Source organism: Enterocloster clostridioformis (assembly GCF_020297485.1).
Lineage (GTDB): Bacteria > Bacillota > Clostridia > Lachnospirales > Lachnospiraceae > Enterocloster > Enterocloster clostridioformis.
This window is the reverse complement of record NZ_JAIWZC010000001.1, coordinates 4,033,621-4,091,291: the sequence shown is the minus strand read 5'-3', so window position 1 is coordinate 4,091,291 and position 57,671 is coordinate 4,033,621. Positions and strand designations below refer to the sequence as shown.

Annotated in this window: 56 protein-coding genes, 5 pseudogenes and 1 other annotated feature (1 of these 62 running past the window's edge); of the genes and pseudogenes, 30 read left to right on the top strand and 31 right to left on the bottom strand. The window is 47.5% G+C overall.

Annotated features, from left to right (window positions below; all coding sequences use genetic code 11):
- Nucleotides 1-86 precede the first annotated feature (86 nt).
- From LA360_RS29800 to LA360_RS20575, 3 genes are all read left to right on the top strand, one after another.
- On the top strand, nucleotides 87-218 hold the full coding sequence (locus tag LA360_RS29800) for a hypothetical protein (protein ID WP_002585636.1): 132 nt from the start codon (nucleotides 87-89) through the stop codon (nucleotides 216-218).
- 237 nt (nucleotides 219-455) lie between these two features.
- A complete protein-coding gene (locus tag LA360_RS20580) occupies nucleotides 456-950 on the top strand; it encodes a helix-turn-helix domain-containing protein (protein WP_089776580.1) in 495 nt (164 codons plus the stop codon).
- Complete coding sequence (locus LA360_RS20575) at nucleotides 920-1,705, top strand: transposase (protein ID WP_112481403.1); 786 nt, start codon at nucleotides 920-922, stop codon at nucleotides 1,703-1,705. Before LA360_RS20580 ends, LA360_RS20575 begins: the two co-directional genes overlap by 31 nt.
- Here LA360_RS20575 and LA360_RS20570 read toward each other — a convergent pair whose 3' ends face one another.
- The 5 genes from LA360_RS20570 to LA360_RS20550 all read right to left on the bottom strand — a co-directional run bounded on the left by LA360_RS20570 (nucleotide 1,706) and on the right by LA360_RS20550 (nucleotide 6,778).
- Nucleotides 1,706-2,956, bottom strand: a complete 1,251-nt coding sequence (locus LA360_RS20570; protein ID WP_112481536.1) for a cation:dicarboxylate symporter family transporter — start codon at nucleotides 2,954-2,956, stop codon at nucleotides 1,706-1,708.
- A 259-nt stretch (nucleotides 2,957-3,215) separates the two neighbouring features.
- Complete coding sequence (locus LA360_RS20565; protein ID WP_022202375.1) at nucleotides 3,216-3,755, bottom strand: flavodoxin family protein; 540 nt, start codon at nucleotides 3,753-3,755, stop codon at nucleotides 3,216-3,218.
- Nucleotides 3,756-3,895: 140 nt separating this feature from the next.
- On the bottom strand, nucleotides 3,896-5,242 hold the full coding sequence (locus LA360_RS20560) for an MATE family efflux transporter (protein WP_057572148.1): 1,347 nt from the start codon (nucleotides 5,240-5,242) through the stop codon (nucleotides 3,896-3,898).
- Entirely contained in the window at nucleotides 5,235-5,951 is a 717-nt protein-coding gene (locus LA360_RS20555; protein ID WP_022202373.1) for a gamma-glutamyl-gamma-aminobutyrate hydrolase family protein, read from the bottom strand. Before LA360_RS20555 ends, LA360_RS20560 begins: the two co-directional genes overlap by 8 nt.
- Nucleotides 5,952-6,010: 59 nt before the next feature.
- Nucleotides 6,011-6,778, bottom strand: a complete 768-nt coding sequence (locus LA360_RS20550; protein ID WP_112481535.1) for a hypothetical protein — start codon at nucleotides 6,776-6,778, stop codon at nucleotides 6,011-6,013.
- 285 nt (nucleotides 6,779-7,063) lie between these two features.
- Here LA360_RS20550 and LA360_RS20545 point away from each other — a divergent pair, with 285 nt between their 5' ends.
- Nucleotides 7,064-7,693, top strand: coding sequence for a flavin reductase (locus tag LA360_RS20545; RefSeq protein WP_022202371.1), 630 nt, complete (start codon nucleotides 7,064-7,066; stop codon nucleotides 7,691-7,693).
- 106 nt (nucleotides 7,694-7,799) lie between these two features.
- On the opposite strand, the gene LA360_RS20540 is transcribed toward LA360_RS20545, so the two are convergent.
- Entirely contained in the window at nucleotides 7,800-8,516 is a 717-nt protein-coding gene (locus LA360_RS20540; RefSeq protein ID WP_022201159.1) for a SanA/YdcF family protein, read from the bottom strand.
- A 104-nt stretch (nucleotides 8,517-8,620) separates the two neighbouring features.
- Nucleotides 8,621-8,989, bottom strand: a complete 369-nt coding sequence (locus LA360_RS20535) for a RidA family protein (RefSeq protein WP_002566105.1) — start codon at nucleotides 8,987-8,989, stop codon at nucleotides 8,621-8,623.
- Between the two features lie 473 nt (nucleotides 8,990-9,462).
- Between LA360_RS20535 and LA360_RS32195 the strand changes: the two genes are divergently transcribed.
- The 4 genes from LA360_RS32195 to LA360_RS20520 all read left to right on the top strand — a co-directional run bounded on the left by LA360_RS32195 (nucleotide 9,463) and on the right by LA360_RS20520 (nucleotide 12,528).
- A complete protein-coding gene (locus LA360_RS32195) occupies nucleotides 9,463-10,146 on the top strand; it encodes an IS701 family transposase (RefSeq protein WP_465245340.1) in 684 nt (227 codons plus the stop codon).
- A 96-nt stretch (nucleotides 10,147-10,242) separates the two neighbouring features.
- Entirely contained in the window at nucleotides 10,243-10,785 is a 543-nt protein-coding gene (locus LA360_RS32190) for a hypothetical protein (protein WP_330411115.1), read from the top strand.
- A 279-nt stretch (nucleotides 10,786-11,064) separates the two neighbouring features.
- Complete coding sequence (locus LA360_RS20525) at nucleotides 11,065-12,270, top strand: IS256 family transposase (protein ID WP_173876956.1); 1,206 nt, start codon at nucleotides 11,065-11,067, stop codon at nucleotides 12,268-12,270.
- A gap of 45 nt (nucleotides 12,271-12,315) precedes the next feature.
- Nucleotides 12,316-12,528, top strand: a complete 213-nt coding sequence (locus LA360_RS20520) for a hypothetical protein (protein ID WP_112481534.1) — start codon at nucleotides 12,316-12,318, stop codon at nucleotides 12,526-12,528.
- Here the strand turns inward: LA360_RS20520 and LA360_RS20515 are convergent.
- Nucleotides 12,525-12,800: a hypothetical protein gene (locus LA360_RS20515; RefSeq protein WP_002583244.1), complete on the bottom strand. Its 276-nt coding sequence runs from the start codon at nucleotides 12,798-12,800 to the stop codon at nucleotides 12,525-12,527. The two genes, LA360_RS20520 and LA360_RS20515, sit on opposite strands and share 4 nt — an antisense overlap.
- A gap of 172 nt (nucleotides 12,801-12,972) precedes the next feature.
- Here LA360_RS20515 and LA360_RS31980 point away from each other — a divergent pair.
- From LA360_RS31980 to LA360_RS31970, 3 pseudogenes are all read left to right on the top strand, one after another.
- A pseudogene (locus LA360_RS31980) lies at nucleotides 12,973-13,684 on the top strand (amino acid ABC transporter permease).
- A gap of 11 nt (nucleotides 13,685-13,695) precedes the next feature.
- Nucleotides 13,696-13,848 (top strand): annotated as a pseudogene (locus LA360_RS31975) (ATP-binding cassette domain-containing protein); the annotation flags it as partial.
- Nucleotides 13,849-13,860: 12 nt separating this feature from the next.
- Nucleotides 13,861-14,355: pseudogene (locus tag LA360_RS31970) on the top strand (BtpA/SgcQ family protein); the annotation flags it as partial.
- 81 nt (nucleotides 14,356-14,436) lie between these two features.
- On the opposite strand, the gene LA360_RS20500 reads toward LA360_RS31970, so the two are convergent.
- The 14 genes from LA360_RS20500 to LA360_RS20435 all read right to left on the bottom strand — a co-directional run bounded on the left by LA360_RS20500 (nucleotide 14,437) and on the right by LA360_RS20435 (nucleotide 31,210).
- Nucleotides 14,437-15,735, bottom strand: a complete 1,299-nt coding sequence (locus LA360_RS20500) for a CCA tRNA nucleotidyltransferase (protein WP_057572618.1) — start codon at nucleotides 15,733-15,735, stop codon at nucleotides 14,437-14,439.
- A gap of 181 nt (nucleotides 15,736-15,916) precedes the next feature.
- On the bottom strand, nucleotides 15,917-17,356 hold the full coding sequence (gene proS / locus LA360_RS20495) for a proline--tRNA ligase (RefSeq protein ID WP_022202269.1): 1,440 nt from the start codon (nucleotides 17,354-17,356) through the stop codon (nucleotides 15,917-15,919).
- An 89-nt stretch (nucleotides 17,357-17,445) separates the two neighbouring features.
- Nucleotides 17,446-17,695: a binding site (T-box leader), on the bottom strand.
- A 155-nt stretch (nucleotides 17,696-17,850) separates the two neighbouring features.
- The gene (locus LA360_RS20490; RefSeq protein ID WP_112481533.1) at nucleotides 17,851-18,960 is read right to left on the bottom strand and encodes an AI-2E family transporter; all 1,110 of its coding nucleotides are present in this window, start codon (nucleotides 18,958-18,960) and stop codon (nucleotides 17,851-17,853) included.
- Between the two features lie 70 nt (nucleotides 18,961-19,030).
- Nucleotides 19,031-20,095, bottom strand: a complete 1,065-nt coding sequence (locus tag LA360_RS20485; protein WP_022202270.1) for a substrate-binding domain-containing protein — start codon at nucleotides 20,093-20,095, stop codon at nucleotides 19,031-19,033.
- 164 nt (nucleotides 20,096-20,259) lie between these two features.
- Nucleotides 20,260-21,246 carry an ABC transporter permease gene (locus tag LA360_RS20480; protein WP_022202271.1) on the bottom strand — a complete coding sequence of 329 codons (987 nt, stop codon included), beginning with the start codon at nucleotides 21,244-21,246 and terminating at the stop codon, nucleotides 20,260-20,262.
- Entirely contained in the window at nucleotides 21,215-22,717 is a 1,503-nt protein-coding gene (locus tag LA360_RS20475; protein WP_022202272.1) for a sugar ABC transporter ATP-binding protein, read from the bottom strand. The genes LA360_RS20480 and LA360_RS20475 overlap by 32 nt, the downstream gene beginning before the upstream one ends.
- Before the next feature lie 56 nt (nucleotides 22,718-22,773).
- Nucleotides 22,774-23,172, bottom strand: coding sequence for a D-ribose pyranase (gene rbsD / locus LA360_RS20470; RefSeq protein ID WP_022202273.1), 399 nt, complete (start codon nucleotides 23,170-23,172; stop codon nucleotides 22,774-22,776).
- Nucleotides 23,173-23,320: 148 nt separating this feature from the next.
- The gene (rbsK, locus tag LA360_RS20465; protein WP_022202274.1) at nucleotides 23,321-24,256 is read right to left on the bottom strand and encodes a ribokinase; all 936 of its coding nucleotides are present in this window, start codon (nucleotides 24,254-24,256) and stop codon (nucleotides 23,321-23,323) included.
- A gap of 189 nt (nucleotides 24,257-24,445) precedes the next feature.
- Nucleotides 24,446-25,081: a deoxyribose-phosphate aldolase gene (gene deoC / locus LA360_RS20460; protein ID WP_022202275.1), complete on the bottom strand. Its 636-nt coding sequence runs from the start codon at nucleotides 25,079-25,081 to the stop codon at nucleotides 24,446-24,448.
- Between the two features lie 156 nt (nucleotides 25,082-25,237).
- Nucleotides 25,238-26,260 carry a LacI family DNA-binding transcriptional regulator gene (locus LA360_RS20455; RefSeq protein WP_022202276.1) on the bottom strand — a complete coding sequence of 341 codons (1,023 nt, stop codon included), beginning with the start codon at nucleotides 26,258-26,260 and terminating at the stop codon, nucleotides 25,238-25,240.
- A gap of 234 nt (nucleotides 26,261-26,494) precedes the next feature.
- Complete coding sequence (locus tag LA360_RS20450) at nucleotides 26,495-27,817, bottom strand: glycine/betaine/sarcosine/D-proline family reductase selenoprotein B (RefSeq protein ID WP_225537637.1); 1,323 nt, start codon at nucleotides 27,815-27,817, stop codon at nucleotides 26,495-26,497.
- Nucleotides 27,818-27,833: 16 nt separating this feature from the next.
- Complete coding sequence (gene farE, locus LA360_RS20445) at nucleotides 27,834-29,111, bottom strand: fluoroacetate reductase subunit FarE (RefSeq protein ID WP_112481530.1); 1,278 nt, start codon at nucleotides 29,109-29,111, stop codon at nucleotides 27,834-27,836.
- Between the two features lie 40 nt (nucleotides 29,112-29,151).
- Nucleotides 29,152-30,282, bottom strand: coding sequence for an MFS transporter (locus LA360_RS20440; protein WP_225537787.1), 1,131 nt, complete (start codon nucleotides 30,280-30,282; stop codon nucleotides 29,152-29,154).
- A gap of 325 nt (nucleotides 30,283-30,607) precedes the next feature.
- Nucleotides 30,608-31,210, bottom strand: a complete 603-nt coding sequence (locus tag LA360_RS20435; protein ID WP_112481528.1) for a TetR/AcrR family transcriptional regulator C-terminal domain-containing protein — start codon at nucleotides 31,208-31,210, stop codon at nucleotides 30,608-30,610.
- 242 nt (nucleotides 31,211-31,452) lie between these two features.
- On the opposite strand from LA360_RS20435, the gene LA360_RS20430 reads away from it, so the two are divergent.
- Complete coding sequence (locus LA360_RS20430) at nucleotides 31,453-32,268, top strand: glycine/betaine/sarcosine/D-proline family reductase selenoprotein B (RefSeq protein ID WP_065548955.1); 816 nt, start codon at nucleotides 31,453-31,455, stop codon at nucleotides 32,266-32,268.
- 10 nt (nucleotides 32,269-32,278) lie between these two features.
- Nucleotides 32,279-33,145: a radical SAM protein gene (locus tag LA360_RS20425; protein ID WP_225537636.1), complete on the top strand. Its 867-nt coding sequence runs from the start codon at nucleotides 32,279-32,281 to the stop codon at nucleotides 33,143-33,145.
- Between the two features lie 95 nt (nucleotides 33,146-33,240).
- Here the strand turns inward: LA360_RS20425 and LA360_RS20420 are convergent, their stop codons facing one another.
- The 5 genes from LA360_RS20420 to LA360_RS20400 form a co-directional block, all read right to left on the bottom strand.
- Complete coding sequence (locus LA360_RS20420; RefSeq protein ID WP_057572616.1) at nucleotides 33,241-34,602, bottom strand: GntP family permease; 1,362 nt, start codon at nucleotides 34,600-34,602, stop codon at nucleotides 33,241-33,243.
- Nucleotides 34,603-34,656: 54 nt separating this feature from the next.
- On the bottom strand, nucleotides 34,657-36,378 hold the full coding sequence (gene ilvD / locus LA360_RS20415) for a dihydroxy-acid dehydratase (protein ID WP_089774943.1): 1,722 nt from the start codon (nucleotides 36,376-36,378) through the stop codon (nucleotides 34,657-34,659).
- 361 nt (nucleotides 36,379-36,739) lie between these two features.
- Nucleotides 36,740-37,462, bottom strand: a complete 723-nt coding sequence (locus LA360_RS20410; protein ID WP_112481527.1) for a FadR/GntR family transcriptional regulator — start codon at nucleotides 37,460-37,462, stop codon at nucleotides 36,740-36,742.
- 268 nt (nucleotides 37,463-37,730) lie between these two features.
- Complete coding sequence (locus LA360_RS30705; RefSeq protein ID WP_330378534.1) at nucleotides 37,731-37,883, bottom strand: VOC family protein; 153 nt, start codon at nucleotides 37,881-37,883, stop codon at nucleotides 37,731-37,733.
- Between the two features lie 162 nt (nucleotides 37,884-38,045).
- The gene (locus tag LA360_RS20400) at nucleotides 38,046-39,407 is read right to left on the bottom strand and encodes an alanine/glycine:cation symporter family protein (RefSeq protein ID WP_112481526.1); all 1,362 of its coding nucleotides are present in this window, start codon (nucleotides 39,405-39,407) and stop codon (nucleotides 38,046-38,048) included.
- Between the two features lie 759 nt (nucleotides 39,408-40,166).
- Between LA360_RS20400 and LA360_RS20395 the strand changes: the two genes are divergently transcribed.
- Entirely contained in the window at nucleotides 40,167-40,442 is a 276-nt protein-coding gene (locus LA360_RS20395) for a hypothetical protein (RefSeq protein ID WP_112481525.1), read from the top strand.
- Here the strand turns inward: LA360_RS20395 and LA360_RS20390 are convergent.
- Entirely contained in the window at nucleotides 40,439-40,651 is a 213-nt protein-coding gene (locus LA360_RS20390) for a hypothetical protein (RefSeq protein WP_112481524.1), read from the bottom strand. The genes LA360_RS20395 and LA360_RS20390 overlap by 4 nt on opposite strands.
- Before the next feature lie 45 nt (nucleotides 40,652-40,696).
- Entirely contained in the window at nucleotides 40,697-41,902 is a 1,206-nt protein-coding gene (locus LA360_RS20385; protein WP_174713906.1) for an IS256 family transposase, read from the bottom strand.
- A 350-nt stretch (nucleotides 41,903-42,252) separates the two neighbouring features.
- Here LA360_RS20385 and LA360_RS20380 point away from each other — a divergent pair, with 350 nt between their 5' ends.
- From LA360_RS20380 to LA360_RS20365, 4 genes are all read left to right on the top strand, one after another.
- Nucleotides 42,253-42,783 (top strand): DUF6431 domain-containing protein, encoded by a 531-nt coding sequence (locus LA360_RS20380; protein ID WP_146774921.1) that lies wholly within the window; start codon nucleotides 42,253-42,255, stop codon nucleotides 42,781-42,783.
- A 78-nt stretch (nucleotides 42,784-42,861) separates the two neighbouring features.
- Nucleotides 42,862-44,277, top strand: coding sequence for a DDE-type integrase/transposase/recombinase (locus tag LA360_RS20375; protein ID WP_112481523.1), 1,416 nt, complete (start codon nucleotides 42,862-42,864; stop codon nucleotides 44,275-44,277).
- The gene (locus LA360_RS20370; RefSeq protein ID WP_112481587.1) at nucleotides 44,270-45,082 is read left to right on the top strand and encodes an ExeA family protein; all 813 of its coding nucleotides are present in this window, start codon (nucleotides 44,270-44,272) and stop codon (nucleotides 45,080-45,082) included. The genes LA360_RS20375 and LA360_RS20370 overlap by 8 nt, the downstream gene beginning before the upstream one ends.
- The gene (locus LA360_RS20365; protein WP_057573142.1) at nucleotides 45,082-45,378 is read left to right on the top strand and encodes a hypothetical protein; all 297 of its coding nucleotides are present in this window, start codon (nucleotides 45,082-45,084) and stop codon (nucleotides 45,376-45,378) included. The genes LA360_RS20370 and LA360_RS20365 overlap by 1 nt, the downstream gene beginning before the upstream one ends.
- Before the next feature lie 225 nt (nucleotides 45,379-45,603).
- Here LA360_RS20365 and LA360_RS20360 read toward each other — a convergent pair whose 3' ends face one another.
- The gene (locus LA360_RS20360) at nucleotides 45,604-45,918 is read right to left on the bottom strand and encodes a type II toxin-antitoxin system RelE/ParE family toxin (protein ID WP_080664617.1); all 315 of its coding nucleotides are present in this window, start codon (nucleotides 45,916-45,918) and stop codon (nucleotides 45,604-45,606) included.
- A 4-nt stretch (nucleotides 45,919-45,922) separates the two neighbouring features.
- Nucleotides 45,923-46,225, bottom strand: a complete 303-nt coding sequence (locus LA360_RS20355; protein ID WP_057572613.1) for a type II toxin-antitoxin system RelB/DinJ family antitoxin — start codon at nucleotides 46,223-46,225, stop codon at nucleotides 45,923-45,925.
- Between the two features lie 161 nt (nucleotides 46,226-46,386).
- Between LA360_RS20355 and LA360_RS20350 the strand changes: the two are divergent.
- From LA360_RS20350 to mobT, 12 genes and pseudogenes are all read left to right on the top strand, one after another.
- A pseudogene (locus LA360_RS20350) lies at nucleotides 46,387-48,113 on the top strand (IS1634 family transposase).
- A 68-nt stretch (nucleotides 48,114-48,181) separates the two neighbouring features.
- Nucleotides 48,182-49,663: pseudogene (locus LA360_RS31505) on the top strand (IS6 family transposase).
- A gap of 411 nt (nucleotides 49,664-50,074) precedes the next feature.
- Nucleotides 50,075-50,692, top strand: a complete 618-nt coding sequence (locus tag LA360_RS20340) for a helix-turn-helix domain-containing protein (RefSeq protein WP_089774954.1) — start codon at nucleotides 50,075-50,077, stop codon at nucleotides 50,690-50,692.
- 51 nt (nucleotides 50,693-50,743) lie between these two features.
- Complete coding sequence (locus tag LA360_RS29795) at nucleotides 50,744-51,238, top strand: transposase (RefSeq protein WP_112481586.1); 495 nt, start codon at nucleotides 50,744-50,746, stop codon at nucleotides 51,236-51,238.
- A complete protein-coding gene (locus LA360_RS20335) occupies nucleotides 51,159-52,010 on the top strand; it encodes an IS701 family transposase (RefSeq protein WP_174713907.1) in 852 nt (283 codons plus the stop codon). Before LA360_RS29795 ends, LA360_RS20335 begins: the two co-directional genes overlap by 80 nt.
- A gap of 229 nt (nucleotides 52,011-52,239) precedes the next feature.
- The gene (locus LA360_RS20330; RefSeq protein WP_112481522.1) at nucleotides 52,240-53,334 is read left to right on the top strand and encodes an AAA family ATPase; all 1,095 of its coding nucleotides are present in this window, start codon (nucleotides 52,240-52,242) and stop codon (nucleotides 53,332-53,334) included.
- Nucleotides 53,334-54,077 carry a DUF3226 domain-containing protein gene (locus tag LA360_RS20325; RefSeq protein ID WP_112481521.1) on the top strand — a complete coding sequence of 248 codons (744 nt, stop codon included), beginning with the start codon at nucleotides 53,334-53,336 and terminating at the stop codon, nucleotides 54,075-54,077. The genes LA360_RS20330 and LA360_RS20325 overlap by 1 nt, the downstream gene beginning before the upstream one ends.
- 420 nt (nucleotides 54,078-54,497) lie before the next feature.
- Nucleotides 54,498-54,812, top strand: a complete 315-nt coding sequence (locus LA360_RS20320) for a YdcP family protein (RefSeq protein WP_002566144.1) — start codon at nucleotides 54,498-54,500, stop codon at nucleotides 54,810-54,812.
- Nucleotides 54,813-54,833: 21 nt separating this feature from the next.
- Nucleotides 54,834-55,211: a YdcP family protein gene (locus LA360_RS20315; RefSeq protein ID WP_002566145.1), complete on the top strand. Its 378-nt coding sequence runs from the start codon at nucleotides 54,834-54,836 to the stop codon at nucleotides 55,209-55,211.
- 4 nt (nucleotides 55,212-55,215) lie between these two features.
- Complete coding sequence (locus LA360_RS20310) at nucleotides 55,216-55,455, top strand: hypothetical protein (protein ID WP_112481520.1); 240 nt, start codon at nucleotides 55,216-55,218, stop codon at nucleotides 55,453-55,455.
- 31 nt (nucleotides 55,456-55,486) lie between these two features.
- Nucleotides 55,487-56,884, top strand: a complete 1,398-nt coding sequence (locus tag LA360_RS20305; protein ID WP_003524074.1) for an FtsK/SpoIIIE domain-containing protein — start codon at nucleotides 55,487-55,489, stop codon at nucleotides 56,882-56,884.
- A gap of 151 nt (nucleotides 56,885-57,035) precedes the next feature.
- Nucleotides 57,036-57,671: the 5' portion of a MobT family relaxase gene (gene mobT, locus LA360_RS20300; protein WP_112481519.1), read on the top strand. 588 nt of this gene lie beyond the right edge of the window; the window shows 636 of its 1,224 coding nt (coding positions 1-636); the start codon lies at nucleotides 57,036-57,038; its stop codon lies beyond the right edge, outside the window.

Genomic DNA, 57,671 nt, shown 5'->3' with positions numbered 1-57,671 from the left:
GCGGCCGTGACGGCTGCAGGCCAGCCGCAAGGCGGCCTGCACGTTCATGTGGCAGCCGCGTCCCGGACATGACAGGAGGCGCTGACATGGATTACCCCATGGCAGCCGTCCGTCTCAAGGCCATGACCGGCATATTGGAAACAGGGCTATTTGACGATATATGCGGGAAAATCATAGTCCGGACTGAAAACGGAACCGAAGAACATTTTCATAACTGATATGCGGATTCAGACTTTACAGAAAAATCCCGGGCTCTGATTCATGCAGAATCCGGGACCTTTTAATTATATATATGATTAATCTCGGCAGACAGCGCAAACAATCAGACAATTCATCAAACTGCCTATGCCGACTTTGCCCTAGTACAGCATTGCCAAAATAATAATGAATAGACGTTGCTTTTTTATTGTAGTCGGTGCATAATAATTCTATCACTAAAGAATGGATGGGTTATTATGCGAAGGAAAACAATTGATACTATCCCGGTTTTATCTGATGCCATGAAAAACATATTATCTGCTTTTTCAAAAAGCCGCTCCCTTCCGTCAGGACTGGTCAAAAGAGCCAGCATTGTCCTGCTTGCGTCACAGGGGGAACTCAACCAGAATATTGCACCACAGGTCGGGCTTCATTATAATAATGTTGCCACCTGGCGCAGTCGGTTCCTCGCGGCGCTCCCAGCCTTGCGGAGGATTGAAATGGACGACCCGAAAAAGCTTGAAGATGAGATACGGGCAGTCCTGTCCGATAAAAAACGCCCCGGTGCCCCGTCTGTTTTTACGCCGGACCAGATCATGCGGATCATCGACCTTGCCTGCAGCAGCCCAAATGATTTTGGGTACGAAGTAAGCCAGTGGAGTCTCCCGCTGTTAGTGGCAGAAATTAAAAAGCAGGGGATCGCTGAACAGATTTCTGAGAAATCTGTCAGCCGTTTTTTAAAAATGAGGTAGATTTACATCCCCACAAAATCCGTTACTGGCTTCATTCTTCGGAAAAGACGGAAGCCCCGGAATCTTTTGCGCGGAAAGTAAACGAAATCTGCGGCCTGTACCAGAGTGCCCAGGAACAAAGCCGGGAAGGTGCACACATTGTTTCCACGGATGAAATGACCGGGGTACAAGCGCTGGAACATAAATATCCTGACAAGCTCCCATTACCCGGCCAGTGCGCCAAAATGGAGTTTGAGTATATCCGCCATGGCACGACCAGCCTCATCGGGTTCTTTGATGTTGCAACGGGCCGTATGGAAATGCCGTATTTAAACTCCACACGCACAGAAGAGGATTTTGTGGAAGCCGTGAAAGCATTGGTAGGGACAGACCCGCAAGCCCCATGGACATTTATATGCGATGGCCTAAACACCCATAAATCGGAAGCCCTTGTCCGCTTTGTGGCAGAAGCCTGTGCCCTTGGCGTGGAACTGGGCAAAAAAGGGAAAACAGGGATCCTTAAAAGTATGGAAAGCCGAGCGGATTTCCTGCATGACCCTTCCCACCGGATCCGCTTTGTCTATACTCCGAAACACAGTTCCTGGATGAACCAGATTGAGATATGGTTTGGCATCATTAACCGGAAGCTGCTGAAGCGGAAAAGCTACCTATCAATAGAAGAACTGGAAGCAAGCATCCTGCGCTTTATTGAACAATACAATCTTACAGCACACCCATTTAAGTGGACATATGCCGGGATACCATTAGTAATTTAATCACTGATATTTAAGCAATGCTGTACTAGCAGCCGCCTTATCCTCCAGCTTGGACACAAACACCGTACCCGCAAGATCTCCCAGGCAGTTGTTGGTGGTGGTTCCCATGTCAAACAGGCGGTAGAACGCAGCTATGATTCCCACAATCTCTGTAGGCAGGCCAAATGCAGTTACCATGACCAGAAGCTTTACGATACCGCTTCCGGGGATACCGCCGCCGCCAGTGGAAAGAATGGCCGACATCAGGATGATTTTCACCATGGTTCCCAGGGTGACAGGAACGCCGATGGTCTGGCTGATAAACAGGATAACACAGCCGTACAGTGCCACACTGGAGCAGGTGGAGATGGTGTATACCCACAGCTCGGCACTGTCCTTCAAAAACTTGAGCGGATTGATTCCTGCCGTCACCCAGATGACCGTACAGTAAACCAGTACCACATGCACCAGGCAGGCCAGATAATAGGTGCCTACAAGGGTTGCCATGCTGGTAAAGATGCCGGCTCCGTACTTTCCGAAGGAATCTCCCATCAGGAAGAATACGCCGATTGGAGATACCAGCATAATCATGTTAATCAGCGAAAATACCATATCATTGAGCACGTTCATGCCCTTGATTGCCTTCTCCTTGTGCTCCGGATTCTTCATCCTTAAAATCGCCACGCCCAGCAGAATTGCGATGACTACGGTCTGAAGGATATTGCCGTCCGCAAAGGTCTGAGTAATGTTGGAAGAAAACATTCCTGTAAAGAAATCAGCTACCGTGATGTCCGCGCTGCCAGTTACCTCCTTAGATGCCAGTCCTGTAAAATTGGCTATGGCGCCGGGCTTTACAATGGATGTAACCAGGATGCCGATGGCGCAGGCAACCAGTGTGGTGACAATATAATATGCCATAATACGGAAGCTGATTCTTCCCAGCGTCTTCATATCCTTCTGAGAAACAACACCCGTCACAATGGTGACAAGTACCATTGGCACCACAATCATTTTAATACAATTCAGCCAGATAGTTCCGATAAACCCGACTTTGGTCATTGGTTCCCCGATAACGATTCCCAAAACCGCTCCCAACAACATGGCTGCAAATATCTGCGTCGATAAACCTATCTTTCCATTTTCTACAGATGCAATATAGGTGCGGTCCAGGCCTGCCTTAAACGCCAAAGACTCTTGACTTAATAATAGTTCTTTTCTTAATTGGCGTATCCTGTTGCCAACTTTTATTTTTATATCGCCAGAAAACTCCATCTCCCTCACCTCTCTTACAGGTAAGAGTAACGAAATGTGACTTATTTATCAACGGACTATGAGTCACATATATCTATACCACATAAATATTTTATTCCCCGGAAAATGAAAAGTCTCCCAAAGGGACATCCACCGCGTTCACCTCAAACTCATCTTGCATATATCCCATGAAATTTGCATATATCCCATGAAATCATAATTGGAAGACACAAAAAATGCATGACACACCCTCCGGTCCATCATGCATTTTATTTTTCAACTATACATTTCTTCCCATTTCATATGCCTGCTTCACAGCAGGTGTCCCCTTGATTTCTCCTGCCTGCCAGGCACCAGTTCCATATATAATTCCCTTCTCCCTGGCTCCAGTCAGACAATCCTGCGTAAATCCCCGGAATCCTTCAATGGTGCGCTCCATCATCTTCCGTTCCGTATCCGCGGCGGCTACTATAAAATAAAAATCCTTATTCTGAATTTCTGTATACCTGGGAACCGTGCGGTCAATCAATGTTTTCATCTGTGCATCCATGGTATAAAAGTACACTGGCGTGGCCAATACAATGACATCCGCCTCCACCATTTTATCCAGTATCTCCGCCATATCATCCTTTTGAACACACTTATGAGTGGTATTACAGACGCCGCATCCTATGCAATATTCGATATTCTTACTGGCCAGAAAAATCTTTTCCGCATGATTTCCAGATTCCTGTGCGCCGCGGATAAACTCATCGCAGAGTGTATCGGAATTACCGCCTTTCCTTGGGCTTGCTGATATAACTAATACATTTTTATTCATATGTAAATCTCCTCTCGTTTTGTTATCTCTCATCATTCTATCATCTGGAGCTAACTTCAAGTCAAGAAGTTTTTATCGTCCCTTTATCGTTCCTTTATCGTCCCTCCCATAAACTTAAGTTCCACTTCCCATCATTCACCTCAATTTCCACCCTGCCCCAATATGGCCCTGCGCTTCATCCAATAATACGCAAACCCGGTACAATCCGCCAAAAACCAGCCAATAGGCACTGATACCCATATTCCCACAACACCAATGCCCGGAATCGCTGACAGGATATAAGCGAGAACCACCCTGGTTCCCAATGAAATGACCGTCAGCACCACGGACATCTCCGGTTTTCTCACAGCGCGGTACAGGCCGTACAGCAGGAACAGACATCCAATACCGCAGTAAAATGTCCCCTCAATCCGAAGATACTGCACTCCCACCGCCAATATCTCAGCCTCCTGGGGCTGTACAAAAACAAGCATCAGCTCCCTTGCGAACACACATACAATAAACGATATCACCAGGCAAAACAGGACGGAAGCTGTAACAGCGCTTTTGATTCCTTTTTCCACCCGGTCATGCCTGCCCGCCCCATAATTCTGGGCTATGAAAGTGGAAAACGCGTTTCCGAAATCCTGCACCGGCATATAGGCAAAGGAATCTATTTTCACTGCTGCTGCAAATGCCGCCATAACCACAGCGCCAAAGCTGTTGACCAGTCCCTGGACCATCAATATACCGAAATTCATCACAGACTGCTGAACGCAGGTCAAAAACGAAAAACCGGATATTTCCGCCAGAACCTTCCGGTCCATTTTCATATAGCTTCTGTTTATCCTGAATTCAGGCATCTTTAAATATGTATACAGACAGATTCCAATGCCTGACACAAACTGGGAAACAACAGTGGCTGCACCGGCACCGGCAACACCCCATTTAAAGACAAGGACAAATACCAAATCCAATCCCACATTCAGCAGGGCTGAAATGCCAAGAAACACCAGCGGTATAAAAGAGTTCCCTACGGCTCTCAGCAGACAGGCAAAATAGTTGTACAAAAACACAGCGCTGATGCCAAAAAATATGACCCACAGATATTCTCGCATAAAGCCATAGATTTCCACGGGTACACACAACAGGTACATAATTGGGTCAATAAACAGGAAAACCGCAGTATTCAGAACCAGAGCCACTGCCGCTACAAGTACAAACGACACGAACATGCTGGATTTAAGCATTCTCTCATTCTTTTCACCATAGCGCAGGGAAAACACAGCCCCGCTTCCCATGCACAGCCCCAGAAGAATGGAGGTAAGAAATGACATCAGCGCATAGGCGGCCCCAACAGCCGCCAGTGCCTGTACCCCCAGATACCGGCCCACAATCAGTGTATCCGCTATATTATAAAACTGCTGCAAAAGATTTCCTGTTATCATGGGAAGTGCGAACCGCAGCATGGTTCCTGTAATGGAACCTGTAGTCAAATCTCTATGCATTTCCCTTACTTCCTTCTATGAATGATCGAAATATCTTTCCCGCATCAGCGTCACCCGGAGACATGAACTCCGGATGCCACTGCACAGCCTGTATGTACTCCCTGTCAGGCGCGTATATCCCTTCCACCAGTCCGTCCTCTGCCACGGCCGTGGCCTTAAGCCCCGGAGCCAACTTTTTGATTCCCTGGTGGTGATAACTGTTCACTCCCATGCTGTTCCTTCCCAGGAGTTTGCATAACGGTCCGTCTTGCACCAGTTCCACCTGATGGCAGACACGGCTGTACGGCGGCTTCATATGATGCTCTATGCTGCACGTACCCTGAAATTCGGAGGGCAGATCCTGAAACAGAGTGCCTCCCATAAGAACATTAATCAATTGCAGACCCCGGCAGATTCCAAGTACCGCCTTGTGGTCCTCCCACGCCATGCGGAACACGTTTTGTTCCAGCCGGTCCCTCTCCATACAGGCAGGACCGCACAGGCCGCTCTTCTCCTCACCGTATAGAGATGGGTCCACATCATGTCCGCCTGTAAACAGATACCCGCTGCACATGCTGTTTATCTGGCGTAAATCCGCCTGGTCACAGACAAGCGGCAATATCATGGGAACTGCGCCTGCCCGGCGGATTCCGTCCATATATCCGGGTACCATCCAGATACTGTCCTTTTCCTCGTCAAATAATGGTATAATTCCAATCACCGGTTTCATGTGCACTTACCTCGTTTCTTTCTCACTGCTTTCGCATCAATCCATCCTGCTGCCCCTCATCATGGACACAGTATACCACAAACTTCCATTAATTTACAGATAATCTCCCTGTTAGTATTCTGATTGATTTGGCTGGCCCTGATTCCCTCCTGTTCCGGGTCCTCCCCGCATACATCCACTCCTATTATACCGCGGCAGAACGCCGCCTCTTTTATGCAGGCCAGCACATCCTCCAGCTGCGTCTCTCCCTGGTCCCAATTAGTGACTGCGCAGGATCGGTTCAGAATATCCTTATCCAGTGATATATAGAGAGGCAGCCCGGAGTCCTCCATATAGCGGCTGATACACCCCGGCACCTTCAGTTCCTCTTCATTGATTCCAACTACCCGATTCCCGTCAGCTTCCGCTTCCATACAGGGCGGCCCTGCCAGATAGACCCGCTTCAGCCCCGTATTTGTATCCAAAGCAGCCTGAATCCAACCGCCGCAGGACAGGATATTCCCAAATATAGGCATCTGCATATCTGTATGGTGATCGAACACCAGCAGTTCAAATTCTCCCTCTACCTTATCCAGCCATATTTTACTCACATAATGGTAATTTCCTGAATCCAGGAAATGAATTCCGGAGGGCCCCATTGGGCGGATTCTCTCCTTAATGGCTGCCTCCGCCTCCTCGTCACAGTAACAATTAGTGCCCTGTATATCTCTAAGGTCCAGCCACACAGCGCCCAAATCCCCGTAAAATTCCTGTTTTTCATATGCTCCCGTAAAATTCATAATGACAATATTGTTATTCTCAAGCTTTTTATTTTCAAGCAAACCCATTCACTGCCTGTCCTTTCATCCATGATTCTATATATGCTTTTCCTGGCGCCTTCCCAAAGGCTCTTTCCAAGAGGCTCTTTCCCAGAATCTCTTTTACAACCATTGTATCAGAATAACCTCAAATAAGAAACCGCCTGCAAATAATAATTTTATAATAATAGTAATTATTATTGATTTTATGGAATTTATATGATACAATACAACTATCTTACATATTATCAATTATACGTGGTAAAATCAAACTATAGCCGAAAAGGCAAAAGAGACACAGGAGGGGTACATTTTATGGATTCAAAAGCATTTTTCAAATTAAGTTACGGCGTTTACATTATTTCCACCAGCGCAGACGGCAGGGAAAGCGGCTGTGTCATCAACACTCTGACCCAGGTTACATCATCTCCCGCCAGGTTATCCATTGCTCTTAACAAGGAAAACTATACATTTAAGCTGATTGAGACATCCGGCACTTTCTCCGCGGTGGTACTTTCCGACGATGTGGAAATGGATCTGATTAGACGTTTTGGTTTCCAGTGCGGCAAGGATGTGGAGAAATACGACGGCATTCCACATGGACGGGACAGTCTCTATAATCCATATCCCACAGAAGGCGTCTGTGCCCGGTTCACCTGCCGTGTTGTATCCTCCATGGACGTGGGAACCCATATGATTATTGTGGGCGAGGCAGTGGAGGCAGAAGTCCTGGATTCCCAGACACCGGCGCTTACCTATTCCAATTACCATCTGAAGAAAAACGGAACTACTCCGCCAAAGGCTCCTTCCTATCAGGCGGACACTGACAAGGTTACCGGATGGCGCTGCTCCGTATGCGGATATATTTTGGAGTCTGAGACATTGCCTCCTGACTTTATCTGTCCGGTCTGCGGCAAGGATGCCAGCTATTTCGTAAAACTGTAGCCTCCTTATTGTTCTGTTACGTGAACTGTTACAAAATACCCCTGAAAACAGCTGATTCATACCCATAAGCTGTTTTCAGGGGTATTTTATGTCCTCTGGATATATCTTACTTCTGACCGGACTCGTTCCTATCCCGGTTTTCTTCCTTATCATTGGTAACGTTGCCGTCTCCGCTGACTGGTATGGCATCTCCCAGATAGGTGGGCTTAGGCATTACAATGGTATAAATCAAATCCTTGGGTCTGGCCAGCAGTTCTCTCAGGTCCCTCATTTTCTGGCCGCCGTACTGCCTGGGATCTGACTCCACGCCGTATGCCTCCATCCCCATGGCCTGCGCCACATAAAGAGCCCGGTACATATGATAGCGCTGGGTAACAATGATAATCTTCTTTACCTGGAAAATGTCCCTGGCCCGGTACATGCTCTCATAGGTGGAGAATCCTGCGTGATCCATGAAAATATCCCCGGAAGGAATGCCCTCATCAATGGCATACTGCTTCATCCGGTTTACCTCGTCATAGTTCGCACGACCATGGTCTCCGCTCATGAGAAGGCGGTCCGACACACCGCCCTCATACAGCTCTATTCCCTTGTCCAGCCTGTCCCGAAGCATGCCGGATGGCGTGCCGTCGGGCCTGACACTGCAGCCCAGTACCATGATACAGTCCACATCTCCAAGGGCTGCCGCATCATCCGCGCTGATGATATTGGGTTTTTCTCGCCGGATCATGTACAGGTTTATGAGGAACAGAACCAGACATCCTGCCAGTCCCAATACCAGAAGTATCTTAACCGCTTTTTTCAGAATCGCTATTTTATCCATTCCACTCTTCCTTCTCTTACGGAGCGCCGACGGGGTCAAAAAAACCGCTCTTCCCGGCAAAATGCAGAGATTTGCGGCTTTTGATGCGTATGTCAGGTCAATCCTTATTTAACAGCAATTGCCTCGATTTCACACAGAACGCCCTTTGGAAGGGTCTTAACTGCCACACAGCTTCTGGCTGGTTTGGAAGTGAAATACTTAGCATATACTTCGTTAAATGTTGCAAAATCGCCCATATCTGCCAGGAAGCAGGTGGTCTTAAATACCTTGTCAAAGCCGCTGCCTGCTGCTTCCAGGATGGCGCCTACGTTCTTGCAGCTCTGTTCAGCCTGTCCTGCGATGTCCTCTGCAACGCTGCCGTCTGCCGGATTTACCGGTATCTGACCGGATGTGTAGATAACTCCATTAACCTCAAATCCCTGGGAGTATGGTCCGATTGCGCCTGGTGCCTTTTCTGTGCTGATTACGTTCATTTTAAATCCTCCTTGTTCTTAGGGGAAATGCCCGTACAATATGTATTCCCCATTATATTGATTTTCATTCTCACGCGACATGCGCGAACCCCAAAATTATTATATCGGATTATTAGAGATGTTGCAAGATAAGGCGGAGATTCTTCTTTGTATTTTTTGCCGTGCTATTTTTTCCATACAATGCCTGCAAGGAGGTTTCTTCGGAAAATGATACTCTTTTTTCAGCATAATGCATAGATATGCACCAATGTATTATGTAATATGTACGAATTTTAAATTAATTATTGATTTATTTTGTGTGATGTGTTTATAGTTAGGATGATTAATAGTTAATATAGTTAACAGTATACGACTTTACAACTTTTTAAGAAAAAAATATCGTACAGGACACTTTGGTGTATAATTAGTTTGCCAACAAAATATACAAAGGAAAGTGACCCTGTACGACAAACTCATTATACAACGAAAAGAACCTGATTGGTAGACTTCATCAATATTTTTCCATCTATTTTAAAACCTTTTCTTCCCCTGCCGCGGAGACTTTATTCCTACTGGCTTTATCCATACTTGCCATGGAATCGGCGGATTCCATCCGTTCCCTCTACCGACATTTTTTGTCTGCCATCACCCAAAAGTCACTGACTGCTTTTTATTATGCCTGTTCCTACTCCAAAGCAGACTATTCCAGATTCATGAATGTAACGGCATCCCTGGCTTTAAAACTCATTCCTGACTCCCTGAAGTCACAGCCGGTCTTCTTCTGCATTGATGATACCATGATTTCTAAATTTGGAAGGAAATTTGAAGATGTTTCAAAACCTTTTGACCATGCAGCACACAATGGCTCCAACTATCTGAACGGCCATTGCTTTGTCAGCCTCATGCTTTGTGTCCCCATATGGAGCAACCGTCGGATTGCTTATCTGGCGGTCCCTCTCGGTTACCGCATGTGGCAGAAAAAACAATCGAAACTGGAGCTTGCCGCAGCCATGGTGCCTCAGGTCATGCCCTCTTTTGCTTCTCAGAAGAATGTCATAATCCTTTGTGACAGCTGGTACGCCAAGAAAAATCTCGCCTGTATTGTTGATGAATATCCAAATCGGGATTTGATCTGTAATGCCAGGGCTGACTCTGTTATTTATGACCTTGCCCCATAGCCAACCGGCAGAAGAGGCAGGCCCGCAAAGCATGGGGAACGCCTTTCTATTAAAGAGGACTTCACTCTTTCTGCTGAAAAGATAGGGGATTACTACATGGGTGTACGCCGGGTCCTTACCAATATCTTCGGGCAAAGGGAGGTTCTCGCCTATGTAACTTCTACAGAGAAAACCGGCGGCTCCAGACGCCTGTTTTTCAGTACGATTATTCCAGAGCAGATGCAGATATTCTGCGCATGGCAGGAAAAGGCGCCGCTAAACCAGACCGGGAGTGAGCGTATGCAGTTCATCCCATTATTGTGTTACACATTTCGCTGGAATATCGAGGTGAGTTATTATGAACAGAAAACGTTCTGGTCGTTATGCAGCTATATGTTACGCAGTCGGAAGGGAATCGAAATGTTGGTTAATCTGATCAACATCTCGTATTGTGCCATGAAGATACTGCCATATCAGGAAGAATCATTTTCAAAGTACCGTACAGAAAGTGTGCAGGAATTTCGGTTTGCCCTTAGTGAGCAAATCCGGCAGCAGGTATTTTATGCCACTTTCGTGAGAAATATCGAAACCAGCATAAAATCCAGTGTAGTTATGAAAGCTTTAAAACAGTTAATTCGGCAACAGTGCTGGCATTTATAAAAGTTGTAAAGTCGTGTAAACAAAATAAACCATATTTTTAGACGGAACACTTACTGAACTTTCCAACAAATATTTAGGTAAGGATTTCTCCAAAGAACTTACCTTGGAAGAAATCCAGCAGTAACATATCAGGAGGGTGAATGAAATGGATGCACGAGAGTATGAAAGTTTTTCTGTAAATAGCTATTAAGCATTAGGTCTTCTATGATAAAATCTATTATCATAAGGAGGCCTATTATTATGGCAAGAAGAGAAAAACAGCCCGTACACAAAGTAGTCATGACGGAGGGGAAAAGGAACATCGTCCATCAGCTCCTGGAAGAGTATGACATCCAGACTGCGGAGGATATCCAGGAAGCCCTCAAAGACCTGCTGGGGAGCACCCTGAAGGAGATGATGGAAGCGGAGATGGATGAGCATCTCGGCTATGGGAGGTCAGAACGGTCGGATTCGGATGATTACCGCAATGGCTACAAGCCCAAGCGGATCAACAGCAGCTTCGGGAGCATGGACATCCAGGTGCCCCAGGACAGGAAGTCCACGTTTGAACCCCAGGTGGTAAGAAAGCGCCAGAAGGACATTTCCGGCATTGACCAGAAGATCATATCCATGTATGCAAAAGGCATGACAACCCGCCAAATCTCGGATACCTTGATGGACATTTATGGTTTTGAGGCTTCGGAAGGGTTCATCTCGGACGTGACGGACAAGATACTGCCGCAGATTGAAGACTGGCAGAACCGCCCGCTGGAGGAAGTCTATCCCGTGGTCTACATCGACGCAATCCATTATTCCGTGCGGGAGGACGGGGTAATCCGCAAGCTTGCCGCCTATGTCATCCTCGGCCTTACGCTGGAAGGTAAAAAGGAAGTCCTGAGCATACAGATCGGGGAGAATGAAAGCTCCAAGTACTGGCTCTGCGTTCTGAACGAGTTGAAGAACCGCGGTGTGAAGGATATCCTCATTCTCTGCTCGGACGGGCTCACGGGCATTAAGGAAGCCATAACGGCGGCATTCCCGAAGACGGAGCAGCAGCGCTGCATCGTACATATGGTACGGAACACGCTGAAATACGTCTCCGACAAGGACCGGAAAGCATTTGCCACGGACCTGAAAACCATCTACCATGCCGCAAACGAGGAAAAGGCGCTGGAGGCGCTGGAGAAGGTGACGGAAAAGTGGACGCCAAAGTACCCCAACTCAATGAAACGCTGGCATGACAACTGGGATGTGGTATCCCCCATCTTCAAGTTTTCCATGGAGGTCAGGAAGGTGATCTATACTACCAACGCGATCGAGAGCCTCAACTCTACCTACCGGAAGCTCAACCGCCAGCGGAGCGTGTTCCCGGGCAGCACGGCGCTCTTAAAGGCTCTGTACCTGGCCACGTTCGAGGCGACGAAGAAGTGGACCATGCCCATCCGCAACTGGGGGCAGGTCTATGGGGAACTGTCCATTATGTACGAAGGCAGACTGCCGGAATAAGAGCGCACAGGCATAGGTGTACACCTATCCGGAAAGGAGCTTTCCATGTATGGATTTTCAAAATACGATGCTCAGGACAGGTACGACAGCTATAATACTGTACAGGTGAAGTTAAAACTGAATATGAAGACAGATGCAGATATCCTGGCCTGGGTCAGACAGCACAAATATGGCAGGGACACTTCCGTCCAAGGGGCCATCAAGACCCTGATACGGGAAGACATCGCCAGAGGCCAGGCCGATGGGACACAAGGTTAATCCCTCTGCATTTTACATTCGTTGGCTGTCTGCAGCTCTGACAGGGATTCCATGATAGACAGGTAATCGATCCCCTCCACAACAGTCCCTGTGCCAGGGTCAAACAGTTCATCGTCTGCGGTGGCTTTCGGGTCATAGGATTTCAGTTCACTGTCATACCAGCTATAGATATCACTGTATAAGTCGGCTGCATGATCCAGCAGGGACTGCAGTCCATTGATCTTTGCCCTGATATCTTCAGGTACAAAGGGATCGTCTGTTTTTAGCTTCATGGCACACCTCCTGATGTTTTCCTGTAAGAAGTGTACCATAATTTGATGGGATTTTCCAATACATCTTGACAGAATCCAAAAGCATCCGTATAGTAAAGGTAGGTGGTCACGACATCCACCTACCTTTCTCATTAACTTATCATAGAAGATCTCAATTTACAGACTTTTTTTCATACTCTCGGATGCACGTTCAATCGAAATATTAACCTCATCATTTTGGCCTATTTTAAAAGCGGGAATCTCTTTTACGATACCTCTGACATTGATTTCATTCGCCCTTGGAACAACGTTAGCGGTCTTCGTAGCCATTATCCACATATCCAAAGTGCCGGCTTTAAACAAAATCTGTGAGTTATATGTCTGGGTTATACGCGGCACTCCTCTGCTTGTGCAGTTGTTCCTTTTATTTTTCGGACTTCCCAAAGTAGGCGTTGTCATTAATCCAATGCCTTCAGGAATATTGGTTTTTACCTTAAGCATCGGTGCTTACAGTTCAGAAATAATCAGGGCCGCCATCCTGTCCATACCCAAAGGCCAGTGGTAGGCGGCCATGTCACTGGGAATGAGCTATCCCCAGCAGTTTTTAAGAATCATACTTCCCCAGGCGTTTAAGATATCCGTACCGCCTCTCTTTCACAGCTTTATTGCCCTTGTTAAGGATACATCTCTCGCGGCCAACATAACCATTCCCTAGATGTTCCTGACTACCCAGAGAATAACTGCCAGGAATTATGAACCTCTTCTCATGTACATTGAGGTCGGATTTATTTACCTTATATTTTGTACGGTCCTGAATTATGTGCAGAACCGGATAGAAAATAAACTCATGCTGACTCCTACGGATAAGAAAAAAAATCAAAGAAATTACAGATACACAGGTCTAGGGAGGTGCCATATGCTGCAGATAAAACATTTAAACAAATATTTTGGAGATAATCATGTGCTGAATGACATCAGTCTGGAAATCGAATCGCACAAGACCATGGCTATCATAGGTTCCTCCGGCTCAGGAAAATCCACATTGCTTCGGTGCATCAATCTTCTGGAAGATCAGGCTGGTGTGGACGGTGTCCAGGTGGAAAATATATGGGATATCCCCTATCTGCGCAGTGAGAATATCGGATATGAAACCGCCGCTGCCCTGGCAGTTGGAATCCATGCGGTCCGCAATAAAGTCTCCATTCCGGTTGGAGCCGAATGCCACATGAATGGCGCCGACTGTGCAATGGCCTGCGCGGTAGCAGCCGGAGCAAGCTGGATACGTGTATTCGAATGGTGTAATGCATTTGTATCCCAATCCGGCTTCATCAATGCCATGGGCGCCAATGTGTCCCGCATGAGGAGCCGGCTAAAGGCTGACCAGATTCTGGCCCTGTGTGATGTGAACGTCAAACACGGAAGTCATTACATCATCCACGACCGGAGCGTAGCGGAACAGGCCATGGATATCGAATCCCAGGATGGTGACGCAGTCATTGTCACAGGATTTGATACGGGTACCCCACCATCCGTGGAAAACATATCAAAATGCAAAAAATCCACTTCGCTTCCCATACTCATAGGCAGCGGCCTTAACAGCAGTAATGTAAACGAACTCCTGACAGCCGCGGCCGGTCACACCAAATTTCCATATGTGTCAGATACCTGCCTGCCCCTTCTTCTGTTCCAGATGGGCAAGCAGGTACTCTTTCGTATTCCTCTGAGGTTCCTCCAATACCATATCCAGAAGCCGGGCCAGCGTGCTGCCCACTTCCCTGCCAGGCTTCACCCCTGCACCCATAATGTCATGACCCGAGACAGCCAGGGTCTTCAGGCTGATGCAATCTCCGTTCCTGCGAATTTCCTCTGTCAAATCTCTGACTTGGCGCAGCCACCGCAATTCCCCGTCATTGGACGCCGCCTCAGAAAGGCACATCTTAAGTGTGAGCAAATCATCAAACAGCTCCGGCTCCATCTGGCTCATGGCACGGCGGATGGATGCCCTGGACGGCTCCCTGCCATCCTTTATGACATCCCTCATGCCATCTTCCATACCGTCCTGAAATCCCACCTTCTTTCCCTGCCACTCCACCAGAATTCTTACCCTGTAGATGGTGTCATTGTCCAGCTTTAAATCCTTCAGTATATCCGCTGCCTGGGAAGCACTGCAATTCCTCAAAAAAGCAGCCCAGCGCATATGCTTTACTGCCGGAATTCCGGCGGGAATGGACGGCACAGCCCAATTCCCTGACTCCCCGGCATAAGCCCCGTGAAATTTCTCTGACACATAGGGACTGATTCCGGTCTCATACACCCGCAGGATATAATCCGGATGGGAACTCAGCAGAAGCTTGGTCAGCTCCACCTGAATCCGTTCCTTACTCACATGGACCATGTTAGGCGCAATTGTCCTGATGGCCTCATAGGTGCGTTCTTCTATGGAGAAGCCCAGCTGGGCCGAAAAACGGATGGCCCGCAGGATTCTGAGGGCATCCTCTGTAAAGCGGTCCATGGGCTCCCCCACGCACCGGATGATTCCCTTCTCCAAATCCTCCACACCTCCGAATTTATCTACAAATCCCGTATGGCTGTTATAGGCCATGGCATTGATGGTAAAGTCCCGGCGTTTTAAATCCTCCACCAAATCCGGAGTGAACTCCACACTGTTGGGATGGCGTCCGTCCGAGTACTCTCCGTCAATACGGTAAGTTGTTACCTCATACCCCTCCTTCCCCATCATCACGGTCACTGTGCCGTGCTGTATGCCGGTATCCACAGTACGCCGGAACACCTCCTTTACCTGCCCCGGCAGGGCGCTGGTGGTGATATCCCAGTCCCCCGGCTCCCTGCCCAAAAGCATATCCCTGACGCATCCGCCTACCACGTATGCCTCATATCCGTGTTCATTCAGTTTATTAATAATCTCCTCTGCGGGAACGGGTATTCTGATTTCCATGTCTGTCTGCTTCCTCATACTATATTCATTTTATGATTAACACTGCCACGGTCTTATTCTATCAGCTTTTCCTGTCCTTTTCCAGAAATATTTTAACTACATATTATAACAACATATTCAGCGGGTATGGAAAATGGCAGATGCAGGTCCACTCCCGCATCTGCCATATCTATTTACTTCTTTAGTACGCCTTGCCCCAATAAACCATCTTCTTCGCCGGCTTCCCGCAGCAAACGCATTTATCGGACAGGTTCTCCTGCTCAAAGGGTATGCATCTGGATGTGGCTCCGGCCACCTCCTTGATTTTCTCCTCACACTCCAGGCAGCCGCACCACATGGCTTTTACAAAGCCCGGCTTATTGTTGACGGTATCCACAAATTCATCCCAACCGGCCGCTGTATAGGTGTGGGCATCCCTGTGCTTCCTTGCCTTCTCCAGCATGGCGTCATGGATGGTATCCAGCATTTCACCTGCTCTTGACTCCAGTTCATCCAGGGATACGAAGCTCTTCTCATGGTTGTCTCTGCGCACCAGCACTGCCTGGTTCTTCTCTATATCCTTTGGCCCAATCTCCACACGAAGAGGCACGCCGCGCATCTCACAGTCAGCGAACTTCCAGCCCGGGCTCTTGTCCGTATCATCCACCTTTACGGCGAATCCTGCCTTTGTAAGGCGCTCCTTCAGCTCATATGCCTTATCCAGCACGCCTTCCTTCTGCTGCTGTACCGGTACCACCATAATCTGGACCGGAGCGATTCTCGGAGGAAGCACCAGACCGTTGTCATCGCCGTGCACCATGATGATGGCGCCGATGATACGGGTGCTCACGCCCCAGGATGTCTGGTGTACATACTTTAATGTATTATCCTTGTCCGTAAACTGGATGTTAAATGCCTTTGCAAATCCGTCACCGAAGTTATGGCTGGTACCTGACTGCAGGGCTTTTCCATCATGCATCAGAGATTCTATGGTGTAGGTTGCCTCTGCTCCGGCAAACTTCTCCTTATCGGTTTTCTGACCCTTAATGACAGGAATGGCCAGCACTTCCTCACAGAAGTCCGCATACAGGTTCAGCATCTGAATTGTTCTGGCCTCGGCCTCCTCGGCTGACGCATGGGCCGTATGGCCTTCCTGCCACAAAAACTCCCTGGAGCGCAAGAACGGACGTGTGGTCTTTTCCCATCGCACAACGGAACACCACTGGTTATAGACTCTGGGAAGGTCGCGGTAGGAGTGGATGTCCTTTGCGTAAAAATCACAGAACAGAGTCTCAGAGGTAGGCCTTACGCACATGCGCTCCTGAAGTTCCTCCAGTCCTCCATGAGTTACCCATGCCACCTCAGGCGCAAATCCTTCCACATGGTCCTTTTCCTTCTCTAACAGGCTCTCCGGTATGAAGATAGGCATGTATACGTTCTGCACCCCTGTCTCCTTAAACCTTCTGTCCATTTCCTTCTGGATGTTCTCCCAGATTGCATAGCCGGCCGGCTTAATCACCATGCATCCCTTGACGCTGGCATAATCGCACAGCTCCGCCTTCTTTACCACATCCGTATACCACTGGGCGAAATCCTCATCCATGGATGTGATGGCCTCTACCATTTTCTTGTTGTCTGCCATGATTTTTCTCCTTTTCGTTATTTACATTGACCCTTGCATATCTTACATTATGAAATAAAAAGAGCCACCCAATCCCCTGTGCCGCGTGCACAAGGGACCGAATGACTCGGCGGTACCACCCTTATTAACCATCGGGCTTAAAACGTGTCTGAAAATTCATTCCCGCCATCTGCGCGCCCTCATGGTTCTCTCATCATCCGTTAACGCCGGACATACGCTGCATTCATCATACAGGACTCCAGGGCGGGTTCAGCATCTGCCAACCGTAAGGACCTCTCACCTGCGGTCCTCTCTCTGTGACGTGCAATCACGCTTACTGTTCCCTTTCCATGTCATATCTATGAATTGGTCATTTCTTTATGTAAGAATGATTTTACGTCAGTTTTGGGACTTTGTCAACCACAGAATCGCCATATGAAGATTCTGCGGCAGACAAACCCTAACCGCTCAGACAGTCCCCCTCTTTCTATGTCTCTCTTTCTATGTCTCTCTTTCTATGTCTCCCTTTCCACCTCCTTCGTCCACGCCTCCACCATATCCTCTGTCAGCAGCAATCCCAGCGGTCCCAGTATGAAACCAAAAAATCCGAACAATTCCAATCCCACATACACGGACGCCAGCGTCTCAAGGGGAGACAGCCCCACCTGTCCGCCCATCATCCGCACTTCCAGGATCTGACGCACAAAATAGCACACCAGATAAAGGGCGGTAAGTGCCAGCGCATGCTTCCAGTCCCCAACAGCCAGCCGAAGGACAGCCCAGGGTATCAGCACCGTGCCGGTTCCAAATATAGGGAGAGCATCCAGTATACCGATTCCAATGCCTGCCATGATGTAATACGGATTGCGGATCAGGAACATTCCCCCGATACACAGCCCTGTTGTAATAAAGAGAATGATTCCCTGGCTTCTGAACCAGGCCTTTCCTGTCTGCACCAGGCGGTTTCCTATCATATTAAATTCCTTGCGGAAGACGGACTGGTCCCGGCGGTCCCGCAGGTCCTCCATTTCCTGCAGGCTTAATATAGCTGCCAAAAACACCACCAGGCTTACGATGGCTGCTTTTGCCAGACAGCTGAGCACGGACATGGAATTGGCCATGAGAAAGGGCATGGCAGCTGTTTTGCATGTATCTACCATGTGATATAGCATATCCCCGGCCATGTCGGCCACACATCCCGGCCTCAGCCCCATGGCATGCTCCACCCTGTGGCAGTTTCCTGTGAGCCACAGATCAAACTGTTCCAGCCATACCGGAAGCTGCACCATAAGCAGTTTCCCCTCTGAGCACAGCTTTAGGGCGCCCCTGTAGAGCACCACTCCCAGGACGGACAGAACCGCCAGGAATTCCACGCCGCCGATGACGCCGATGGGCATATGATGCCGTTTTCCCCTCACCGTAATCCTCATCCGGTAGGACAGGAACCTGGCCGACGGCCGCAGCACAAGGGCCAGGATATAACCCACGAAAAAAGGAGCCACGAGGGGCAGCAGATATTTAAATCCTGCATACACCGCTCCCGTGGTTCCTGTTATAATTAATAATTTCTTCAGTTTCTTACCCGGCTTTTCCATGGACTCACCTGTTTCTGATTCGTACTTCATTTGTACCCTCATAGTATGAGCCGATGGCCGGAAAATATTCTGTTTCCTATGTACAAGTGATGCCGGTAAATTATTCCTTTGTTACCAGGCTGTCCACTGTATCCTGTGTTACCAGCTGGTTGTCCAGGATTACATAAGGCTCAACCTGCTTGCCTTCCAGATAATCATAGGCAGTGTTAAGGATGGCCTTTCCCAAGAAGAATGGCGGCTCTGCGATGGTTGCGTCAACCTTGCCGGCTTTCATTGCATCCAGTGTGTCGTCGATGGCGTCACAGCCGATTTTTACGATTTCATCGGTTCTGCCTGCTGCTTCCATTGCCTCTAATGCGCCTAAAAGCATCTCGTCATTTGCGGCATAAAGTCCGTCGATTTCCGGATTGGCCTGAAGAATATTCTCCATAACGCTCATGCCCTTGGCTCTGTCAAAATCAGCCACCTGGCAGGCCACGATTTCCATGTCCGGGTTGTCCTTCATCACTTCGTTGAAGCCCTGGGAACGGTTCTGGGCAACGTTAGTTCCCATGATGCCCTGAATCTCAACAATCTTGCCTTTTCCGCCTAAGGTGTCAACCAGGTACTGTCCTGCCATACGGCCTGACTTGATAGCGTCGTAGCCAATGTGTGAAACAACCTCGCCGCCGTTAGCCTCGCGGTCCATGGTAAAGACAGGAATCCCTGCATCGTTGCATGCCTCGATGGAGGAAACGATAGCGTCGGAATCACATGTATCGATGATGATGGCATCCGGCTTCTTTGTAATCAGGTTCTCCACATCCTTCATCTGGATGGTGGGATCGTCCTGGGCGTCGGTAATATACAGTTCAATACCGTGCTCGTCAGCAGCCTTCTGGACACCGTCCTTTACATCCACAAAGAATGGGTTGGTCTGTGTGTTCATGGCAAGACCGATCACATACTTCTTTCCGCTTCCCTCTTCTGAACCGGTATTTTCTGCCTCAGCCGAGGTATCCTTTGCCTCATCCTTTGCCTCATCCTTTGCTTCTTCCTTGGACTCCTCCTTTGCCGCCTCAGTAGCTGCGGCGGCGGTAGTTACCCCTGAGCCTGAGCTGCATCCGGCCATCAGTGAACACGCCATTGCTATTGCCAATACAGTTGCCCCAATTTGTCTCCTCATAATACAATCTCCTTTTCTTAAATAAATATTTTGTGACGGTTTTGCCGTTTCATGGATAAACAGGATGAACCGGCAGAACCGCAGGTACCTTATCCTTTTCACCCGTTTCCGGGCTTTACTGCTCTGCATTTACACTACTTTGTGTTAACTCTGTTTTCTATCTGCTATTCCGCCTTAGCCGACAGGTCCTTTACCTTCTTGTCCACCAGGACCGCAATCAGTATGACAGCGCCCTTCACAATATTGGTGGCATGGGGATTTACGTTCATAAGCGTCAGGATATTATCAATAATACCCATAATCATGGCGCCCACCACAGTTGGGAGCACAAAGCCCACGCCGCCGCTTAAGGACGTACCGCCCAGGATAACGGCAGCGATGGCGTCCATCTCAATGCCGGTGCCGCTGGTGGACTGTGCCGAACCAAGCCTTGCTGTCAGAATCACGCCTGCAACGCCGCACATAAGACCGTTAAGCGTATAAGCCATCCACTCTGTGAAACGGACAGAAATACCGGACAGACGCGCCGCCTCCCGATTGCCTCCAAAGGCATAGATGCTGCGGCCGTAACTGGTCTGTGTCAGCACATAGTGGGCAATGAGGAATAGGATGATAAGGATGATGACGGGAACCGGCACTCCGGCGACTGTTCCCTTGCCAAAAAACTTGTAGGCATCCACTTTAATGGGAATAGGGGAGCCTTTTGTATATACAAGAATGCATCCGCGAAGGAGAGTCATCATGCCCAGGGTGGAGATAAAGGGAGGAATCTCACACACTGCCACAAAGAAACCATTTACGGCGCCGCATCCTATGCCTACGGCCAGAGCCACCAGAATGGCCGCTCCCGCATTGCCTGTGGATTCCAGGATACCGGAAGCCAGAACGCCTGCCAGTCCCAGGATGGAGCCTACGGAAAGGTCGATTCCCCCGGTGAGAATGACAAAGGTCATGCCGCATCCCACGATACCTGCCACTGTAATCTGCTTAAACACGTTGAACAGGTTGGCCACGCTTAAGAAGCTGGGGGACAATATGGTTGCAAATACGCAGATTACCAGTAAAATCAGCACGGAGCGGTAGATATTGAGCCGGCCGATTAATTTTTTCTTATTTACACTATTCATTTTCACTGACACCTCCAGATGCATGGGCTAAGATAATTTCCTGATTCATCTCTGATTTTGGTATTTCCAGGACCGTATGGCCTTCCCTCATGATGACTACCCGGTCGCTCATGCCAATGACTTCGGGCAGGTCCGTTGAAATCAGTATAATGCTTTTTCCGGCCTTGGTGAGCTCATCCATGATTTGATAAATCTCCGCCTTGGCCCCCACATCCACGCCGCGGGTTGGCTCGTCCAGAATCAGTATGGACGGGTTGGCTTCCAGCACCTTGGCAAATACCACCTTCTGCTGGTTGCCGCCGCTGAGTTTACCGGCCAGCTGCTGCAGGCTGCTGATTTTAATGTTGAGCCGTTTAACCTGTGCGTTAATCCGCTTAGTCTCCAGCTTCTTATCCAGATGAATGAAATGGGTTATCTTATCCAGTGATGACAGGGAAACATTTTCCCTGATATTGCGTATGAGCACCAGCCCTTCCTGCTTCCTGTCGTCGGACACAAATCCGATTCCCGCTTTTAAGGCCTTCTTTGGGCTGGAACAGTCTTTCTTTTCCCCGTTTATGTAAATCTCCCCGGAGTCCATAGGAAGGGCTCCGTATACGATTTTAGACAGCTCGATGGTTCCTGAACCTAAAAGTCCGGCCACTCCCAGGATTTCACCCCTGTGGAGCCTGATGTTCACGTTGTGGACTCCTTTTCCGCAGATATTCTTAAGCTCCAGCACCGTCTCGTCCTCCCTGTAATCCCTCTCAGGATACAGGTTGGTCACGCTGCGGCCTACCATCATGGAAACCACCTCGTCGTAATTGGTGTGGCCTATGTCCTTGGTAGCTATGTATTTTCCGTCCCTGAACACGGTCAGACGGTCCGATATCTGGAAAATCTCATCCATGCGGTGTGAAATATACAGAATGGAAATGCCCTCCGCCTTAAGCTCCGCAATGATTTTAAACAGAATCCGAATTTCTTCGTCTGTCAGGGCAGCGGTTGGCTCGTCCATGATGATGACCTTCGCGCCTATGGTCAGACACTTTGCAATCTCCGTCATCTGCGATTCCGCCACGGACAGGTTGCGCACCTTGGTACGGCAGTCAAACCTAAGGCCCAAACGGTCCAGCTCCTCCTGGGCATCCTTGTACAGCTTTTTCCAGTCCACTGCGCCGTATGACGTCTTAGGAAGCCTTCCCAGATACATGTTCTCCGCCACGGACAGGTCCCGCACCATGTTGAATTCCTGGTATATCATGGCGATACCCTTGCGCTCCGCGTCCTTGGTGGAATGGAACACCACTTCCTCCCCATTGACATACATGTGTCCGGAAGTATATCCCTGGGCCCCTGCTATAATTTTCATCAGGGTGGATTTGCCTGCGCCGTTCTCACCGCACAGGGCGTGTACCTCGCCCCTCCTCACATCCAGATGGACTCCGTCCAGAGCTTTAACGCCCGGAAATGTCTTCACAATCGAATCCATCCGCAATACTAATTTTTCTTCCATGTTACCCCTCCCTTGCTGCTAAGAGTTCCTGAGAATGCCCCTTTGCCAGAGCAGTATCAGTAAGCGCATCCCGCCACTAAAATCACGTTGGTGTATCCTGTGAATTCACCTGTAAGGACAATGGCCTTTGCATCCTTGCTGCGCTCCTTAAGCTCTGTATGGGGAATGTATTCCACCGGAAGTCCCTGAGGCAGAAGTTCCAGCGCTTTCTTGTGAAAGTCCGGTGTCACGTTCAGCGCCTCGTCAGCAAACACAGCGCCCTCCACCACGATATATTTGAGTATCTCCTCCAGAACATCCAGGTAGGCCGGATCACCGGGCCTCCAGCCCAGGTCCACGCGCTCCACTCCCTTTGGAATGGGAAGTCCCGCGTCCCCGATAATAATGGTATCCCTGTGCCTCAGCTCCGCCAGCACCCTGGCCAGCTGCGGATGTAATATTCCTGTTTTTAACATGTCTGTTTCCCCTTCTACTGATTATAATTCGACTGATTATAATTCGACTGATTGCAGTTTTTTGATTGTGGTTCGTTTGGTTCTGATTCTTATGATTGCTCTTTGACAATTCCCATGCTAACAGGGCTTTGCGCCAACCATCCATAGTCTAATGGTCTGCAGCCATGAATGCGTCAATCTCCTCCCTGACCGGCATGGAGGGCGTAGTGCCGATTTTCTGTACGGACAGGGCTGCCAGGGCATTGGCAAAATCAGCTGCTTCCCACAAATCCTTTCCCTCTGCCAGGGCTGCCAGAAGGCCGCCGTTAAATGCGTCTCCTGCTCCGGTGGTGTCCACCGCGTCCACCTTATAAGCGGGAATGATTCCCTTCTTCTCTCCCGTGTTTATGTATACACCTCTCTGGCCCAGTGTAATCAATACATTCTTTACCCCTTTGGAGAAGAACCAGTCCGCTGCCTTGTCCGCGGCTTCCTCGCTGTCCACCCTGATGCCTGTAAGAATCTCCGCCTCCACCTCGTTGGGGGTAATCAGGTCAATTTTTCCCAAAAGCTCATCGCTGACAGGCTGTACAGGGGCGGTATTTAAAATGACCTTGACGCCCTTCCTGTATGCGGTATCCACGATGCGCTCCACAGAGGATACATTGGTCTCCAGCTGTGTCAGCAGATATTCGGACTGGCCCACCAAATCCTCCAGGGAATCCACCTCCTGGTCCGTAATGGTATTGCAGGCTCCCAAGATTACCACGATTTCATTCTGGCTGCTGTTCTCATCCACCATAATCAGGGCGCATCCTGTCTCCGTTGTATCGGAATACAAAACCCTTCCCGTGTCCATGTGAAGCTCATTCATAGTATTGAGGGCAATATCGGCAAACGCGTCCTGTCCAAGCTTTGTCACCATGGTCACATCCGCTCCGGCCTTGTGGGCCGCCACGCCCTGGTTGAATCCCTTTCCGCCGGGTCCCATCTTAAACACGGTCCCCTTCACCGTCTCCCCTGCTGCCGGCAGGTGCGGTGTCCTGGCCATCAAATCCACCACAAAGCTTCCGAATACCGTTACTTTCTTTTCCATATGTTCCATAATATACTCTCTCCTTAATCCATCTTTCCGGCGCGCTCCGCACACGCTTCATGCCATTCCTGCAGGCGGTTCCCCACCGGCGATCCTGCGCCGGCAGTTTCCCAGCAGCAGTTACCCAGCAGCATTTTTCCATCAACAGTTCCCCATCAGCAGGTGCCCCATCCGCAGTTTTCCTGCCGGCAGCCAACACTAAATCAGTACAATCCCGTTGCCTGCTCCGATTCTGTCCGCCCCTGCCTCAATCATAGCCGCGGCGTCTTCCGGTGTGCGTATGCCGCCGCTGGCCTTTACCCCGGCCTTGCCTCCAACGGTTTTTCGCATCAGAGCCACGTCAGCTGCCGTAGCCCCGCCTGTGCTGAATCCTGTGGAGGTTTTCACGAAATCAGCCCCCGCCTTTACTGCCAGCTGGCAGGCTCTTACCTTTTCCTCATCCGTCAGGAGGCAGGTCTCTATGATGACCTTTACCACTGCGCCCCCAGAGGCTTTTACCACAGCCCGGATATCCTCCTCCACAAAGGCGTCATCTCCGTCCTTAAGGGCACTTATGTTGATAACCATATCCACTTCATCCGCCCCTGCCTTTACAGCCTCAGAGGCTTCAAAGGCCTTTGCGCTGGTAAGCATGGCTCCCAGCGGGAATCCCACCACGCAGCATGTCTTTACGCCGCTTCCCTTTAACTGCTCAGCCACCAGCGGTACAAAGCAGGTATTGACACAGACAGATGCAAATTTGTGCTCCCTTGCCTCATTGCAGTATCTTATAATCGTATCCTTGCCGGCATCCGCCTTCAGCATCGTGTGATCAATCATGTGTTCAATTCCCATTTTCATTCTCCTTTTCCATTTGAAGCTCTTATTAGGTTTAAATTGTAATATATATCTTCTGTAACCGGTTACATGTCTTTGTAAAAAAATATGACCGGCTTTGTATTTTTGTGTAACCGGTTACAGATTTGTGCAGAAAACAATCTGACTTGATTGTCAGGTTGTTTTCCTGTGTTCTGAACCCCGCAGGATTACCTTATAAGGAATAGTAATCCGTTTTCCTTTCTGGCGGCTCTTTCCGGAATCCTCAAAGCACTCCTGAAGAAGCCTCATGGCTTCCCGCCCCTGTTCCCTGGCATCCCTGTCCACCACGGATATCCTGTAGTCAATCATCCGCAGGGCGTCAATGTCATCGAATCCCATCAGGGAAATATCCCTTCCTATCTTAACCTTGTTTTCCGTCAGATACTTAAGGCATCCCAGGGTGGACAGGTTGTTGGACGTAAAGATGGCTGTGGGCGGTTCCTTCAGTCCCAGAAGCCGTCCGGTACATTCATATGCCTTGGCAATCTTAAAATCACCGCAGGCAACGTATTCCTCAGGGACAGACAGTCCGCTGTCCTCCATGGCCTGCAGATACCCCTGACACCGGTCTTTGCCCGGTTTGGAGGTCTCAGGGCCGGTTATAATGGCAATCCGCTCATGGCCTGCCTTTATTAACGCCATCACTCCGTCATAGGAGCCCTGCTGGTTGTCCACAAATACGCCGTCAAACTGGGCCCCCTTCACATCACGGTCCACCAGCACCACCGGTATGCCGGATTCCTCCAGACGGAGCAGGTAATCCCTGGTAACCGTGTCTGTCTCTGAAATCGGCGTTATGATGACGCCCTTCAGCCTCTGGCTTTCCACAATTTTCAAAAAATCATGTTCCTTTTCCAACGTCTCATTGGTTCCCAGAAAAACAATATTATAATGGTATGATTCAGCCACTTCGCTGATTCCGCTTATGACCTTGGAGAAAAACTCATTCTCAATGTCCGGGATAATGGTTCCCACGCTTAAGCTGTCCTGAATGCTCAGGCTTCTGGCGATGGCGCTGGGTACATAATTGTACTCATCCACTGCCTTAAGCACCTTCTGTCTGGTCTCCTCCTTCACGTATCCTGAATTATTGAGGACCCTGGAAATCGTAGCGGAAGAGACGCCTGCCCGGCGTGCTATCTCTTTAATGTTCATGACCCTTCCCCTCCTATTTTCCTGTAACCGCGCCAGAATTATCTGTAACCGGTTACATATATAATACTACCACACAGATTATTAAATGTAAATAGTTTTTATCATTTTTACACAAAAAAATACACGGGAAGAATCCAGGAGATACGCAAAAAGGGGTCCCTTTCCTTATTATAATATCTGTGAAAAGGAACCCTTCTATCATTATTATTCTATCCTATTTCTGTCAGCACATTTCTATTCCTCGCGTATTATGCTGGGCTCCCCTTCTCTGGGTGTCTCTTCCAGCATGGCAAGCACTTCTTCTGCCAGTTTTTTACGGTATTTTACCTCCTGCTCCTTTGGCAGAGACGGATTGCCAAACACATGGAGCACGCTGTTGCCGCGGAATATCCTGTGGGAACCAATGCCCTCTGCAATTTTAGTCAAATTGGTAACCTGCACAATAGGTATTCCAGCCCTTTCAATTTCTTTTGTCATCACTGCACCGCAGCGAGAGCTGGTCCCTCAGGTACTGGTAAGTATGACCGCATCAATATTCTGGTCCTTCAGGCTCTTTGCAATCTCCTCACCAAACTTTTTACCCATCTCCATGGGGGTCATGACACCGGCCGTGGTGTAATAGGTATCCAGAAGGCTTCCTATCTTCCCCTCCTTCTCAAGGGCACGCATAGCATCCACAGGTACCAGGCGGTTGGGGTCGTCCAATACAAACGCATTGTTATATCCCTGATGGCTGACCTCATAATCAGACGCATCCAGGTGATCTGCATCCCCAAAGTTATAAGATTTAAAATACTTGGAGTTGGTGGGAACCATATGGTCCGGATTCCCCTTGGGAACCAGCCCTCCGTCCGTAACCAACGCAATTCTTGCTTCACTCAGCGGCTTTTCCAGAACCGGAACCGGAATCTCTTCATGGTTCGGCATAACCACCTCTGTTCTGAAATTCTGATGGAAGTATTTGTTGAGAAGCATGTTTATGCCCCTGGTGCTTGCAGGTGTGCCATAGTCAATATCTACGGCAGGACCAGAACCAAAATATCCTTCTGACTTTCCATCATTGATAAAACCGCCCTCCGCCAAACGCGATGCAAAACCAGCCAGGCGTTCTAATGCCGCTTTCATCTTAGCCGCATTGTTTTCAGTCTGCAGGATATAAGCCCTGTCCTTGTATAGGTCTGTGCCCGGATTTTCCGTATATAGGCCAGTGACTGCAGGTATTTTGAGCCGCTCAGTAACAATTGCTGTAGTGGCTCCGCAGGCCAGACCGTATCGCCCTGCGTTGAATCCAGGGCCGGCTATGTACATCTGGGCATTGTATTTTTCCACGATGTCAGCAACCTCATTTGACACGTTCTCAATATTCTCAGCAATAAAATTATCACCGCAAATAATAGTTGCAACTATTTTATAACTATCTCCCAATGCTGACTGCAGATACAGCCCCGGGCCAACGGGTTCCTCTTTTACCACGATTCCCATGCTGGCGGTATCTTCCCCGCCATATCCGCCATAAAACTGGTTGATATAGTGAACCACACGAATCTTATCAGACATTTCTTCTCCCTCCTGTTTACATAGTATCCGGGACATCCGGCAAATCGCTGTCTGTTGTCACATAACAATCACCCAGCTGAGACCAGATTCCCTGATAAGCAAAGTTTGTTGTGTGTGTAAATGGTCCCTCAACATTATATCCCATCAGACTCGGAACACCTGCATCTTTGCCAATCACACGGTCCACCTTGGGATGCTGCAGGTCATAATTCCTTCCACTGTTGATAACTGCGTCAATCTTAGGGTCAGAGATAACCAGCATATCGCCGGGAACATCATTGGAAACAGCAGACAGATTCATAACGCAAGGCATTCCCATTTTCTGGCACCAGTTAAAGGCCAGGGCCGAATCCAGCTGGCAATGTCCCATGCCGGACTTATTGACAAGAACGCAGTCTGCTTTCAATGTCTCTTTGCACAAGGTGGCCGCCATCATTCCCATGGCGTCCTTGCCGTCAATCTTCATCACATTATTGGCAAATACAATGCCTACAAATTCCAGGTCCTTTCCATGCCTTCTCAGCAGTTCCTTGATATATGTCTCATTCTGCAGATAATAATTAGGCTCCCAGTATCTCCATACCATGGCTCCGTCCAGTATCTCCGTGGGCTGAAGAATGATTGGCAAAAAGTTCAGTGCACTCTGCCCATATACCAAAAAGTTCCATGTATCATGGGAAGCCATATGGGTAACAAGATATGCCACCTTGGGGAGAGGCTTTCCATCAGGTCCCGGACCTACGGGTCCCAATTCAAAGGTTTCTGTCTCATCCGGTGTAAGGCCGATTCCCAGCTTTGCCAGATATACATTGATTGTCAGGGATGCATATTTTAATGCCTCTGCATAGCTTGCATCGCTTACACCCTCTGCCGGCGTTGCATCCAGAATCACATGATAATGCTTTGAAAAATGAGTATATTTGGCACATGGGCCACCCATATCCATATAATATTTGATATTACATTTTGCATAGTAGATGTCCGATACAACCACTCCCTTAAGAGCAACCGTCCGTCCTACCCCCATAGGAGCAAGCTTTCCCCAGATACCCGGATAAGAGGTCTCCGGCGCATCCGCCTTACAGCGGGGCTGCATGATATCATGTATGGCCAGAATGCGGCAGCTCTCCCCAGGCACTGCTATCTTGATATCCAGAGTCCCGAACATCTCACTCTTTACCGTGTCAATCAATTCCTCTTTGTTAACTGTCAGTATCCCATTCTGTAAAACTGTTTTGTCCCCGAACTGAACTTTCTTTACCCTTACATAGTCAATCTGCAATTTTTTGCTCAATTTAAGCACTCCTTTCCTATGACAAACATGTAATATATTATCATGCATTCTCAGCACTTTTCTTGCCAGGCAGCGTAAATACCAGGACGATTCCCAGCAGCGCAACTACTCCGGCGCCGATGAATGCAGTAGAGATACCTACCACCTTTGCAAGTAGGGATGCACCTACGGATCCCACGCCAAAACCAATCATGGTAAAAGAGAGGATGACCCCCACATTCTTTGTTCCAAACCGGTCTGCTGCAATCGGTGAGAAGCAGGCCTGGCAGCCGCCATAAGACAAGCTGAGGAGCCAGAAGCAGAACATATAAAGATTTCCGGTTGCAACCGTTAATAATGCAACTCCTCCAGCTGTGATGAAAAAGGAAATGGCAAATGCCGCCTTACGTCCTATCTTATCGCTTAAGGTAGGAATGACGAACCGGCCGCCAACTTGGCACAATGAGGCAATGCTGACGCCCAGGGTTGCCATAGCTGATGTAAGCCCTTTATCCGCTCCATATGTAACAAAAATAGCACTAAGCAGCAGATAAGCTGGTACCGCACAGAAATATAATCCGGTTATTGTATATAGTTCCCTTACATGCAGCGCCTCTTTTAATGTATACTGCTTTTTAGAGCTGATATTGGCTCCGGTAGATACATAACCCTCCATGAATCCGGCCGGAGGTGCCTTCATTGTAATGGTTCCGAATATTCCAACCGCAATGTATACTCCTGAGACTATCATGAAAGATTTCATATAACCATAATTTGTAAACCAAGAGCTTACTATGGGTGAAAATACAGTTGCACTGATTCCCAGAGTGGCAAGCGTGAGCCCGGACGCCAGTCCCTTTTTGTCCGGAAACCACTTTGGCATCAGTGCCACGATAACATTATATACAATGCCGTCTCCGATTCCAAAAAGGCCTCCAAATGTCAAAAACATGCACCAGAACATATCCGGTGGCAAAACTGCTGAAACGAACCACCCTAAAAACATAAGCGCATACCCAATAATCAGCACTGTCTTCAAGGACATCTTTCTCTGCATGACGCCCCCGAAAAAGTTTCCCACACAGAACACGGCAATAAAAATCGTGTATGGAAGGCTTGCACTCGCACTTGCCACGGAAAAGTGCTCCATGATATAGGGCTGAAATAAGCTATATGTATAACATATGCCCATAATCAACATGCAAATCATACCGTACACCAGTATCGCCCACCTGTTTGCTTCCTGTTTACCATTCATTCCTCGGTACCCCCATTTCTTTTTCTTTAAGTGTAGTATGGATAACCACCTTAATCAATTTACAGACTTGCTACAGTGCGCAAAAATATTACATTATTCACAAAGTGTAATACACTTATTTCATCAAAAGCATACAATAGTCACATACAGGCCAAATGGTGGGGCGGCATTAAAAAACCAGCAGAAAACCCCAAAAACGGTAGTTCTCTGCCGGAACATCACGAGTATAACATAGCTACGCCATCCTCTTACTGGCTTGTCAATGATTCTGTATCATACCTTTCTCTGTCATTTTATTATAGGACATCTCAATCTTTCGTATACTGGCAAGATGGTCAAAATACCGTCCATAATCGTTATTCATACCATCCCTGACCCAGTCAAAAACAATGCCTACATAAGAATAAGCCTCCATACGCGCCATCAGGTTCAGCTCATCACTTGACAGCCTGATTCCTGCCTCTGAATATTGAACACTGAGGTTCATGCGAATCAACTCATAATAAAAATTATGCAAATAATCCCTCAGGGAATTCTGACCCACATATTGAAAACAGCTCAGGTAAAAACTCCGGTTTTTATGAAGATACCTGCACAGATTTATAAAACTGTCCTGACACTTGCTGGGGTCATTGAAGGAGTTGACTTCTGCCAATGTTTCTGTATAAAAAATCCAATTTATCAATTCATATTTATCTTTAAAATGATAATAAAAAGTATTTCGGCTGATATTGCAGTACTGAACTATATCCTTTACGGAAATCTTGGCTAATGACTTTTTTTTTAGCAGATGTTTGATTGCATCCGCAAATGCCTTTTTGGTTATATCGCTGCTGGACGTTGAACATCTCCTCCTTTGCATTCATTAACTTCAACTTAGTACACACATAGAAAAAACAACTGGATAGTTACAAATATATCAATAATATCTATCTATTATATGTCCAATAGCGATTATTGTCAAATTATAATATTCCTTTTGCGTCCCCGTGTACAACGCGCACAAAAAGCATCTTGACATATATTATCGAAATCTATATGATGTAAGAAAGACCGTATTATCATGTTCTACAGAAACAAGTTATAGAAAGCTGGTGATTATGTTTGGATAACAACTCCAAAAAACCATCAATCAAAAATGTTGACTATGCAACTCCTGCCAGCAAACGTGGCATAGACATGCTGCTAGCCAAATATCATAAACAGAATTTCGAGACAGAAGTACCCGCGAAGCCCTTTCAGGAGATACTGATGCCTAACTTGAAAAAGGAACTGGAAAAAGCCAGGATTGCTCTTGTTACAGACGGCGGGCTTGTCCCCAAAGGAAACCCGGATAATCTCAACCCAACAAATTCACAGAAGTTCTGCATGTATTCTCTGGGCGGCAGTGAGATGCTTCTCTCCAAGGACTACGAAGTCAGTCATCAGGGTTATAATACCGAATATATAGAACAGGACCCCAACCGGCTTTTACCCATAGATGCCATGCGAAGGGCAGAACGAGAGGGTATCATAGGGCGGTTATTTGATATTTTCTACACCACAGCCGGCGTAATGACATCGGTTGAAAACGGAACTGCTCTGGGAGAAAGAATTGCCGTATCACTAAGGGACTGCGATGTGGATGCTGTTGTTCTGTCCTCCACCTGCGGGACCAGCACCCGGTGCGGTGCATTGATTGGAAAAGAAATCGAGCGTCTTGGCATACCTGTAATACAGGTGACAAATCTGACTAAGATTGCCGAGAGCGTGGGGGTGAGCCGCATCCTGCGCGGTAATGATATATGCCATGTTTTCGGAGACCCCAAATTAAGCCTGAAGGAGGAGCGTACCTACCGCTGGCACATGGTCGGCAAAGCTCTGGATTTACTGAAGATAGAGATAGCTCCCAACTATACGGACAGCATAATATCCGAGTAAAGGAATCATTATGGGCAATATATCATTGTATACTGGTGAAGAAATTTACCGCCCCTTCTGGGAAAATGACAGTGCATTCTTAGAGACTGCCCTGGGATGCAGCTGGCACAAGTGTGCTTTTTGTGACTTTTCCAACGATAAGTTTTCTATTTTTTCCCTGGGTGACATAGAAAAAAAAGCTGCTATATTAGCGCAGTATTCAGCCGGCAAGACTTCTGTCTTCCTTCTGGGTGAGAATCCCTTTGTGATGGACACTCCCAAACTGCTGTCCATCTTTGACATCGTACATTCCAATATGCCATGGATGGAAGGCATAAGCATGTATGCCAGATTTGACGACATATTAAGAAAGGATTTGCAGCAGCTTAAAGTCCTCATGCGCCGCGGCCTGACCCATCTGTATATTGGTCTGGAAAGCGGATGCAATGAAGTGCTGCGGCTCATGAATAAGGGAATCACGGCCCAGGAGGCGGAACAGGCCTGTCTGCGCTTACGCCAGGCCGGTATCCCATTTTCCCTCAACGTCATTCCGGGACTGGGCGGAAAAGAATGTTCCGGCCAACATGTACAGGACACAATTGCCTTCCTGAACAAAGTACAGCCTGCAAGGGTATGGTTCATGGGCTTGAGGGTTTGGCCTAACACCAGCCTGGCATCTATGTGCAGAGAGGGTACTTTCACCCCTCTCTCGCCTCTTGAACGCCTGCAGGAAGCCCACGATTTGCTCAGTGGCCTGGAGCTGGAACACTGCGCCTTTGCAGATACCACTGTTCTGGACAAATACACCTTCTTAGGACAACTGCCTGACAACAAGTATTCTTTGTTGTCCCAGATGCAAAAACTATTAAGCCAGCCTAAAGACCCGCCGGTCATATAGCGGCGCGCCGAAAGGGGGAGGCAGCCGAAAGACTGCCTCCCCTTAAATATCTCATTTCATATCTGAATGACCGTATATAATGGCACCATACATCCCTATGCAAAGAAGGATATAATAAGGGCCACCACAAATCCCGTACCGCCCACCAGCGTCTCCATGATGGTCCATGTCTTAAGGGTAGTCTTTTCATCCAGTCCCACCAGTGATTTCACGAGCCAGAAACCGGAGTCATTAAAATGGGAACAAACCGTTGCCCCTCCTGCCACTGCCGCTGTGACACAGGCCAGGTACAGAGGGGACAGGGTTGCGATTTCCGGCATGGCTGCAATGATGCCGGCAGCCATGGTCATGGCAACGGTCGCAGAACCCACAGAAATACGCACCAGGGCAGCCACCACAAAAGCCACTACCACAATAGGAAGGGAGGCCGAGGACACCGCATTGCCAATCACATCACCCAGACCGGAGTTCTGAAGCATGAACCGGAGCACGCCGCCGCATGCTGTCACCAGAAGAATCAGTCCGGTAGGCTCCAGGGACTTGGTCAGCACCTTTTCCAGCTCCTCATTGCTGTATCCGTGGCGGTATCCCAGAAGGACCATGGCCACAACCGTCGCGATGGTAAGAGCCACAAACGGCTCGCCCAGGAATCCCAACACGGGCTGTACAGAGGCAAGGGCAGGCATCACCTTTGCAATGGAATTCAGGATAATGAGAACCAGCGGAATCAAAATAATTCCCACGATTGTCCCAAACTTTGGAAGCTTGGATTCGTCAAAATCCTCCTGGTTTGCAATGTGTTCCGGAACCGGGATGTCATACTTATTTCCACAGATAGTACCCCATATGGGCCCGGCCACTATCATGGCGAAGATACCGCACACAATACCTACCATGATGACCCAGCCCAGGTCCACGCCCAGCATGGTAGCCACCAGCACCGGCCCCGGTGTGGGCGGGATAAATGCATGGCCTACTGCCAGACCGGCCAGCAGGGGAATGGCATAGAACAGAGAGGAACGTTTGGTTCTCTTGGCAAGAGAAAAGGCAAGAGGAATCAGAATAATGAGTCCCGCATCGAAGAATACCGGCATGGCAATGACAAGACCGGTGATTCCCAGAGCCCAGGCCGCCTTCTTGTCGCCGAATTTTTTCACCATGGTGACAGCCAGTGTCTGAGCGCCCCCTGATATCTCCAATATGGAGCCGAACATGGAACCCAGGCCCACAAGCAGAGCGATTCCCTTAAGTGTACTGCCAATTCCTTCATTTACAGAGCTTATGATGTCCCCAAAAGGCATACCCGCAATCAGGCCGATGGCCACTGCGCCTACCAGAATGGAAATCATTGCCTGTACCTTGAATTTGATGATTAAAAGCAGCAGAATCACCAGCCCTGTCAGAGCCGCTATAATCAGTCTGGTCGGTTCCAGAGCTGCAGCAGTTGTTGTTGTCATACTTATTACCCTCCTATAATTTCACACAAATATTTGCCGGCCAGTCTCCGCCAATCAGACCATGTATCCGCCTTTCATGGGAGATACTGCATGTTCGGAATAGATTTTAAGAACACCTTTCTTATACTTTGCTTCCCTGGGTTTCCAGGCCTTCCTGCGCTCTGCAAGAATCTGCTCCACTTCTTCCCCGGGAAGCTCCTTACCCTTTACGCCTATGATTTCCAGTACGCGTTCCGGAATATCAATCCGGATAAGGTCATCCTCTTCCACCAGTGCAATGGGCCCTCCGTCCGCTGCCTCAGGTGATACATGTCCGATGGCCGGTCCCTTGGATGCTCCGGAGAACCTGCCGTCCGTGATAAGGGCTATGGTCTTGCCCAGCTCCGGGTCAGAGGAAATGGCCTCTGTGGTGTAGAACATTTCCGGCATTCCCGACCCCTTAGGTCCCTCATACCGAATGAACACGGCATCTCCCGGCTGTATCTTCCTGGAGATGACTGCCTCAATGGCATCCTCCTCGCAGTCAAAGGGTTTCGCCCTCAGGACCGCTTTAAACATTTCCCTGGGAACAGCAGAATGTTTTACCACGGAACCCTCCGGCGCCAGATTTCCTCTTAATATGGCCACGGTTCCGTCTGTTCCAATGGGCTCCTCAAAGGTCCGGATAACATCGGTGCGCTTCAGACCCCATTTTTTCAGGTATCCGTCGCATTTGTCATAAAATCCATTGGCCTTAAGCTCTTCCAGATTCTCTCCCAAAGTCTTTCCTGTAACTGTCATCACATCCAGATGGAGCATGGACTTAATTTCTTCCATCACTGCCGGGACACCGCCTGCATAGTAGAAAAACTGTGCGGGCCACTTACCGGCAGGCCGGATATCCAGCAGATAGTGGGCGCCTCTGTGCATACGGTCAAATGTGTCGGCGTCAATCTCCAGCCCCAGCTCATGGGCAATGGCAGGGATATGAAGCAGGGAATTGGTAGAGCCGGATATGGCTGCATGCACCATGATGGCATTCTCAAATGACTTCATGGTCACGATATCGCTTACCTTAAGGCCCTTCCCGGCCAGTTCCATGACCTGGAGACCGGCCTTATATGCCATTTCCCTCAGGTCCGCGCAGGTTGCCGGCATCAGCGCAGAGCCGGGAAGCATCAGACCCAGTGATTCGGCCATGATCTGCATGGTGGAGGCGGTACCCATGAAGGAACAGGCACCGCAGGATGGACAGGCATTGTGCTTATAATAGGTAAGCTTTTCTTCGGTAATTTCACCTCTCTGGCACATGGCTGAATAAGCGCCAATCTGCTCCAGAGTCAACAGGTCGGGACCCGCATCCATGACACCGCCAGTCACCACGATGGACGGCATATCAAGTCTTGCCAGTCCCATCAGGCAGGCCGGTACGGATTTGTCGCAGCTTGCAATGAACACACCGCCGTCAAACCCTGTGGAATTGCCGTGAATCTCAATCATATTGGCAATCATATCCCTGTGCGCAAGGGAATAGTTGATGCCGTCATGCCCCTGGGCAATGCCGTCACATATGTCTGTGGTAAAATACCTGGCTCCCTTTCCGCCCGCATCCGCGATTCCCCGCATAGCTTCATTCACTAACTGGTCCAAATGGGCGCTGCCCGGATGGCTGTCGCCAAATGTACTCTCAACCATAATCTGTGGTTTGTCCAGGTCCTCCACCTTCCACCCCATGCCGATTTTTAACGGGTCGTTCTCCGGTGCCAGCGCTCTTACTCTTTGACTGTTCAGTTCCATAAAATGCCTCCTCTTTTTCTTCGCATCTGACGTCTGACTTATTTGTAGTTTTATAGTAGCATTTCTGGATTATTCTTTCAAGTCGTCAGACTTGTTTTCTACTTAATTGTCAAAAAAATTTAACAAAGTTGTGCATTATACACAATTGCACGCTGCCGTTTTCCCAGTATATTACATTTCTCTTATTTTTTGCCATGTATGTCTTACGTCTGTGCCAAAAGTTGTCAGATGTATTTGTTTTTCTCTTTCAATTAGCCGCAAAAAAATACCTATAAGGAAAAGTATTCCCTTTTATCTGTTTCCGGGAGATACGTTAACTTATAGGTATTACTGCTTATTGATATTACCAATATACCCAACCCTACGCCTCACGCCCATCCCTCATCAACTGCCTAATCATATTCCTGTTAAAAGTCATATGCATCATCATGGCGGTCTTGGCACCGATTGGGTCGTGCTCCGCGATGGCATCCGTCACTGCCCTGTGGGTCATGACGGTCTCGTCCGTCAGCTTTTTATGGGTTACATTGACAAACATAAGGACAGCCGTATCAATAATGGGAATCAGCTGTTCCACCACCTTATTCTTGGAGCATTCAGCCACACAGGTATGAAAGGCGATGTCGTCTTCTATGTAACTGTCTCCAACCTTTATTTTCCGTTCCACACTGTCACACAGATTCCTCAGCTTCTCCACATCCTCCTCTGTTGCGTTAAGGGCCGCCATCTCTGCGATTCCCGGCTCCAGTATGATGCGGACATTTACCAAATCCAGAGCCAGGGCCATCTTGTCCTCCACAGCCCCCAGGCCCAGGGGGTCCATGTCCACCGGCGTAGTGCTGACCACATACGTACCAGACCCTCTCCTGACTTCCAGGATTCCTCTGGAAATCAAAAGCTTCACCGCCTCCCGGATGGTACTCCTTCCCACGCCGAACCTGTCTCCCAGCTCAAATTCATTGGGAAGCTTAGCTCCTACGTCTATGGGTGTGTCCAGTATATACTGGTATATCTGCTCCTGAACCTGCTCTGCCAGCAGTTTGTTTTTCAGATTGGACAGTTCTCCTTTGTTGGCCTTCTGCATTTTCCTAAAGACATCCTTTCCCGGTTATTGCTGTGTGATCGAATCCTAATTATTCTAACATATTTTAAACCGGTTTACAAATACATGTATGAATGCACCAACTATCCATCCCGCAGTCCGGAAGACTTTCATCTCCCGGCTCCGGTATCCGTTTAAAAGGAAGGCCCGGAACCGTACACGGAAATTTAATGTACCTTGACTTCCTCTCTCAGCAGAAACACATTCCCATCCATATCATAGAACTGAAACATGCTGCCATAAGGCATTTTCATGATATCTCCGGTTCCACTTCCAGCCATTTCTGGTCAGCGCCCATCTGCTGCTCCAGACGCACGATAAATCTCATCCTTTCTGTCCAGAAATCCCTGGCTTCCTTTTGGTTCTTCACATACAATGTTATTTTTCCAATAGAGTCAATCATGATTCGCCTTTCCTCATTTCCGCTTTCTCTTTTACCATAAATAATGCCCGGCAAACAAGATTTTCATTCGATACAAGGAAGAAAAGAAAAAACAGCAGCTCCCCCGGATAATATTCCAGAAAAGCTGCTGTTGATAAATTATTTATTTAAGTATACCATATGCTATTTATCACTGTACTTATTACATATCTTCACCACCAGGCCGCTTAGGGCAAGCAGTGCCATGGCATTAGGTATAACCATCAGACCATTGAAGAAGTCCGCCAAATCCCATACCAACTCCAGCTTCAGGGCGGAACCGATAATGATACAAGCTACCACTAATAAGGAATACACCTTTGCTGCCTTGTCGCCAAACAGATACTTCGCATTGATAAGGCCAAAGAAATGCCAGCCCAGAATCGTAGAGAACGCGAAGAATAAAAGGCAGACCGCAACAAATACAATACCAAAGGTACCAAATCCTTTCATGAACGCAGCCTGTGTAAGAGCGGTGCCGTTCTTGCCAGACTCAAGAGCGCCTGTGGTCAGTACGGAAAATACAGTCAGGTTAAGGATTACAAATGTATCGATAAATACGCTGATCATAGCGCAAAGTCCCTGCTTATGAGGATTCTCCGCAGTTGCCCTTGCATGAGCATGAGGTGTGGAACCCATACCAGCCTCGTTGGAGAAAAGGCCTCTGGCAACACCGAAACGGATGGCTTCTTTGACTGCAATACCTGCGCCTGCGCCTAATACTGCCTGAGGAGCAAATGCGCCAACAAAAATCATCTTAATAGCTGCAGGAAGATTAGTAATATTCATTATAATAATAATCAGGCTTCCCACAATATACACGCCTGCCATGATAGGAACTACCTTCTCAACAACGGATGCAAGCCTCTGTGTTCCACCCAGGAAAACAAATGCTGCTACGGCTGCTACGATAACGCCTATGACAACCGGAGAAATAGTAATGTTAAATGCTCCGAAAGCCTCTGTAAATGCAGCGCCGATAGAGTTAGCCTGAACCATGTTGCCCATGAATCCCAGCGCAAGCACAATAAAGATTGCAAATAATCCCGCAAGAACCTTGCCAAGAGTGCCCTTAAAAGCTGCCTTTATGTAATAAACAGGACCGCCGGTTACCTCACCATTTATCTCAGTCTTAAAGTTCTGGGCCAGAGTTGCCTCTGCATAAATGGTTGACATACCAAAGAATGCACTTACCCACATCCAGAATATAGCACCAGGTCCGCCTCCTAAAAGAGCAGTGGCGGCGCCTGCCAGGTTGCCGGTACCAACCTGGGCTGCAATTGCGGTTGCAATTGACTGGAACGGTGACATCTCACCTTTTTCGTGCTTCTCTCCGTTAAGGCTGAGGTGCCCGAATACCAGTTTCCAGCCTTCACCAAACTTTCTCACCTGAATGAACCTCAAGCGGATCGTGTAGTAAATTCCGGTGCCGCACAGAAGAACAATCAGCAGAAAACTCCAGAGAAAGCTGTTACCTTTTGCTACAAGATTTGTAATAACGTCCATTCCTAATTCCCCCTATACGTTTAATTGGCCGCATATAGCGGCATTCATATTTGTGCTGATATAATCAGCGCTCCAAAGAGCGGGATGTAAACATACAATAGGGACACCCACCATAGATGGGAAAGTATGCCTCCCTTTTGCCTGTGAGCATGGAAGATTCTATGGACGCTTATATCTGTCCTGCGCTTTCGCGCTCTCACAAAATCTCCCTGGAGTTTTCCTTATTCCTCCAGCATAGTACTCAATTATTCACAAAGAAAAAGCCTATACCTTCGCCGTTAGAAAAAGGATTTTTTTATAGATTGTTTTTATTTTATCATACTCTATCTATAAATTCAATGATTGTTTATCTGGTTTTTAGAGATTTTTAGTTAATTTTATGGTTTTTTAAAATTTATCTCATTTTCAGCTTGGCAGAATATTTATGGTATGTAAATAGAAATGGAAAAAGCTGAGTTTCCTGTATTCCAAGATTCCCAGCTTTTATATTTGCGATTATATGATTTCTTATGAGATGCGGCGGGGTTTATTATTCCCACTCGGCGTGTTCTTTGAGGATATTAAACATTTTTGTTTAAGTGAGGGTATGAAAAAAAGTCTGTAAATTGAAATCTTCTATGATAGGTTAATGAGAAAGGTAGGTGGCTGTCGTGACCACCTACCTTTACTATACGGATGCTTTTGGCTTCTGTCAAGATATTTTGGAAAGATCTATCAAATGTGGTACACTTCTGATATAAGATCATCAGGAGGTATCTCATGAAGCTAAAAACAGACGAACCCTTTGTGCCAGAAAATATCAGGGTAAAAATCAATAAACTGCAGGCTTTGCTGGATCAGGCCGCAGACTTATATAATGATATCTATGAATGGTACGACCGCGAACTGAAATCTTATAACCCGAACGCTTCCGCGGATGATGAATTGTTTGACCCTGGTACAGGCACTGTTGTGGAAGGGATCGATTATCTGGCGGTCATGGAATCCCTGTCCGAACTTCAGACAGCCAACGAATGTAAAGCGTGGGAGAATTAGCCCTGCGCCCCTTCAGCCTGGCTCCCGGATATATCCGCCCGTATCAGGGATTTAATGGCTCCCTGTACGGAGGTATCCCGGCTGTATTTCTGCTTCCTGATCCAAGCAAGGATATCGGCATCTGTCTTGTTGTTCAGTTTCAGCTTGACCTGTGTGGTATTCCACTCATCATACCTTCCCTGCGCCTCATATTTTGAAAATCCATACATGGATGACTCCTTTCCGGATAGGTGTACACCTATGCCTGTGTGTACTTATTCCGGCAGTCGGCCTTCATACATGATCGACAGTTCCCCGTAAACCTGCCCCCAGTTGCGGATGGGCATTGTCCATTTCTTCGTGGCCTCAAAGGTCGCCAGATACAATGCCTTCAGAAGCGCTGTGCTGCCGGGGAATACGCTCCTCTGGCGGTTGAGCTTGCGGTAGGTGGAATTGAGGCTCTCTATGGCGTTGGTCGTGTAGATCACCTTTCGCACCTCCATTGAGAACTTAAAGATCGGCGAGACTACATCCCAGTTGTCGTGCCAGCGCTTCATAGAATTCGGATATTTCGGCGTCCACTTTTCTGTCACCTTCTCCAGCGCCTCCAGGGCTTTCTCCTCGTTCGCAGCGTGGTAGATAGTTTTCAGATCTGTGGAGAATGCTTTCCGGTCTTTGTCAGAGACATATTTGAGTGTGTTGCGTACCATATGCACGATGCAGCGCTGTTGTTCCGTCTTCGGGAATGCTGCCGATATGGCCTCCTTAATGCCCGTGAGTCCGTCTGAGCAGAGGATGAGGATATCTTTCACTCCGCGGTTCTTCAGCTCATTCAGGACAGAGAGCCAGTACTTGGAACTCTCATTTTCCCCGATTTGTATACTTAAAACTTCCTTTTTCCCTTCCAGCGTGAGGCCAAGGATGACATAGGCGGCAAGCTTGCGGATCACTCCGTTCTCCCGGACAGAATAATGGATTGCGTCAATATAGACTACCGGGTAAACCTCCTCCAGCGGGCGGTTCTGCCAGTCTTCGATCTGTGGAAGAAGCTTGTCCGTCACATCCGAAATGAAACCCTCAGAAGCCTCGAACCCATAGATATCCATCAGCGTGTCGGATATCTGGCTGGTGGTCATGCCTTTTGCATACATGGAGATGATCTTCTGGTCGATACTGGAGATATCCTTTTGCCGCTTTTTTACTACCTGTGGCTCAAACGTCGACTTCCTGTCCTGGGGCACCTGGATGTCCATGCTCCCGAAGCTGCTGTTGATTCTCTTGGGCTTGTAGCCGTTGCGGTAATCGTCGGAATCAGAACGTTCCGATTTTTCATAACCGAGGTGGTCATCCATCTCAGCCTCCATCATCTCTTTCAGGGTACTTCCCAGAAGGTCTTTCAGGGCCTCCTGGATGTCCTCAGCAGTCTGGATGTCATACTCCTCCAACAACTGATGGACAATGTTCCTTTTGCCCTCCGTCATAACTACCTTGTGTACAGGTTGCTTTTCTCTTCTCGCCATAATAATAGGCCTCCTTATGATAATAGATTTTATCATAGAAGACCTACTGCTTGATAGCTATTTACAGAAAAACTTTCATACTCCCGTTTAAGTTTTATGTTTATTCTACCGATATTTTATCTCAATTACATATATTATTCTAGCTTACTGATTTACTGTTGCTGTTGTTGCTAAGCTAATTTGTCATCCATACTGCTCTGCTTGAATGTCAGAGACTTGCTCTGTATAATGTCAATGAACATTCTACAGAAAGAGAAAGTCCCAGAAGACCCTCCCGCTAAGTTGTGTCCTCTGAGACTCATGATAAAACCATGATTATTGTATCAGAGTACACGGAATCTGACAAGGGGGATGGCGTAATTACTATCCATTGTAACGAAAATTGTATATGCCCCATATGCCGGTCCCCTGTCAGCCACCGTGACTGGAAACCACGAATCATGAAGCTGGATGGCGGACAGGTGGTGTGGCTGATGATTGAGCGGAGACGGTGTGACAATGAGGGCTGCCGGAGGCTTCACAGTCTTCTCCCTGATAAGCTCGTCCCTTATAAGCATTATGGCTCCGACCTTATCGCTGCCGTGCTGGATGGTGATATCATGCCGGAGGATACCATGAACGAGGATTATCCTTGTGATGAAACCATACGGCGGTGGCACCACTGGCTTATGGCAAACTTCTCCCGGACAGAAGGTTACTGTCGGCAGGCTATGAGCCTCTTAAGGAATCCCGGACTGGCCGGCGCGGCCATTTTGGAAACAATTAGGAAATCCTGTGACAGGTGGCTTCCCGCTGTCCTGCGCATGGTCTATAACTCAGGCGGTTTCCTGGTATCCGTCTGAGGACATCTTATATGCACCCACTTTGTTTTGGCTGTCAGCGCTTTTTGCGGTATGCTGTCCAAAAAGGAGGTGCATACCATGCAGACAATCAAAAAAGATTTAAACTGGAGGGATAACGAGGCGCTCTCACGCTACACCTTGATCGCGCCACTGCTTGATGAGAGCCTGGATCCCGCCAAACGCAGCCAGCTGCGGGAAGAAGCAGCCTCAAAGTCAGGCTTATCCGAGCGTACCATCTTCCGGTACCTTGCCGCCTATGAAGAAAAAGGCTTCGAGGGTCTCAAACCCGTCGTGCCGGCTCAGGCGGTTGTCTCCGGGAGGCTGCCGGATAATTACCGGAAGATTGTGGAGCAGGCAATCCAACTGAGGAAGGAAGTACCCAGGCGGAGCGTGGAGCAGATCATCTTCATCCTGGAGCAGGAGGGCTGGGCGGAGCCGGGCGTACTCAAGCGCCCTACCCTGCAGCGTCACCTTTATAAAGCCGGTTTCGGCACGAGACAGATGCAGACATACGCAAGCGCACGCGAAAGCTCGTCCAAACGTTTCTGCAAGCCCAACAGGATGATGATGCTGCAGGCTGATATCAAGTATGGGTGTAAGCTCCCCATAGGGAAAAACGGGGCGATGGTGCAGACATATCTGTCCTCCGCCATCGATGACCACTCCAGATACCTGGTCCATTCCCGGTTTTATGACAACCAGGAGGAAAGCATCGTGGAGGATACCTTCCGGAACGTCCTCTTGAAGGCCGGGGCTTGTGATGCCGTATACTTTGACAACGGTTCGCAGTATGTGGCAAAACAGCTGAAATTCTCCCTTGCCAGACTTGGGATTACGGTTCGGCACGCAAAAGTCCGCAGCGGAAAATCAAAGGGGAAAATAGAAAAATTCCATCAGGTGGCCGATGCTTTTCTCAGGGAGGCCCGGATCCATAAGGTCAAAACACTGGAAGAGCTTAACCGGCACTGGAAAAACTACCTGGAGGAATACTACCATAAGCAGCCGCACGAGGGCATCCGGGAGTATTATGAGAGCCTTGGCATGCCCGTCCCACCAGAAGGGATCACCCCTCTCCAGGAGTGGAACCGGGACTGCCGGCCTTTAAAGTTCCTGGATACATCCGTAGTGGCGGAAGCGTTCCTCCATCATGAAGAACGCCTTGTTGACAAGGGCGGCTGTATCAGCTTTCAGGGCCGCAAATATGAGACAAAACCGTCCCTTATCGGTTTCCGGGTGGAGATTTCCTATGACCCTGCTTCGCCGGAAACCATCACGATCCGCCATAAAGGGATTGAACCGTTTACCGCAAAGCCGCTCGAAATGAGGCCGTTTTGTGATAAAAAAGACCCCCTGCCGATTTCCATGCAGGAAACGGAGCCGGATAATTCCCGTATGCTGGAGGCGCTGGAAAAGAAGAGCGCAGCATCCAAAAAGCACATGGCAGATGCCATCTCTTTCGGACAGTACAGGAAGGATGGTGGCAGCAATGTATAAAGCTTTTTACGAAATGCAGCGTCTCCCTTTCGTGCGCGATATCCCGTCGGGGATGCTGTATGAGTCACCGGCGATGGCGGACACCCTTGGGCGCCTGTCTTATGTGGCAGACCGCCAGCTGTTCGCCGTGGTGACGGCGGATGCCGGGTGCGGCAAGTCAACGCTGGTGCGCCGTTTTGTGGAGACGCTCCCCAAAGAGGAATATATCTTCCTCTACCTGTCGGACTCCAAACTGACCCCAAGATGGTTCTACAAAGGCATGCTCGACCAGCTGGGCGTGGAATCAAAGTTCTACCGCGGCGATGCCAAGAGGCAGCTTCAGAAGGAGGTGGAGATCATCCGCGGCGTGCAGGGCAGGAAAGTCGTCTGCATCCTGGATGAAGCACACCTTCTGGAAAAAGAGACCATTGAGGAATTCCGCTTCCTGCTGAATTATAAATTCGATTCTATGAGCCCTATGGCACTCGTGCTCGTCGGGCAGACGGAGCTGTGGGATAAACTCCGGCTCCAGCGGTATGCGGCCGTCAGGCAGCGGATTGATTTAAGCTGCATCCTGCCCCATCTTGACCGTGCGCAGACGGAAAGATATATCCGTTCCCACCTTGCGTATGCCGGAGGCAGGCAGGATATCTTTACCGATAAGGCCATGGACGAGAGCTTCCGCGAGTCCACGGGGATCCCAAGGCGCATCAACCGGATCTGTAACGGCTGCCTGATGTACGCCAGCCAGCAGGGAAAGCGTCTCACGGACGAACATCAGGTAAGGTTTGTCCTCGAACATGAGATGCTGGGAGGTGAGGCCTGATGGTTCAGAACAAAGAACATCGCCCGGCAGAGACCTTTGCTGACCGCATGCGCCAGTCCGGCGTATTGGATCTGCTGGAGGAATACATGGACATCCGGGACGAACTGGAGGAAGCCCTCAATTCCATAGAACTGCTCCATGGGGATATCAGGATCGCCATGGATGACATCAGCGGACAGCTTGAAGATCTTCAGGAGCATATGGATAACGTCAGCAGTAAACTGCGCAGGTTCAAATCGCCGCATGCAAAGCAGTATGAAGTTGTCAAAGATCAAGGCGTGCTTCCATTTGACTGAAAAGCCTATGCAGGAGCACTCTCTATCAAAACGATGGTTTTAAGGGTGGAGAAATCCACCCAGAAGCCACCGCAATGACTGACATGAGTTAGAGCAGCCTGCTGAAAAATGAACAAATCTGGTCAGCGTCATATCAGGAGGTCAGTAACATGTTGCCAAAGTGTTGCCACGCTTTTATGATACCAATCTCATTCGGATAAAGCAATCTTTTTCTGAAGTTTATTCCTATCTTTCCAACAACCTTCTACTAATATCCGAAGCACTGTAAAGCACTCTTACTACAACCACTTTATCATCTTCAATCACATAAAAAGCAGAAAAGTTGTCTATCGGAAACTGTCTTAATCCCATGCTATGTTCCGGCTCTGATTCCATCACCCGCACTCGCTCTGGAAACATATCTAATCCTTCAATCGCCTTTGCAATTCGGTTATATTGTCCCATTGCATTTTCCGATGCTTGTAGTTGCTCTGCAATATAGGAATAAATTTCTTCCATATCAGCCAATGCTTTATCGGTAATTTGTACTTTATACTGCATGATATCAATGATTCTCCCGGAACTTTGCAAATGCGGAAGCTGCATCCTGCACTCTGCCTGCCTTAACATCCTCGTATCCTTCATGTAGCTTTGCATGAATTTCTTCTACATTCATCAGATCAGCATTAACAGATACAGGTGCTTTTGGCAGAGTTACAGAAAAAGGAATACCACCAGTCAACGAAATCTGATTTAAATACATATCGATTGCTGTCGACATTGGGATTCCTAAACGTGACAACACATCTTCTGCACGCTGTTTTACACTTGGATTTACTCTCAAATTTAAAGTTGCTGATTTTTCCATTTGCATTCATCTCCTTTATCTAATTGTAACGCATTTGTTGTTACTATTCAACTGTAATTTGCAATATTATTTACCAAGCACTAAATCATATCTACATCCTATATCAGTTATATTATCATTTACATCTGTTATTGTATGATAAAAGAAAAACGGTGATTTTTATGCGGGTGATATCTTCCAAATCTAAAAATTCAGAATCCTTTTATATCTCCAAAGGCTATATCAATGATAAAGGGGCAAATACTTCTGTCATCGTCCGAAAGCTCGGCACTTTAAATGAACTGATCAAAGAACACGGGCCCACGCGCGATGATGTGGTCGCATGGGCCCGTGAGGAAACGCGGATCGAAACCCAAAAATATAAAGACGGGTTAAAAGAAAAAGCTGTACAGATCACTTTTCATGCCGACAGAAAACTCCCATATGACCAGCAGGTGCGCTATCATGGTGGATATCTTTTTCTCCAGGCCATTTATTACCGCCTGCAGCTTGATAAAACCTGCCGGAAGTTAAGGGACAGATACAGATTTAAATATGATATCAATGCTGTCCTGTCCGATATCGTTTACGCCAGGATCCTTGAACCTGCCAGCAAACGTTCAACTTTTAAGGCCGTGTCCGATTTTTTGGAACCCCCTTCCTATGAACTGCATGATGTTTACCGTGCCCTGGATATCTTCGGGAAGGAATGTGATTTTATCCAGGCAGAACTATATAAAAACAGCCATCTCCTTGGCATAAGGAATGACAGGCTCCTTTACTATGACTGTACGAACTTTTACTTTGAAATTGAGCAGGAAGCCGGAGAAAAGAAATACGGCAAAAGCAAAGAACACCGCCTGAACCCTATCGTACAGATGGGACTGTTTATGGACGGTGACGGTATTCCGCTTGCATTTTCCCTTTTCCCGGGAAATGCAAATGAAAAGACTTCTTTGAAACCACTGGAAGAAAAAGTCCTTTCGGAGTTCGGATGCCGGAAATTCATTTACTGCAGCGATGCCGGTCTCGGCTCAGAAAAAATCAGGACATATAACCATATGGGGGAGCGTGCCTTTATTGTCACCCAGTCCATAAAAAAACTGCGGGCAGAGGACAAAGGATGGGCACTTGATAAAAAAGGCTTCAAAAGGCTTTCTGACGATAAACCTGTTGACATTTCAAATCTCCCGGAAGATGACAGCGGCCTTTATTATAAAGATATGCCTTATACCCCGCATAAGCTGCACCAGAGGCTTATCATCACCTACTCTCCCAAATATGCCAGATACCAGAAAACAATCCGCGGCCGCCAGATAGAAAGGGCACAGAAGATGATTAATTCCGGCAGCATAAAAAGGAACGGAAAAATCCGAATGCCCCGGCAAGGTTCATAGGAAAAATGGCGGTCACTGGGGAAGGCGAAGCGGCTAAGATACATCATTATCTTGATACGGATAAAATCTCAGAAGAAACTCTTCATGACGGGCTTTATGCTGTCGCGACAGACCTTTTGGATGACAATGTGGCGGATATTTTAAAAGTGAGCGAGGGTAGGTGGCAGATAGAGGAATGCTTCCGGATCATGAAAACGGATTTTGAAGCACGCTCTGTATACTTGCAGAATGAAACCCGGATAAAAGCGCATTTCCTTTCATGCTTTCTGGCACTCGTTGTATACGGATACCTTGAAAAGGAACTGGGCGGAAAATATACCTGGGAAACCATCTTGGAAAAGCTGCGTGGTATGGACTTCGCAAGCGTACAGGAGCAGGGCTTTATGTCTTTGTACAAAAGGGATAAATTAACAGATGCACTGCATCAGGCCTGTGGTTTCCATACAGACTACGAGTTCATTACGAAACGGCACATGAAAACAATTCAGAAAAAAAGTAAAGGCAGGGAATAAATTACCATATATTAAAACGAAGCAGCAAATCCCCACAAAGCCCATATTTACAGGTTTGTGGGGATATTTTGTACTCATCAACTGTCAAAGATGAGATTATACTCTATTTACTTACTGTAATTCAAGAACAATATAAAACGATTTGCTGGCTCCTGAATCTGATCTGTAGATTCATTCCTCTCAAGCAGTGGGCCTTCGATGACTCCCATTCCCCTAATTACCAGAAATTTACCACTGACCGTCTCCCTGTTATCAAGCCCTTCATTCAACAGGACTGGCAGTTCCTTCTTGAATACTATCTCTGGAAATATGGTAAAACAGTTAAGCCGGTCCAGCGACGCAATGGGAAGTCCATACCAGATGATGTCGTCTGCCCTCTCTGCGGTGCCCCGCATCACTATCTCTACGATAACAACGGCGGCAACGGCCAGTACCAGTATAAAGTCTGCGGACAGACCTTCGTTACCGGGGACCTTGTCTCCACTCCGGTCCGTTTTGTCTGCCCCTACTGCGGACATTCCCTCGTCCCTAAAAAGACCGTAAGTTTTTTTCGACTGCACAAGTGTGTCAGCCCAAAGTACCCGTTCTAACCGCATAACCTTTCCAAGGTTGATAAAGAGCACCTTAAGGAGGAGTTCGGTAAGAATAGATATAAGCTCCATTATCTTTACCGGGAATTCACCGTGGATTTCTTCCGCATGGACTTGGATTCCCTGCCCAGGAACGCCTCCTCACTCAAGTTTTCTAAGCATAACGCTCACATCATGTCCCTGTGTCTTACCATGCATGTGAACCTCCAGCTTTCCCTGCGCAAGACCGCACAGGCCCTCCATGACCTCTATGGCATCCGCATCTCTCACCAGCAGGTTGCCAACAATGCCAGAACAGCCGCCGTGGTCATCAAACCCTTTGTTGACCATTATGATTACCCGAAATCCTCTGTATTCACTGCCGCTGAAACCTATATCAAGGTCCGCGGCATCAAAGGCTACATCTGGTTTATTATGGACGCCGCCTCCCGCTCCATTCTCGGTTACCAGGTTTCCGACAACCGCTCAGTTGGCCCATGCATCCTTGCCATGCGCATGGCTTTCCGGGGCATGAAGAAGCTCCCGGATACGTTCCGTTTCATTGCCGATGGTTACAGCGCCTATCCTCTGGCCGCTTTACAATTCGCTAAGGAACCGGGCGATGATTTCAAGTTTAACATCACGCAGGTGATTGGGCTCACAAACAATGATGCCGTCTCTAAAGAGTTCCGCCCGTACAAACAGATGATTGAACGGCTCAACCGTACCTTTAAATCGACTTACCGAGTCAGCTGCGGTTATGATAATTACAACGGTGCCAACTATAACGTAGCTTTGTGGGTTGCCTATTATAATTTTCTGCGTCCTCACAGGCACAACCATTATCAGGTCCTAAACAAGGTCGATCTGCTGGAAGGTGCGGACAATAAGCCTGGGAAGTGGCAGCTCCTGATCCTGTTCGGGCAGCAGACAATTCTTCATTTACAGGAACATCAGAACCTCGGCGAAATCTGTTCTTAGATTCCAAGCCAGAGGTAAAAACGCAGCCGTCCCGGAGGGACCTGCCCTTGATGGCACGCCAAACCAATGCTACCATGCTGTGACAACGATGGTGAAACTGAATCTGTTCTTGAGTTCTTCGCCATCGGTAAGACGTTCAGAGCATTGGTTTGGAGTGCTGTCAAGGGTGGCGTAAACTGCCGGCACCTTACCAGTCTGCCATTTTCAAGGTTCTAATCCGGCCGTTTTTTACGGCCTTAGGTTTTTCATAACTCACTTGACACCACCTTCTTTTTGTAGTGTTTTCGCTACTTTACATATCTTCATTATATGTGGCGGCTTCGCTATTGTCAAGTATTTTAAATTGCAGGTAGCCAAAAAATTTGCCACATGGTATAATGTAGCTATCTCGATACATGGAAGGTGATTAAAATGACCATTGGCGAAAAAATAAAATATTGCAGAAAGCAAATCGGTATCACCCAAGACAAGCTGGCTGAACTAACCGGTATACACCCAGTTTCCGTACGAAAATATGAGACAAATAAAATGCAGCCACAACCTCCTCAGTTAGAGAAGATTGCAGCTGCTCTTGGTGTAAGTTATAACGCCCTAAACGGTAGCGATACTGCCGGACTCCGTCTGGAAACAGTCGGCGATCTGATGGGTGTACTTATGGTGCTTTGTAATTCTGGCATCCTCCGGATTACCGGCGAGCGTGGGGAAGATAAGCTATTAAAGGATGAAACAGTATCTATCCAGTTCAATCACATCCTTTCCTCTTATCTGGAATTTGGCTATTTTTCCAGAGGAAAAGAACATACATTAGCCTTGCAGGACGCTCTTTTAAATATCAGAAATTATAAGGTGCTTAATGACCTGTTGAAATGGGAAAAGATGAATTTCATCTACCAGAGTGCTCTGAAATCTGTTGGTGAAAATCCAAATGAAGCTACTCAAGCAGCTATTGATGAAATCGCGGAGACGAAAGAAAAAGTGGAATTGGAGTTACAAAAAAGTCAAATGCTAATACTACAGCGAACTCCCTGAGTGGCGTGTTTCCCCTTTCTTTGGTATAATAAAGAAAAAGGGGCTGATACTATGATGAATCCTACGATGTTCGATCCGATTGCATTAGATGCTTGGTATTCCGATGAAAATAATGATTCCTTACTCCAAACGGAACTGGAACACTATCTTCAAAATTATTTTTCCTGTTTTTCCCAGCAGCCACAACGAAGGTTGTTCCAAACTTTTATACAAGGGCTTTTGAGCCCGTTGGAACGCAAATCGATTGAGCCAATTGCCCTTCACTTTTCCGGTGAAAAGTATGTCAGACCCTTGCAGCAGTTCTTTACCCGTTCCCCTTTTGATGAGCAGCCCCTTCTGGATACCTACCAGGAGCTCCTGTCCAGGCAGATTGGGGCAGGCTGCGGCATGTTGTCCGTGGATGACACAAGCTTTGTAAAAAAAAGGGAAGCATTCCGCCGGGGTAAAACGGCAGTACTGTGGCTGCCTGGGGAAAACGGAAAACTGCCAGTCCGGGGTGTTCCTTGCCTACGCCGGGGACAAAGGATATGGGCTTGTGGATTATGAACTGTACATCCCAAAGGAATGGTTCAGCGGGGATTATTCCAAGCTGCGTGAGGAATGCCATATCCCGGAAGAAAAGACATTTGCCACCAAAAACCAGATAGCCCAGCACATGCTCAACCAGGTAATTAAGAGCGGCCGGTTCCAGGTCCAGTGGGTGGGGTGTGATGCAGCCTATGGAAATGACCACGGTTTCCTGGACGGATTGGAGCTGCCGGAAGGTGTATGGTATTTTGCGGCAACCAATGCAAAAGAGCAGGTATTCCTGGAGTATCCGCAGCAGTCCTTCCCCGAAACGAAAAGGGGCCGTCCCCGTAAGCACCCGGTACTATCTAATGGCCCGACATCCGTGCGTGATATTGCAGAGGATCCATCCCTGCCATGGGAAACGGTGGTGCTGGCAGAAGGGACAAAAGGCCCAATCATTGCAGAACGGAAATTCCTGCGTTGTTTTTCCTGCCGTGCAGACGGAAGCCGGAATTATGTGAAGCCAGGGGATGAAATATGGCTTTATCTGAGGAAATATGCAGGTGATGAAATAAAATATTTCGTCAGTAACGCCCCCGCGGACCTCCCGGTAGGGGAACTGGACAGGGCAGCAACGTTAAGGTGGCCGATTGAACAATGCTTTGAGGAATGCAAGAGCAATCTGGGGATGGGGGATTATGAGTGCCGCAGCTACCAAGGCTGGAACCGCCATATGCTGTTTGTAATGATAACCCATCTGTTTGCCACCCAGATACGGGAAATCTTTAAAAAAAAGCAATCCCGTTGACAATGCCGATGGTAATCAAACTCATGCATGGGATAATTGTATATACAGTAACTGATATGAAAAAAATAGTAAGTTACCATATACGCAGGAACCATAATGCATATCTATCACACAGAAAAACCAAACTTTTAAAAGTTCGCTGTAGTACTAATCCACCACCAATAATTAGTGTATGTTTTATTGGTAATTAATCTATAATAGAATTATATAAATAAAGGAGCGTGTTAAAATGGAAAAACATATACAACAATTTAATATCCACGCATACAAAGGAATTCATGATTTAACATTAGACCATTTAAATTCCATAAATATTCTTACTGGTGATAACAATAGTGGAAAAACCAGTGTTTTGGAATTACTTTCAAGTCTCGATAATCCCCAAAATACTGGTGCTTGGTTATTATGTTCCAGAACTGATAGCTTACGAAGTAGAAACAGATTGTATTTTAATGGCTTTTACAATATGTTTCCTATTGATAACGACATAAAAAACATCTCTTACAGTTTTGTAGATGAAGCAAATATATTAAATACTATAAAACTAATGGCAGAAATTGAAGAAACTCAGATTTCAGAAAGAGAAATGTATCGTCTCAATGGATTACTTAGAACCGGATCCACCAAAAGAGATGATGAAATAATTGATGCACTTTGTATGCACTTATACACTTATATTAACAATGACAAAGTCAATGAAGATAGCATTTATGACTTTCAATCGAAAATTTCAAGATTTGTTAATAAAAAAGTTCGCTTTACAAGAACAACCTATGTTTCACCTGTTGACCATGCTACTGGTATGCTTAATCTCGATTATATATTATCCGATTCCGAACTTTATGAAGAAATGTTAAATATACTTCAAGTATTTGATGATAATATCACTAATATCAATGCGCTTAAAAATGATAACAATCCATTTTTTACAGAATACATGGTATTAACAAAGAATCACTCAAAGGCTTTACCTTTAACCGCATATGGCGATGGAATGAAAAAAGCCTTGCTTTTATTAAGTGCCGTTGTTAGATCTCGTAATGGAATTCTATTACTAGATGAATTTGAGACAGCTATACACACGTCCGCCATGGATTCTATTTTTTCATGGTTACTTAAAAGCGCATTAAAATTGAATGTACAAGTTTTCTTGACCTCTCACAGTAAAGAAGCCATTGAAAAAATTATGCAATGCAGTGCCGAATTGCAACCATATATTAACTTATATACTCTATACAATTTTGAAGGTAAAAATTATGTTCGTACGATGACATGCCAAGAGGCTATCAATGCACAATATAATTTAGGATTGGAGTTGAGATAATGAATAATATTATTTTATGTGAAGGATCCACTGATTATTTTTTATTACAATATTATATGAGAGAAGCCTATCAGTGGATTGATGATAAATCAATTCAAGCAAATGCATTGAAATTGCCAAAACAAAAATCAAGAAATCTGATTAAAAATTCTAATATATTAACCATTATGTCAGTAGGCGGATGTAGTAGACTTGGCGAAGGATTAAGAGCTGTGTTAGACCGTAATTATTTATCTCCACCTGATTTATCGAATGCTTACAGTAATATCGTTATCATTACTGACCGTGATGAGGTAGGAACCGAACAATCCTTTATTCAAGTAGTTTCCAGCATTCTAACCGAATATAATGTAACATATACAGATACTTTTACTAATAACCATTGGATTCATTGTAAAATGACTAATCAAATGGGAGTTGATGAAGAATTTTCCATACTCCTGATGATTATTCCGTTCGAAGAAAATGGTGCAATGGAAACCTTCCTTTTAAATGCCATAAGCACCGATGAGCCATATGATAAAATCATTATAGATAGCTGTAATCATCTTGTTGACAATGTAGATCCCGATGCAAAATATCTTTCCTCAAGACGATATATTACAAAAGCAAAATTCCATACATATTTTTCAATTCGAACTCCTGCCGAGCAATTTGCAGAAAGACAAAACATATTGAAAAATGTAAAATGGGAACAATACACCAAACTCCAGACTGAATTTGAAAAATTAGGCGAATTATAATTTTGTACTCAAACTGTACTCACCTCACATACAAAGAGCCCGGAACCCCGCATAAACGCTGGATTTCCGAGCTCCATTTTTTTATTCCCACTCCAGACAGACAGTATGCTATATAAGTGAAAATCATTGATTTTAAGGCATTTGCAGGAACTATTAACCAGTAAAATTTATATGAAACCAAATAAAAAATGCAATAAAAATGTAACCGAAGTACAGTCAGATTGATATAGTAAACCTATAAAATCTCAATATGTCCCCTGATAGACGTTCAGCAGTGAGCGTCTATTTTTTTACTCCAAAACCAGAAAGGACGTGATACTATGAAGAAATCACCGCCGCCGGAGCGTTCCCCTCCTCTCCCAGACTGAATCACGAAAACCACTATCAAATACAACATTCAGAAAGGACAGGTAAATCTATATGGAATTAAAATTCGTTATCCCCAACATGGAGAAGACATTCGGCAACTTGGAGTTTGCCGGAGAAGACAAAACAGAGCAGCGGAGAATCAACGGACGCATGGCGGTACTCTCTCGCGGCTTCAACCTTTATTCAGACGTACAGAGGGCAGATGATATTGTGGTTATCCTCCCTGCCGAAGCCGGAGAGAAACATTTTGACTTTGAGGAACGTGTGAAGCTCGTCAATCCCCGTATCACCGCAGAGGGCTATAAAATCGGCACAAGGGGCTTCACCAACTACATTTTACACGCTGACGATATGGTAAAAGTGTAAGGAAAAGGAGGACATCAGACTATGAGATTAGCAAACGGAATCGTGATTGACAAGGAAGCAACATTCGGGACATTGAAATTTTCTGCCCTCCGCCGGGAGGTTCACATCCAGAATGAGGACGGAACTGTGTCGGAAGAAATCAAGGAACGCACCTATGATTTAAAATCCAGAGGGCAGGGGCGTATGATTCAGGTTTCCATCCCTGCCAGCGTGCCGTTAAAGGAGTTCGACTACAACGCAGAAGTGGAAATCATCCATCCGGTGGCGGACACCGTGGCAACGGCTACCTTTCAGGGAGCGGATGTGGACTGGTACATTAAGGCAGAGGATATTATCCTGAAAAAAGGTGTTGCTATGAATCTACAACCGCCAAAGAAAGACCATCCGGCAGAGAAATAAGTCTATGAAATCTATCGCCGGATATGATGAGTATGAGCAGGACTTCCAGTTCCTTGCACTGCCGGAGTACCGCTGGATGGCGGAACAGCTTCTGATAGAAGCATTTGAGGACTACCAGCCCAAGGAGCCATTTCACGTTTACCTGCCGGACTGTTTATGCGGTGAGCCGTCCGGTTATACTTTTTTCTTTGAAGCCTGTACAGAGGGCAGAGGACACTCCCTGCTCTACACGGGCTTTTATTAAAATACTCCCCGGAGAAAGGAGGAATTTCGCCATGAAGCCGTTCCGTTCCCGTGGCAGGCGTATCCGCCCCACGGATAAAGACCTTGTGTTCCATACCGCCCTTGCCGCCTTGCTCCCTGTCTTCCTGCTAATTGTCCTGCTGTTTCATGCAGGGCAGCTTCGCCGGATAGACTGGCAGCATACTTCCCTCTCCCAGATGGTGCAGGGAATAAACCTCCCCTATCTGCTGTTCAGTTTGGGGATAGCCGGGCTTCTCTGTCTGGGGACTGCCTGTGCCAGTTACCATTATTGCAGGGATGGGATAAAACAACTCATCCACCGCCAAAAGCTGGCAAGGATGATACTGGAAAATAAGTGGTATGAAGTGGAGCAGGTACAGGCAGACGGCTTTTTCAAGGACCTGTCTTCCAGCCGTTCCAAAGAGAAGATTACCTGCTTTCCCAAAGTCTACTACCAGCTTAAAAACGGGCTGATTCACATCCGGGCGGAAATCACGCTGGGGAAATACCAGGAGCAGCTCTTAAACCTGGAAAAAAAGCTGGAAAGCGGCCTGTACTGTGAACTGACGGGCAAGGAATTAAAGGATTCCTATGTGGAGTACACCCTGCTCTATGATACCATTGCAGGCCGTATCTCCATTGAGGACGTACAGGCAAAAGACGGCAAGCTCCGGCTCATGAAAAATGTCTGGTGGGAGTATGACAAGCTCCCCCATATGCTCATTGCCGGAGGAACCGGCGGCGGAAAGACCTACTTCATCCTGACCCTCATTGAAGCCCTGCTCCGCACCAACGCCGTCCTGTTCGTGTTAGACCCAAAGAACGCCGACCTTGCGGATTTACAGGCGGTCATGCCTGATGTGTACTACAAAAAGGAGGATATGCTCGCCTGCATTGACCGCTTCTATGGAGAAATGATGAAACGCAGCGAAGACATGAAGCTTATGGAGAATTACAGGACAGGAGAAAACTACGCTTACTTAGGGCTTCCGGCACATTTCCTTATCTTTGATGAATATGTGGCATTTATGGAAATGCTCGGCACAAAGGAAAACGCCGCTGTCCTCAACAAGTTAAAACAAATCGTCATGCTCGGGCGGCAGGCTGGTTTCTTCCTGATTCTCGCCTGCCAGCGTCCAGACGCAAAGTATCTGGGGGACGGAATCCGTGACCAGTTCAATTTCCGTGTGGCTCTGGGGCGGATGTCGGAAATGGGCTATGGGATGATGTTCGGGGAAACCACAAAGGATTTCTTCCTAAAGCAGATAAAAGGGCGTGGCTATGTGGATGTGGGAACCAGCGTTATCTCAGAGTTTTACACGCCCCTTGTGCCAAAAGGACACGATTTCCTCAAAGAAATAAAAAAACTTACAGACAGCAGGCAGGGAGTGCAGGCGGCGTGCGAAGCAAAAGCCGCAGAAACGGACTGACCTGCTGTGGCTGGTGTGCCGTAAGGCACGCCAGCATGAACCCCTCGTATCTAACAGAGGGGTACAAATCGACAGGCAACAACCAAACAACAGGGCAGAATCCCACGGTACACAAGGGATTTTCCCATATCCGGCGTGTGTCAACAAGGCTATGAAAGTTGACATACGCTTTTTTAGACAGGAGGGATTTTCACTGAATGAAGAAACATGGGTACGGGAAATCAAAGAAAAACGGGAAATTTACGGTATCTCACAACAGAAACTTGCGTTAGCTGCCGGAATCACCCGTCCGTATCTGAGCGATATTGAAACGGGCAAGGCTCACCCATCCGAAGCATTACAGGAAGCCATCATGGAAGCTCTGGAACGCTTCAATCCAGACGCTCCTCTTGAACTGCTCTTTGACTATGTGCGGATTCGCTTCCCCACTACGGATGTGAAGCATATCGTGGAAGACGTACTGCGGCTAAAGCTGCCTTGCTTTATCCATGAAGACTACGGCTTCTACTCTTACACGGAGCATTACTATCTGGATGATGTTTTCGTTCTGGTATCGCCGGAACTGGAAAAAGGGGTGCTGCTGGAACTGAAAGGGCGTGGCTGCCGCCAGTTTGAAAGCTATCTGCTGGCGCAGGAACGGAGCTGGTATGAATTTTTCATGGATGTTCTCATGGAAGACGGCGTGATGAAGCGGCTTGACCTTGCCATCAATGACAAAACGGGAATCCTGAACATTCCCCATCTGACAGAGAAGTGCCGGAATGAGGAATGTATCTCGGTCTTCCGC

What these genes read in the sequence shown, in the direction of transcription:
- LA360_RS29800 (WP_002585636.1), top strand. Translation starts at nt 87, where the DNA reads ATGGATTACCCCATGGCAGCCGTCCGTCTCAAGGCCATGACCGGCATA.
- LA360_RS20580 (WP_089776580.1), top strand. Translation starts at nt 456, where the DNA reads ATGCGAAGGAAAACAATTGATACTATCCCGGTTTTATCTGATGCCATG.
- LA360_RS20570 (WP_112481536.1), bottom strand. Translation starts at nt 2,956, where the DNA reads ATGGAGTTTTCTGGCGATATAAAAATAAAAGTTGGCAACAGGATACGC.
- LA360_RS20565 (WP_022202375.1), bottom strand. Translation starts at nt 3,755, where the DNA reads ATGAATAAAAATGTATTAGTTATATCAGCAAGCCCAAGGAAAGGCGGT.
- LA360_RS20560 (WP_057572148.1), bottom strand. Translation starts at nt 5,242, where the DNA reads ATGCATAGAGATTTGACTACAGGTTCCATTACAGGAACCATGCTGCGG.
- LA360_RS20555 (WP_022202373.1), bottom strand. Translation starts at nt 5,951, where the DNA reads ATGAAACCGGTGATTGGAATTATACCATTATTTGACGAGGAAAAGGAC.
- LA360_RS20550 (WP_112481535.1), bottom strand. Translation starts at nt 6,778, where the DNA reads ATGGGTTTGCTTGAAAATAAAAAGCTTGAGAATAACAATATTGTCATT.
- LA360_RS20545 (WP_022202371.1), top strand. Translation starts at nt 7,064, where the DNA reads ATGGATTCAAAAGCATTTTTCAAATTAAGTTACGGCGTTTACATTATT.
- LA360_RS20540 (WP_022201159.1), bottom strand. Translation starts at nt 8,516, where the DNA reads ATGGATAAAATAGCGATTCTGAAAAAAGCGGTTAAGATACTTCTGGTA.
- LA360_RS20535 (WP_002566105.1), bottom strand. Translation starts at nt 8,989, where the DNA reads ATGAACGTAATCAGCACAGAAAAGGCACCAGGCGCAATCGGACCATAC.
- LA360_RS32190 (WP_330411115.1), top strand. Translation starts at nt 10,243, where the DNA reads ATGGGTGTACGCCGGGTCCTTACCAATATCTTCGGGCAAAGGGAGGTT.
- LA360_RS20525 (WP_173876956.1), top strand. Translation starts at nt 11,065, where the DNA reads ATGACGGAGGGGAAAAGGAACATCGTCCATCAGCTCCTGGAAGAGTAT.
- LA360_RS20520 (WP_112481534.1), top strand. Translation starts at nt 12,316, where the DNA reads ATGTATGGATTTTCAAAATACGATGCTCAGGACAGGTACGACAGCTAT.
- LA360_RS20515 (WP_002583244.1), bottom strand. Translation starts at nt 12,800, where the DNA reads ATGAAGCTAAAAACAGACGATCCCTTTGTACCTGAAGATATCAGGGCA.
- LA360_RS20500 (WP_057572618.1), bottom strand. Translation starts at nt 15,735, where the DNA reads ATGGAAATCAGAATACCCGTTCCCGCAGAGGAGATTATTAATAAACTG.
- proS (WP_022202269.1), bottom strand. Translation starts at nt 17,356, where the DNA reads ATGGCAGACAACAAGAAAATGGTAGAGGCCATCACATCCATGGATGAG.
- LA360_RS20490 (WP_112481533.1), bottom strand. Translation starts at nt 18,960, where the DNA reads ATGAAGTACGAATCAGAAACAGGTGAGTCCATGGAAAAGCCGGGTAAG.
- LA360_RS20485 (WP_022202270.1), bottom strand. Translation starts at nt 20,095, where the DNA reads ATGAGGAGACAAATTGGGGCAACTGTATTGGCAATAGCAATGGCGTGT.
- LA360_RS20480 (WP_022202271.1), bottom strand. Translation starts at nt 21,246, where the DNA reads ATGCATCTGGAGGTGTCAGTGAAAATGAATAGTGTAAATAAGAAAAAA.
- LA360_RS20475 (WP_022202272.1), bottom strand. Translation starts at nt 22,717, where the DNA reads ATGGAAGAAAAATTAGTATTGCGGATGGATTCGATTGTGAAGACATTT.
- rbsD (WP_022202273.1), bottom strand. Translation starts at nt 23,172, where the DNA reads ATGTTAAAAACAGGAATATTACATCCGCAGCTGGCCAGGGTGCTGGCG.
- rbsK (WP_022202274.1), bottom strand. Translation starts at nt 24,256, where the DNA reads ATGGAACATATGGAAAAGAAAGTAACGGTATTCGGAAGCTTTGTGGTG.
- deoC (WP_022202275.1), bottom strand. Translation starts at nt 25,081, where the DNA reads ATGGGAATTGAACACATGATTGATCACACGATGCTGAAGGCGGATGCC.
- LA360_RS20455 (WP_022202276.1), bottom strand. Translation starts at nt 26,260, where the DNA reads ATGAACATTAAAGAGATAGCACGCCGGGCAGGCGTCTCTTCCGCTACG.
- LA360_RS20440 (WP_225537787.1), bottom strand. Translation starts at nt 30,282, where the DNA reads ATGGGCATATGTTATACATATAGCTTATTTCAGCCCTATATCATGGAG.
- LA360_RS20435 (WP_112481528.1), bottom strand. Translation starts at nt 31,210, where the DNA reads ATGCAAAGGAGGAGATGTTCAACGTCCAGCAGCGATATAACCAAAAAG.
- LA360_RS20425 (WP_225537636.1), top strand. Translation starts at nt 32,279, where the DNA reads ATGGGCAATATATCATTGTATACTGGTGAAGAAATTTACCGCCCCTTC.
- LA360_RS20420 (WP_057572616.1), bottom strand. Translation starts at nt 34,602, where the DNA reads ATGACAACAACAACTGCTGCAGCTCTGGAACCGACCAGACTGATTATA.
- ilvD (WP_089774943.1), bottom strand. Translation starts at nt 36,378, where the DNA reads ATGGAACTGAACAGTCAAAGAGTAAGAGCGCTGGCACCGGAGAACGAC.
- LA360_RS20410 (WP_112481527.1), bottom strand. Translation starts at nt 37,462, where the DNA reads ATGCAGAAGGCCAACAAAGGAGAACTGTCCAATCTGAAAAACAAACTG.
- LA360_RS30705 (WP_330378534.1), bottom strand. Translation starts at nt 37,883, where the DNA reads ATGATTGACTCTATTGGAAAAATAACATTGTATGTGAAGAACCAAAAG.
- LA360_RS20400 (WP_112481526.1), bottom strand. Translation starts at nt 39,407, where the DNA reads ATGGACGTTATTACAAATCTTGTAGCAAAAGGTAACAGCTTTCTCTGG.
- LA360_RS20395 (WP_112481525.1), top strand. Translation starts at nt 40,167, where the DNA reads ATGAAGCTAAAAACAGACGAACCCTTTGTGCCAGAAAATATCAGGGTA.
- LA360_RS20390 (WP_112481524.1), bottom strand. Translation starts at nt 40,651, where the DNA reads ATGTATGGATTTTCAAAATATGAGGCGCAGGGAAGGTATGATGAGTGG.
- LA360_RS20385 (WP_174713906.1), bottom strand. Translation starts at nt 41,902, where the DNA reads ATGACGGAGGGCAAAAGGAACATTGTCCATCAGTTGTTGGAGGAGTAT.
- LA360_RS20380 (WP_146774921.1), top strand. Translation starts at nt 42,253, where the DNA reads ATGATTATTGTATCAGAGTACACGGAATCTGACAAGGGGGATGGCGTA.
- LA360_RS20375 (WP_112481523.1), top strand. Translation starts at nt 42,862, where the DNA reads ATGCAGACAATCAAAAAAGATTTAAACTGGAGGGATAACGAGGCGCTC.
- LA360_RS20370 (WP_112481587.1), top strand. Translation starts at nt 44,270, where the DNA reads ATGTATAAAGCTTTTTACGAAATGCAGCGTCTCCCTTTCGTGCGCGAT.
- LA360_RS20365 (WP_057573142.1), top strand. Translation starts at nt 45,082, where the DNA reads ATGGTTCAGAACAAAGAACATCGCCCGGCAGAGACCTTTGCTGACCGC.
- LA360_RS20360 (WP_080664617.1), bottom strand. Translation starts at nt 45,918, where the DNA reads ATGCAGTATAAAGTACAAATTACCGATAAAGCATTGGCTGATATGGAA.
- LA360_RS20355 (WP_057572613.1), bottom strand. Translation starts at nt 46,225, where the DNA reads ATGGAAAAATCAGCAACTTTAAATTTGAGAGTAAATCCAAGTGTAAAA.
- LA360_RS20340 (WP_089774954.1), top strand. Translation starts at nt 50,075, where the DNA reads ATGACCATTGGCGAAAAAATAAAATATTGCAGAAAGCAAATCGGTATC.
- LA360_RS29795 (WP_112481586.1), top strand. Translation starts at nt 50,744, where the DNA reads ATGATGAATCCTACGATGTTCGATCCGATTGCATTAGATGCTTGGTAT.
- LA360_RS20330 (WP_112481522.1), top strand. Translation starts at nt 52,240, where the DNA reads ATGGAAAAACATATACAACAATTTAATATCCACGCATACAAAGGAATT.
- LA360_RS20325 (WP_112481521.1), top strand. Translation starts at nt 53,334, where the DNA reads ATGAATAATATTATTTTATGTGAAGGATCCACTGATTATTTTTTATTA.
- LA360_RS20320 (WP_002566144.1), top strand. Translation starts at nt 54,498, where the DNA reads ATGGAATTAAAATTCGTTATCCCCAACATGGAGAAGACATTCGGCAAC.
- LA360_RS20315 (WP_002566145.1), top strand. Translation starts at nt 54,834, where the DNA reads ATGAGATTAGCAAACGGAATCGTGATTGACAAGGAAGCAACATTCGGG.
- LA360_RS20310 (WP_112481520.1), top strand. Translation starts at nt 55,216, where the DNA reads ATGAAATCTATCGCCGGATATGATGAGTATGAGCAGGACTTCCAGTTC.
- LA360_RS20305 (WP_003524074.1), top strand. Translation starts at nt 55,487, where the DNA reads ATGAAGCCGTTCCGTTCCCGTGGCAGGCGTATCCGCCCCACGGATAAA.